This is a genomic window from Micromonospora hortensis, assembly GCF_022230935.1.
Taxonomy (GTDB): Bacteria; Actinomycetota; Actinomycetes; order Mycobacteriales; family Micromonosporaceae; genus Micromonospora; species Micromonospora hortensis.
On record NZ_JAKKFE010000023.1, the window covers coordinates 227,079 to 284,749 of the forward strand.

Here is a 57,671-nt window from a genome sequence, read left to right on the forward strand (position 1 = left end):
CCCGTCAGATCCGCAGCAGCTCGACGAGGCGTACTCAGCCCTGCGAAAGATGGCGCAGCCGTGGCGCGAGGACAACACCTTCGCCGCAGCGCCGGGAGACAACTGTCGTACCTGTCCGGTAAGTAGGTGGTGTCCCAGCGCGGCGGAAACGGACTCGCCGCCGTCCTGTCAGGAGACCGCTCGTGGTGCTGACCAAGAACAGCCCGCCTGATCTGACCACCTTCACTGGGGTGACGCTGCTGCGCATGGTCGCGACCGCCCTGGTCAAGCTGTCGCGTCACGACAGGTCCCCGGACCCGATCTACTCGGACAAGGTGCAGAAGGCCTACAACCATCTGGTCCTGCAGTGCCTGCTGCGCGAGATGGAGCCGCCGGCCAGCGTCGCAGACATGGCGCACTGGGCGGCGACCAGGCCGATCGGACAATGGCCGTTTGACCTGCCAGTGGAAGCCGAGAACCTGGACGAATTCTTGGTCGACGCGCAGACCGGGGTCCCCACCCAGCGATGCTACGAGTGGGAGGTCTCGGGCCCCGATGCCGCAGCCGAGCTCTTCGAGAACGAGATCATCCGTACGGTCTTCGCACAGTGCGAGGCGGCACGATCGCCGCAATCCTACAGCGCGTTCCGGTACCTCTTGATCGACAAGCCGGTCCTGACCGGTATCGACAAGGCGACGCTGATCGGTGAGCATCCCGAGCTGGGCATCGTTTTGGAGACGGTGAACCGGTGCTACGAGCCGGCCCCGGCCGCCTACCGAAGCACCGACGGACGTTTCGCTACGTGCGCACGCTGCCATTGCCTGCTCAAACCCGATGGGCGGTCCTGGCGGTGCGAGCTGGACCGCTGCCGCCGAGAAGCCCACGCCACTCCGAAAGAGTTCATCGACGATCGCTCGACCGGCGGGCTGTATTTACTGCGAGCGCCGCTGCGCATGTTCATCACCGGCCCCGGGCTGGCCGAGGTCGAGCTGGAACAGAAGCTCATCGGCAAGGGCCTCGTCCCGGAGATGTGGCCGGGCTGCGACGCCTACGACCTGAGGATCACGCTGCCGAACCGGCAGGTCTGGGCCATCGACGTGAAAGACCGAGCCAACCCGGCTCTGCTCGGGCACAGCGCCACCCGGTTCCGGCCGGAGCCGCCGTACAACCGTGCCTTCCTGGTGGTGCCGCAGTACCGGTTCGACGACCGCGAAGACTACAAGATCGTCTTCGAGCATTTTTGCCCGCCGGAGGTCAAGGAGCAGGTGACCCTGCTCAGCGACAAGGCGTTTCTCCGCATGTTGACAACCACCTTGACCCGGCTGGGCAAGAACGGATGTGCGGGAGGGGACGATGCGTGATCGCAGTAGCTGGCACGGCGAACTCGCCAGCGAATTCCGTGGCGCGTGGAAGGCACCTGCTGGGTTCGGTGTCGGCGACCTGCTCGACGTCGAGCTGGCAATCTATCTCGGCACGCGGGTCATGCCGACCCGGCCGGTGCGCGACGTCTGGACGTTGCTTAGCGGCTACCCATATGAAGAGGCGTTCGGCGACGTACGAACCAGCGATGCACGGCTAATGATCCGGCGGGCCCGGCATTTCCTGTGGGACCGCAGCCGCCGCTACACCTGGCACAACTCGCTGCACATGTACCTCGACGTCGGCATCACGCTGCGCGGCTACACGTTCGCGACCATCGACGATCTACCCGAGGCGCTCGAGCCCACGCGCGCGCATGACCGCAGGGAGGTCTACGAACGGTTACTGACCCAGCCGCCCCCTCTGGAGCGGCGCGAGCTGCCCATCGCCGGCGCCGGACACCAGTTGTTCTACGTCCGCGACCAGCGCCACTCCGTGAACATCCCCGCCGACCTGATCGGCCTCAAGCCCTGGATCGGGCATGACACGCGTGCGGTGCCGGCAGGCAAAGGCGAGCCGATCACTGTCACCATGACCGAACTGGAAGCCGCCGCCGGTGCCATGGACGCCCTAGAGGTCGCCGCCAACGCCGCGGATCTGGCGGAGGACCGCACGCCGGGCAAATCCAACGATTGGAAGAAGCGTCTACGGCGGGTCGAGTTGCTGCTGCGCGACGAAGCTGCCGGAGCGTTCCAGCCCCATCCCCAGCTGCGCATCGACAGGCTAATGAACCTCGTCGGCATGGTTGGCGCCGGCAAGTCCACGATTCGCGACATTCTCGCCTTCCAACTCGCCACCCGCGAGCAACCGGCCGACCGACGCCGGACCACGATCGTCGTCGGTGACGTCGCCGAAGTGCTGACCATCACCGAACAGTTCCGGCGCCTCGGTGTGCACGCCGCGCCGATCCTGGGAAAGTCCACCCTCGAACGCAACATTCAGCGGTTGCATCGGCGCAGCGAGTCTGCCACACAAACCATGCTGAATCATGACAACCCCGGTTTCGCGCACCTGTCGAGCGCGTGCCCGCTCGACGCCTTACGGGGGTTCGAAGCGCGCCGGGCGCTGGCGATCACCGCCGCGCCGTGCACCGGCTTGTACAGCGCTGACGATGTCGAAAAAGCCGAGATCGAGCACGACGATCCCGATGCCGCCATTGCTGGGTTCCGGCGTCGCCGTAAGCCAGCCAGGCCGAAACGTCATGGATGCCCGTTGTGGACAGCGTGCCCGCGGCACAGTGCAGCGCGCGACCTGGTCGACGCACAGATCTGGGTCGCCACGCCAGCATCGCTGGTGCACAGCCGTGTGCCCGACCATCTCAACGACGAGAACATGCGCTACCTGGAGCTGGCCTGCCGCCGCAGCGACCTGATAATCGTCGACGAGGCCGACCGGGTACAGATGCAGCTCGACACCGCTTTCGCGCCGGCGGCAACGCTGGTGGCCCGTGGGGCGGAGTCGTGGCTCGACGAGATCGGCAAGCACAAGCTCACCGAGCTGGCCGCGCAGGGTCGGCTGCAGTTGTCTAGTGACGAGACCGACGATTGGAACAGCGCGCTCAATACGGTCATCACGGCCACCGACCGGATCTACTCCATGCTGATCAACGACGAACCGCTGCGGCGGTGGATCACGCAGGACTACTTCAGCGCGATGACCTTGCACCAGTGGCTGATCAATGAGTGGTTTCCCGAGCTGCGCAGGCGCAACCGCAACGATGACGAGAATGCCGAGGCCCCCAACGAGGACAAACTTGCGCCCCAGCGGGCCGGGCTCCAGCGTGTCGACGCCGTACTCGGCAGTTTCCGCGACTCGCCGCTGACCCCGTTGCGCGGGCGTGGTCCCGAGGATGCGACCACGGACCTGGTCAACGCGCTCGTCGCGATGGCGACCGAGTTGCTGCACGCCCCCCGCGGGGTATTCGTCCGCGAGTTCAGCCGTGAGCGGCTCAAAAAATTGCTGCGCCAGCTGGTCCCGAACAACGCCTCCGTCGCCGGTGACCTTGACGCCAACCTGCACCGCTTCGAATTCACCCTCGTCCTGGCGGTCCTGCACGATCGTCTTGACCGCATGACCATTCTGTGGCCTCGCGTCGAAGCCGCGCTCAACCTGGACTCCACCTCCAACGTGCTCTCGCGCCGGCCGCCAAAGGACTACATGCCAGTGGTCCCCGAATCCCCCATGGGTAATGTGCTCGGCTTCCAGTTCCAGGCCGGCGACCGCAACGAGGACGGCGATCAAAGCGGCGAGCTGCGGTTCTTCCGCTGCAACGGCGTCGGTCGCGAGCTGCTGCTGGAGCTCGCCGACATCCCAGCCGTGGACAACCGGCCCGGCCCGCACGTGCTGCTGATGTCGGCCACCAGCTGGGCCGGCACCTCCAGCCGCTACCACCTACACGCCCAGGTCGACGCCGTGCTGCGGCCCCACGAACACGAGGTCGCCGCCATTAAGAAGAGCACCTTCCGCAAGCTCTTCCTCTACCCACCCGGCATCACCACCGCCCTGAGGCTGTCCGGCACCGACCCCCGGCAGCGTCCCGCCCAGCTCGAGCAGATGCTGCACCAACTGGCCGTACCTGACCGCAGCCTGACCGGCGCGACCTCGCTGCTGCAGCAGGAACTGGACGACATCGACGACCCACAACGCCGCAGGATCCTGCTGCTGGTCGGCAGCTACGCCGAAGCACAACGTGCCGGGCACTACCTCAACAACCTGCCGGAATGGACCGGCAACGTCACGGTCCTGGTTTCCGACGACACCGACCTCGACCACTCCTGGAGCAACCTTCCCGCCGACACCCGGCAACTGCACCTTCGCCGCGGCGAGCTGACCAAGTTCCCCGACATTGGCGGGCAGCTGCTGATCGCGCCGCTGTTGGCCGTCGAACGAGGTCACAACATTGTGATTCCCGGCGGCAAAGCCGCGATCGGCAGCGTGTACTTCCTCGCCCGCCCGCACCACCGCCCTGACGACATCACCCTGGCCACACAGGCGATCAACGACTGGGCGGTTCGCCAAGTCCGCGGCCCCGGCCGTCGCTTCACCCAGACCGCTCTAGCGGCTGGCAGCCCCGACGACGCCGGCCTTCGTTTCCGGGCCGAAGCCGCCCGCAAATGGCACCGCTTCCTTACCCGCCGCCTGTCCTGGACCAGCCTGCCTCCCGACGAAAAATCGGCCTTCACATGGGATCAGCTCGTGGTCATATGGCAGGTCATCGGACGACTCGTGCGCGGAGGTGTCGCCGCCCGCGTCTACTTCGTGGACGGTGCCTTCTCCCCGCGCGAGGCCGGCTTCAGCGGCGACGACACCCCAGCGACCAGCCTGCTCGCCAGCATGCTGCACGAACTCGCGCCCTACTTCGACCCCGAGTCGGCACAACCGGCGATCGACCGATCGCTGGTCGAAGCCCTCTACGACCCGCTCTACCGCGCGCTGCGCGACATGAACTGATCTTTCCCGCACGGACCTGTTCAGAGAGGCCCTCGATGCGCTACGACCACACTCAGACCGCAGCATTCGTGGCAAACCGCAAACTCGAAGTCCGGCTGCACACACTTACCTTCCCCGCCTCCTGGCGCCGTCCCATCCTTGACCTGCGCACCGCCGGTTGGCGCGAGGATTCTCGCGCTCGCGCCCAGCAGGTACCGATTGGGCGCCTCAACGCACTGATGCGCACCGCCGCCCCCGATCTGGTCTCTACCGCTACCTGGGCAACCCTCGATGAAGGCAACCCTTGGCTGTTCGCAGCAAAGCCGTTCCCGCCGGCGATCATGCGAACCTTCATCAACGCCTGGCTTTATGACCTGCCCACCACCGACGAGGGCAAGGCGCTCGTGATGCCAACAATCACGAAACTCGACTCCGGCACCCTGCAATGGACGCCGAAGACCGTCGACCTACTCGCCCACGAAACCTCAGAAGGCAACACCGCCGTTCCGCACCCGCACCTCTACAGCCTGCTGCCGGACTACGCGGCAGCCAAAATCGCCAGCCAGTCGTACCAGCACGGGAGCAAATCAGTACGATTCCGGCAGGTCGCGGCCAACCCCGCCAACGGCTACGCCGAGCTTGTCTCCTGGCCACCGCTGGAACACCACACCGGCAGGGGCAGCAACATCCGTACCTGGTATTACAGCGCCACGATCAAGATCGCGCTGCGTACAAAGGCGTTCGACCCCACCATGCGGCTGCACGTCGATACCGGCATCCGACGTTGGACCAGCGGCGAGCTGAACACCAAGGGTCGCTGGGGAGCCTCCACCCTCCTGCAGTCGACCAGCCCGTTCGTCACTAACGCACCGATCTCACAGAAGTTCGCGGTCGCTCACCTGCTCTGGGACCGCGACACCCGGGAGATGGGCTGGCGCAACGGCGGCACCGAACAGATCCTCAACCGGATCGGCGCCCTAGACGGCCTTCCGGCGGCCGAGCAGCTCGCCGGCAAGTCGGACGCCTGGCTCTTTGGCCGGGACGGCGTCACTGCCGCCGTCACCTACCACACCACCATGCGCGGCCCCGACCACCAGGTCGGCACCGGCATCATGCCAGCCGAACGCAGCCGTCTCATTCGCTGGATCGGTCAGTGCCTGCAGCCCGACTTCGATCTCGACCATCCTCTGACCCGTGTACCCATCGGCGGCAAGGCAAGCCGGAGCCTCACCAAGCTCGAAAGTGTCCCGAAGGAGAAGAAGGACCAGACTGACGCCGAGCGCGCCCAACTCGTCGAAAGGCAGGAAGCCGCCCACGCCGCGAACGACGAAATCTCGAAGGCGAATGCGCTCATCCGGCGCCAGCAGCTGTCCGCCGCGGTGGACGGCCGGCTCTCCGTCGTCTTGCTCTACCAGGGCGACGGCAAGGGGATGCGTGACCGCCTGCTTGCCACCGTCGAACGACTGCTCGATTTGCCCCATCAACAACCCGCCAGCAACGATACCTGGACGTGGGACGCCAGCGCCCTCACCGTCACGATCTACGCCCGTCGCCTCGGCGGGCTCGGCGCAGCGCTCGGCGAGGGCTCCGTTCCCCGGCGCGGCCGGAAGCACGACGAAGCCGTCGCCACACGCCGAAAGCTGGTCGCTTCCGCCATGAAAGATCTGGCCGAAGAAGTCGGTGACACCCCGCAACTCGCCCTCATCGAGCTCGACGGTGCGAAAGCGTTTAACGCCCGCACCACCGACCCGAAATTTGCGATCCGCATGGGTTGCGCCGACGCCGACATGGTCAGCCAATTCATCCGTCCCGACGAGTTCCCTGGCAAGGACCTCGACAAGGAAGAGGCCAGCAACCAGCACCGAGCCGAAGCCGCCTGGGACGACTGCCTACGTCAGCTCGGCATCCGCTTCGTCCCGCAACATCGCCTCAAGAGCGCCATCCCCGACGACCTCGAGCAGCTCGCATTCTGGGTGGTCAAAAGGCGCAACGACGACACCAACACTCATCAGATCTTCGTCCCTATCGCGATCCTGATCCGGCCCGGCCAAAAGCACATCATGGGCAAAGCCGAAGGTATGGTCGACTGGGTGCCCTACCCGACCCTGCTCAAGACCCTGGCCGGCACGAACTACCACGCCAGTCCCGCCAAGGAAGACGAACAGAAGGACCGGCTCGCCGCCTTCATCCGAAGCACCCTAACCCGGTTCCGGAACACGCAGACCCTCATCGTGACCGAAGCCCATAACATCCGGTATCGGCTCTCCACGGTACAGAACGCTCATATGCTTCCCGGCCACCTGCAGCTCGGCGAGTTGCGACCCCAGAAAATTAGCCTGTTCGGCAAGAAGATGAGGCTGGTACGGATCTGCGGCAACGATCGCCTTGAAACCCCCGAATCGTGGGCTTTCGAGGGTGACAGCGTCGGCATTTCCGACGGGCTGTGGCGGCACGAGGACGGAACCGGAAATGCCGGGCAGGCGCGCGTCTATTACAGTACGGTCGACAAACCGGCTACCCACAGCTCCATTGTCATTGACTTGGCCAAACTTACGCCCCATTACAAGGCGACCCTCGCGCAGGCTGATGCTCCCGATATCTCAGAGGGCCGTTCTCCCGACGGCGGGAAGGCAGAGGACCCGAGAAACTATCTCGACCCGTCTAAGAGCGCCTGGAACGCCGAACTACTCGAGTTCGTGGTCGCCGCTCACCCGGAGGGTGAAGACCCTGCAAGCTGGGCCGGGTTTCTGCACCAGCAACGCCACTGCTTCGACGACTACCGGGCGGCTCTCAGCAGGCCCTTGATCATGCACGTCGCGCGACTCGCCAACCAATACGCCCTACCCGCCGACGACACCCTTGAAGACGACGGCGACAACATCGACGATCAACCCGAACCCGAAGGCGATATTCAACTAGCCTTCGACTTCGAGTCCTGAAACCATCCAGAACAAACGGACAAACGCCTGGGCACCTCACTCCGCACGAGGTGCCCAGACCGGCCCAGGCAGTGACGGCTGCGTGCGTGAACTATAACTAGCGAAATTGTCGAGTGGGGCGCTGTTTCTGGCTACCGCACGTGCCGATAGTAACGCTTCCCGGTGCCACCCAGACTGATGCCTTATCCGTGTGCCAGGCCGCAGGGCATCCCCATGTCGCCGCGTTGAGGAGTGGGCTGTGGGCGAGGAGCATCGTCGGTCTGGTCGGCAAATCCTCACCTTGGCGCGGTCGGGTGTGGCTCTGGCCGCATGGACGGTAGCGTTCTTTCCGTTCGCGGCGAAGCCCAAGTGGGCTGCGCCGCCCGACCTACTCGCCTACCGCGTGTCGACGGTGAATCGCACGCCGTCAGCATCCGATATCCCGGTAAGGATCACCTTGTTGCTGGCATGCCGGATCGGATCGCCGATCGCGGCATGACTCGCTAGATCCCAGAATTGAACGGTGCCGGCCTCATCAGCCGTCGCCACGATGGTTCGACCGTCAGGTGTCGAGCCAGCGGCGACCGCCTTGACCACTCCTCGCTGCCCGGTGTCCATGACCGCCAACAACTGACCGCTTTCAAGGTCTCGCACGACGAGCCGGCCCATTGAGTGGCCGATGATTACCGATGCTCGCTTCTCTGGCGTGAACACTACCGCCATCGAGCTAACGTGGTCGTCTAACTGCAGTCGGCCTGGATGCTGGCTCGCTCCTTCATGCAGGGCCCAGCTAAGAATGGTCTTACTGTCGCTGATCGCGCAAAGGACGGCGCGTCTGTCAGGTAGCACGGCTGCGGCAATCGCTGTAACCGGCGAGGTGTTGGCTGGCGGCATCGCGGCAATCCGGTTGCCCGGACCCCATCTCCACCATTCGAGTGTGCCATCGCTGCCGGTTGTGAGCATCACAATGCGACCGTCGGCGACTGCAGCCAGCGTTAGGGCTTCTACACGGCGGGTCGGCACTCCCGCGGCGGCGCCTGAGTCAGACGTGGAGCTATCGTCGCGCTGGTTCCACAAACGGATGGTTCGGTAAGCACCTTCGCTGGCTACAAAAATCCCCTGGCCAGTTCGATCGACTACAGCTAGATCGTTAACCGATGCAGCAACCGGTGGAGCAGCCGTATGGGTCAACTTCAGCCGGTCATCGACATGCCAGACTGAATGCCGGGCCGGTCCTCGGTCGCGCAGCAGACCGTCCAGTCGAATCTGGTCGCCGTCGTTGAGGTGAGCCCTTCGTAGCGCGTGCCAATGCTGCGCCTCGGCTCGTGCCGCCAGCTGGGCATGGAGGAATGCCATCGTCTTGCCGCTGCCAGTTGCCGCCAAAACCTGCACCAGCCCCGACGAGAACGCGGAGAGATTCGGGCCCGCTTCGGCACTGTTCGCCAAGACAAAAGTCCTGCGTTGCGAAGAATCCGAGCGGACGTTGTAGGGCTCCTCCGGGAATGGTCGAGTCGGCAGCACAATCGTCCGTCGTTCCGAACTGTTGTCGAAGCACACGTCGACGATCAAGACAAGTTGCTTAACTGGACTTAATGCCAGTAGGTACCGGAAATCTCGCACGCTGATGGCGTCGACCGTGAACCCGTCAGCGGTGGTGGTGGTGTCAGCGGCGGTCAGGTACACCTCGGACGTTCGGGCATCGCGTATTCCGTGACCGGTGTAGTAAATGACCAGTGTTTCCCGCGTCTGGGACGCCGCCTCGACGAACGATGACCAAAGGCGCGCCCGAGTGGGATTCAACAGAAGCTCGTTGGTTGCCGATGAAGGTCCGCCACCGGAATCTTGGAAGATTTCGGCGAGCTGCCTAGCTGGTGTCAAGTCGCGATGGACGACTGGCGTTGCGCCGGTCGTCAGGTAGCTGTCGACGCCGACAAAGAGCGCTCGCCACTCGTCTCGAGGCGCGTCCGGAACAGAGTCGTGCACGGCACCGTCGTTGGAGGATGGTGCTGTCGGCTCGCCAGCGGTGGGAGGTGTGCTCACTCCTCCGCCAGCTGGCCCGACTGGGCCGGGCGGACTGGGCCGGGCAGCAGCCGGAGGAGGCCCGAAGCCGTCGTCGTCATCACTGTCAGTGTTCGGCGGCGGGAAGGGATCTGGCACCCGCTCGGCCATGGCAGCTTCCCACAGTCGGTCAAAACGGTCGCACTGCGCGTCCGGATCGGCCATCCGGTCGAGCTTGGCAAGGAACTCGACGATCTTGAGCAGCCGCGGCAAGTTGGGGATCTGAGGCAGCGAGAAGACGTTCTTGACGACGTTCGGACCGTAGCCGCAGGCACGTGCCATGTCGCGGACCGATGGCCATCCGGCGCGGGCATGGAGGCGGTGCAGCTCATGGTTGAGCTGCTTCAATCCTCCGGTCACGCCAGGAGCGCGACTCAGCTCCGCCATGCCACCCCTGAAGGTCAAGGCTCACCCGCCGGGTGGCAGGCGCGATCAAGCGTAGTGACCTTCGATGTGGTGGTCGAATTGAACGCTTCCTCAGGCTTTCGGTGTACCGGAATGTACCGGGGCGCCCCGGGCCGTAACCCACCGGTGGCCGAACGCACCAGTTCCATCCGGGACAGTCCATGTTGTCGCCTCCCGTAACGCACCGTGTCTGTTGGCCTGATCCGGGCGCGAGAATTTTCGTCAGGTCCGGAAGGGTAGAAGGAGGACACGCCGATGATCAAAGAGCTTTCCGGCGCGGCGCTGGACGGCATCGTCGAGAACCTGCCGACAGCGCTGATCATGGCCGGGCTGGCGGCGGCAACCATGGTTGCTCGCCGTCGTAGCCGCAGGCGCAACGCGAAACATAGTGGCAAAGACGCCTGATCCCGCCGAGCGCTCAAGGTCGTCAGCGATCCACCGACGGCCTTGAGCGCTCCACCGGTGAAGTTGCCGTGTATGCCCACGCCGACCGAGTGCGGGGCGATGGTCGACAACACAGTGAAGCACAAGCGGTGGCATCCGGCGCCCGCCGAGAGGTGTGCCGAATCGGCAGCCAGGGCGGGGAGTGTTCTAAGCCTCGGGGTACCGAACGGCCCGCCAGGATCGATCCTGGCGGGCCGTTGTTACCCTCGAAGCGCCAGCCCGATAAGCCCGAATTAGCCGATCCGCTGGCGGTTCTGGTGCTTGCACGGCTCGGCCGTGTAAACCAGCTCGTCAACGTCACGGTAGAGGTGGACCGGCCCACCGTAACGAGGCTTCACCGACTGGAGCTCTGGTCCGGAGACGTCGGTGACGATCTGCTTGCATCCGTCCTCCGGGCACTGCTGCCCCGGAACCGGCATTTCGTTCACGTGTATCCCTTCGGCCATGGGTGGGCCGCACCGAGCTTATCTCGGGGTCACCGTGGCGGCGGCCGGGTGCAAACGGCGTAGGGCGCCAGCTCGGCCGGGACGCTGGCGCGCAGACGACCGGCTACGGTCTGCACCCATGCAGTACGCATCGCTTGTCGTCGCCATCTGCGGCTTGGTGCTCGCCGGCCTGTCGCTCGGCTGGCAGGCCGCGAACTTCGTGCTCACCGGTGGGCGGGTGAAGGTCGAATTCCGGGTCGGGGCCCGGGCGGCCGGGCGATGCTCACCGCAAAGCCAAACCTCGGTGCGTACGAGGACAGGCAACTAACGGGGCGTCGGCGGGCAGAAGCGTTTCTCAGTCCGCGAGGGTGGCTCGCCGCGCGGTGACCAGGCGCGCTACCTCGGGGTGTCGATCTCCGGGTGCCGCGCGGGTGGCGTGGGTCGCAAGCCGAGCCTGGGACGGGGTGCCTCGCCAGCCGTGGGGGGAGTCGAGCAGGTGCCAGATGATGCGGCCGAGGGTGTACACGGTGGTCCGGTGGTCGATGACGGCACCGCGGACGAACTCTTCCGGGGCCATGTAGCGGCGGGATCCGGGCAGGCGCTCGGCGTCGAGGACGAAGGGGCCGGGCCGATACTCGTCCAGGTCGATCAGCCACATCTGTCGAGCGTCGAAGTCGTAGAGGAAACAGCCGTCGTACAGGTCGACCGCGACGTGGCCAGCCGCCGCGACGGCCTCGTGCGCGTCGAGGATCGTGGTGATTGCCGCCTCGACGTCGGAGAGGGGTAGCTGTTGTAACCGGGTAAGTGCGGCTCGGTCCGAGCCGTGCGTGGTGGCGTGGTTGAGTACTGACCCGTCGTGCCACGGGTAGACCAGCACTGGCCCGTCAGGGCTGTTGAGGATCTGCTCGGGGCGGACGATCGCTGGGTGCTGGACCGCGGCGTGGAATCGGGTGGCCCGGATCAGTGAGAGGCGGGCCGGCGCGGTGGTGGCCTTCTTGACGAACCAGCGGCGCCCGGCATTCTCGACGCCGTAGGACAGGCATCCCGAGTCTTGCTCGCTGAAGACCGTGAACGCGGACGCGAGCGGCAGGTCGGACATGGTGGCGAACCTACCCCTCCACGTGGCCGTCAGGTCCTTCGCTTGTGCCGGTCCGCCGGCGGATGCCCGTCCGCTCCGCGGGCCAGGCGGGTTCGCGGTGGTTGCCGGCGGCTTCTATGAGTGCTGCCGGTACACGTGCGGCGAGTTGTTCCGCCTGGTTGACGGTGAGCGTCACGGTCCGGCGGAATGCGTCGTAGTCGCACAGCAGATTCGTGAGCTGCTTGTCCGGCCAGTGACGGAGAGCTTCCGCCACCTCGGGGAGCCGCAGGGGTGCCTTCGGCTGCCGCTGAACGATTAGAAGCCGAGCTGCGCATGAGAGCACGGACAGAACGTGGCGGGTGGCGTCCTCGCGCTGGGTACTGCTGTCGTGTCTGGCGCTGAGGCCGCTCACGGCGATGTGGTGAAGCGCAGCGATGTCCTCAGCAAGATTGGTTGCTGCTGGAGTTGTGGTGTGGGTCGGGCCCGCGCCTGCGATCACGGCGGTGTCGAGGCCGACGCGGTCCAGCACCATCCGCATCGTCATGTCGTGCAGAGCACCGAGGCTGCGGACGTTGCCAGCGTGTTCGCCGGTGAGATGCAGCGAGGCTCGTATGCCGTGAAGCTTGGAGGCTTCCGCCACGATCTCGTTGATCTTGGTTGCTGTTCGTGAGGTCGCCGGGAGATTCCAGGCGACAAAGTTTACGTCGCTCCAGCCGTCGATGAAGTCGCCGCGGGCGGCCGATCCGCATAGTCCTACGCCCGCTTCAGGATGCCCGGCGATGGCGGCCTGAGCCTCCGTTGCCACCTCAGTAATGAGTTGGCTGAGGCTGCGACTGAATGGGAGTGGCCCTGCCGAACGCCAGGCGATGATGGCGAGGGCGCGGTCCAGGATCCGCTGGAACTCAATGTGAGTGGCCGCTCGTCGGGCGGCGGGAGCGTCAAGCCAACGAGCTTGGACGAAGCCCTCGTCTCTGGCAGGCGTTGCGGCGGTGGTCGCGGTGGCGAAGAGGAACCAGTCGACGGTTTTTGCCGCAGGCGAGCCGTCGTTGTCGGTGAAGACGTACTTCTCCTGTCCGAGGTACGCGCCGTAGTGCGTACCGGTCAGGCCGGTCTCCTCGGCTACTTCCCGCACTGCTGCCTGCAGGGGTGCCTCGCTCGGCTCGAGGCGACCCTTCGGGGCTACGGTCTGTCGTTCGCCGTTCCCCCGGACCTGATCCAGAAGCAGGATCGAAGGAGCGCCCAGATCGTTCGTCGTGACGACGGCGCCGGCGGAGGCGTATCGACGAATCATGGCCGGGTTCCTCCGGGGGCTGCCTGGATGGATTCAAGCGCGTCGCGGGGACGAGCTGAACGGTCCTGCGGGGCAGGAACGTTCCTTGGTGCCTGGCATCCCACTACGCCCTGGGGCGGGCATCCCAACTCGCGGGCTTCTACTCAGGCGGGACGATGGTCGAGGCCATAGGTGTTCCACCACGACGGTCGGTGCCTTCGAAGGACTCCTGCGACTCGGGTCAGTAGCAGCCAGTTACCGTTCAGTGTCAGTGCCGCGTCCTCCGGCCTGCTGGCGAGCAGCCGGTCGACGGCCGCGACCATGTCGGGGACCGCACTGCCGGACGTGTCGTCCTTGAGCATGTGGAAGACGATGTTGACGTACGTGTCGGGTTCCCATTCCCATTGGGAGCCGTCGTCGTCCTCGGCGTCGTAGTAACCGTTTCTGCCGGCATAGACGCTGATGGTGTAGCCGGACTCGTCACCGAGGTCAGCGCCGAGTAGTCGGGGGTATCCGGGCAGAGTTGACTCCTCGACGTTCCCAGGAGCCACGATTTCGGCCACATGTTCCAGCGGGATGTCACCCGCCAGCGTCAGTCGATACTCGATACCCACGTGCTGCCTGCCTTCTCAGTCTCGTCGGACGATCTGAATGATCTCACCGCTGCGGGTCAGCGCTGTGAGTTCTTTAAGGTGGTGGATGGGCCAGTCGTCGAACTGCTTCTGCAGGGTGCCGAGGTCGCCACGCCAGTCCTGCAGGTTGAGCATGATCCGTTGGGTCTGCTGGCTCGCCACCTTTCCCGACACTTCCGTCCAGACGCCGCGCGCGGCTTTCGCGGGGGTCGGTGAGTAGCAGTCGAAGACATGGCCTTCGATCAGGTAGTCCGGGTCCTTGTCCGGCTTCCCGCCGTCGCCCGTGTTCCGCCGCGCCTCGGCGATCTCCTGCCTGGTCGGGTTCTGGTGCAAGCGGTAACCCTTGCCAGCGACCGTGTCGGCACACTCGTTCTCCAACTCCAACGCACGCTGCACCCTGTGATCCGCCCGTGGCGGGATTTTGGTTCGGGGCCCGGTGGGTGATCCGCCGAGGACGCCGGTCGGGTGCCGGCTCCACGGCGTGGGGTTGCGGTCACCGGAGGCGTCGCCGCCGGAGGCGGGAGGCGGCGGGTTCGGATTGGTGGTGGCAAGAGGGGGCGGGCTGGCCGGTCTGGGACTGCCAGCCCCGATCAGTTTCCCGAGGACCCGATCTGCCGTGCTTCGGTGATCGCGGCTTCGATGAGTTGCCGAGTGGTGCTGGTGCGCTGGACTACCAATACCAGGACCTGCTTGATGCTTTCCAGCGCCTGTAGCAGGGGCCCGGGCTGCCCGCCCTGAAGGATCATGGTGACGAGCCGCTGCGCTTCAGCAACCTGAGCGATCGTTGCTGCCGTCGCGTCTCGGGTGCTGTCTACCGCCGCGTGGACGGGTGTCAGCCCGGAGATCGTTTCTTGTGGAGTTGCTTCGTGTGGAACGGCCGCGGTTGCCTTCGTTGCCTCACCGATCGAACCGCCGAGGCTGCCCAGGCCGCCCTGAATATCGGTGATCGCACTGCGCACTCGCGTTACGCCCACCGCCACCGCGGCGAAGCCAGCGCCCGCGGCTCGCAGGGCCACCTCCTGTGCCTGGCTGTCGGCCGCGGCTGCCAACCCATGCGCGCGCTCGACGCCTGCCGCCAGGGCCCGGAGTTCAACGGTGACCTTCTCGATGTGCGACACGTAGCCGACTCCCCAATCGAAGACTGTGATGGTGCCCGGCAGCCGAAACTACCGGGGTATCCGGGAGGCCCACCAGGTATCGGCAGTCGAAGACCTGGGGTCCCGAGCATGACGTGGATCGGCGATGGAACCTCGACATAGCTGGCGGTGAAAGTTGACCTCGTTTCAAGGCTCTCGCGCCACAGACGGTCGACCCTCGCTCCGTAGCCTCGGACTACTTGGTCTGGGTCCTGGTGCCGATGATGACCTCGGTGCGGACGAGTTCATCAAACAAGCCGGTTGGGCTGTACTTGATGAGGGCATCTCGAAGGTCAGCTTCGAAAGCCGCCTTGTCTGGTCCTAGTTGCGCTGGGCTGCTGTAGGAGTAGGAGAACTGCAGCCCAACGACTTCGTCGAGGGTCCGCGTAACGATGCGATCCCAGGTGTGGATCTCGAGATGCCGGAACGTTGACTGGGCGAGGACATCCTGGTGGCGTTCTGTGGGGTGCTCGTAAATACCGCTACCGGCACGCCGGCCGGGACCGAGGTAGCGGGTTCGTACGTCGGCGATGACATCGGTCCAAGGGGCCGGTTCGATGTCACCCGGTGCGCCACCGGAGGCGAGGACGACCGCACCGGCGGGCTCGATGATCTTCTCGAGGTCGCGCAGGGTCTGGTGCCGGTCGGTCCAGTGAAACGACGCACCCATGACGGTGAGCATGACTGGGCCGATGTTCATCGCCGGTAGGGTCGTGGAGCCGCCGAGCAGCCAGGTGACGTTGCCAATGCGCTTTGCTCCGGCGAGTGCACGGCCCTCTTCCAGCATGCCGGCTTCTGGGTCGACGGCAATGACTTCACCGACAAGCGCCGCGAGCGGCAGCGCGATCGTCCCCGTGCCGGTCCCCAGGTCCAAGACGCGTTGAGTACCGTCGAGGCTAAAGCGTAGGCGAAGATGCTCGTACATCGCGGGGTCGTAGCCGGGCCGATATTTGGCGTAGTACGGGGCAGTGGAGATGAACAGTCGGTTGGGCTGCTTCGGCATGGGCACGTTCTCCTTGTCGGTCCGCGCATGCTGGGCTTTAAGAGGCTGGTCGTGGGTGTTGAGCAGAGGGGCCCGGAGGACCCGATTTTGGCCTGTCAGACTGATGGCTGTCCGTCCATGCTCACCATGAGCGCAAGGATGCCGTGATGGAATTCCGACCGATCGAGCGCAACTCCGAGTCATTTCAGCAGCCGGTGACCGCCGACGAGATCGAGGCGGTCTGCCGGCGGGTTTTCGGTGCCGACGCACACGTCGTGTCGGCCATCGAGCTGGGCTCGGGGATGTACAACAACACCTATCGGGTCGTCGTAGCGGGGCGGGAGCGGCCGGTAGTGCTGCGGGTCGCCCCGGAGCCGGACAAGCAGTTCCGTAGCGAGCGACAGCTGATGCGAAACGAGTTCGCCAGTGTGCCTTGGCTGACCGTGCTCGCGCCGCTGATGCCGCAGGTCATCGCAGCGGACTGGTCTCACGAGGTGATCGCCCGAGACTATCTGGTGCAAACGTTCCTTGATGGCGTTCCCGCTCCGGATCGTCTCGGCGCCTACCCCCGATCGTCTTGGCCTGGCTTCTTCCGACAGTTGGGCACAATCGCTTCCCGAGTTCATGGGGTGCGGGGACCATTTTTCGGTCCCGTCGCAGGTCCGGCGTTTGCGACGTGGAGCCAGGCAGTGGTGGCCTCGTTGTACGACATTGCCGCCGACCTCGACGGCGTCGGCTTGGACGCTGCCGACGTGCGTGAGGTTGCTGCGGTGGCAGGCCAGCACTGCGGCGTCCTCGACGAGATCACCGAGCCGCGAATGCTTGCGGGCGACCTGTGGACCGTCAACGTGATGCTCGACCCCGTCGCCGACGAGCCGACCATTACCGGAGTGCTCGACCTGGACCGCACATGGTGGGGTGACCCGGCTGCGGACTGGACGATCCGCATGGCCGCGGCGAAGCCAGGCACCGAACGTGACGCGTTTTGGGACAGTTACGGGCACCCGGATCGCTCTGCGGCTGCGGTGTTGCGCTCGCTGATCTACGAGGCGCGGCACATCGGTGCCATCCGCTTGGAGCGTCATCGACTCGGCAAGGCCGACGGTGTCCAAGGCACCTTCGAAGCCCTGGCAGCCGTGTTGGCCGAGCTCACCGGAGCGCGCCCCGATGAGGCCAGCCGGCGGCTGCTGTGACAAGCACCCGGTGCAGCAGGTGGGCGGTCGGAAGGCGGCTTCGGGCCTCCGCCTGGAGACCCTCCAGCGCGCGGTCCCCGGCCGGGTCGCCCAAATCCAGCGCTGTTCGGTAGATCCGCAGGTAGACCTCGGTCCAGTCAGGCCGTTCGGTGCACTCCACATCGACGAATCCTGCATGAGTGAGAGCTCCGGGCCAGTCGCTGAAGCGGTGCCGCTCGGGTAATCGACTGTCACCCGCTTGCCGTGGATGCCAGCCGGTGAGGATCAGGCGTCCTCCGGGACGGAGGATGCGCCGCGCTTCGACAGCGGCCGCGGTCCGATCGGAGGCGTACTGCAGCGCATCAACGGAGATCGCCGAGGTTACGGCGTGGTCGGCAAGTCCCGTGGCACTCAGGTCGGCCACCACGAAGTGGGCGTTCGCCTGCATTCCGAAGGTGGCGGCACGTTGCCTTGCCAAGGTTGTCGCGACCGGGGAGAAGTCGATGCCGACCAGGGTGGCACCTGTGGTGCGGGCCAGCCACAGGCCAGGGCCACCGCGCCCACATCCTAGATCGGCAAAAATCCCGCCCTCGTCGATTGCGAGCTGCTGTCGGATGTGGAAGAGGAGGTTGGCCGAGAGGAAAGAGAACGGTTCGATCTCCGACGGCATCGCCGGGTCGACCATCCGTACCACTCTGGCGAAGCCCTTGCCGTTATGGGCCTCGCTCCGGAACAGTTCGTCGAACTCATCCGCTAGGGGCGGTGCGGAGTGCCCCCGCTCGGATGCTGGTTTGCTGGGCATGGTCATCGCGTTTTTCGGCCGGCCAAGTTACGGGAGCGCTGGTGATGTGGTGACTCGCCGTCAGCGTCCTCCGGGTCGATCGTGATGGTGATTCCGGCGAGCAGTTGCTCCGCGCGGTTATCGACGCTCTCTCGGTCTGCGCCCGTGACGAGGAAGTAGCCGAGACGTCCGCGATTTGCCTGAGCCGGTCCTACGACATCGCCAACCGCGACGCGCAGCCGTACGTCCGGAATCCCGGCGCCGGCTTCGGGGAGGCCGGCGACCGAACGAAGACGCCCGACTGTCGGACTGGTCAGGAACCGTACGGCGGCATGGCGGCGACGGGTGGCGGTGAGCTCGACGGGGCGGCCGAGGGCGACGTCCAGCAGCGCCGACCACGGATCCACACCAAGGGCATGGTGGATGAGGAAACCGATCTGGCCGGCCCCGACGCGGGCACCGATCTCGATCACAGCGCACCTGCCGTCCGAGCCGAGGATCACTTCGGTGTGTGAGGCACCGTTGCGGATGCCGACGGCGTCGATGGCGCGCTCCACCTGCTGATAGACGGCCTGCATTACCGCAGGTGGAAGGGTTGCAGGCAGGCTGTGGCCTACCTCCACTCGGTGCGCTCCGGCAGTGACGTTCTTACGGGTGACGCAGAGGTGCGCCGTCGTTCCGTCCTGCGTCAGCGACTCGACGCTGTACTCGGCGCCCTCGACGTGTTCCTGGACGAGGACTCGCGGGTCGAGCGACATGCCGTACATGCCGCTCAGGGTGCGGGCGGCCCGCCAGGCACCGGTGGCGGCGGCCGCCTCGCAGACGACCGTGACGCCGACGGAACCAGCGGCCTCGCTGGGCTTAATGACACAGGGGAAGCTGACCTGACCCATGTTGCATCGGCTGCGGAGCTGTTCCTCGTCGTCGACGACGAGGGTGTGCGGGGCGCTTACGCCGTGGCGGGCGAAGGCCTGACTCATCGCGATCTTGTTGCGGGCGGCGTCGGCTCGGGCCGGATCGTTGCCGGGCAGGCCGAGTGCGGCACTCGCCTGAGCGAGCAGCGGGGTCAGGTATTCGTTGGTCGTCAGTACCGCGTTCGCGCCAATCCGGCTTGCGTAGTCAACGACGTCGCACAGGGCCTGCTCGGCGTGGGAGAAGTCGGTCTGCAGAATGCCGGACCAGCGTCGGCGCAGATCGGGACCGTAGGCGGCGTGCTGGTCAGGCATGATGGCGGCGTGAATCCCGTAGCCGCGGGTTGCCGCAGCATCGATAAGGGCACCGGACTCGGGCCCGCCCGGCTCTAGCAGCAGGATGCGCGGGGTGCTGCTCACAGGTAGTCCTCAAGCCGGCCGTTGCGGTGGGTGTCGAGGGTGAAGCAGTGGAACCCGCCGCCAAACAGCCGTCGGTGTCGGTGCCGTACTGGAATGGCGTTGAAGCCGTTGGCCTCGAGGGTCTTGAGCAGACCTGGGCAGTCTTCGTTGACCAGAACGGTGTCCGGGTCGACGGACAGGACGTTGAGATCGATGTAGGGGCTGGTGAGGACCAGGTCGGCGTCGTCGTAGGCGGGGAATGCGCCGAGGTCGGGTTGCGGCGGGACGATGAACTTCCATGACCTCAGCGGCGCGGGCAGTTGGTCACGGATCCCGTCGTGGCGGGCGAGGAACACACCGGGTTTCAGCGCCAGGAGCATGCTGTCGATGTGATTGTCGGCCAAGCGGTAGACCCGGTGAATCCGGTAGCGGCCGTCGAGGTGCCGCTCGAGCCAGTCGACTGCCATCCGGTGGTTGTCCTGCGCGATGTTGACGACCAGGTCACGGCCGAGGCGCAGGACCTGGGCGCCGTCCAGCATCATCTCGAGCCCGATGCCGTACGGGCTTGGTCGGGCGTCGGCGATCGGTTCGGTTGGGCCGCCCAGGGTCGTAGCGCTGTCCTGGGCGTAGGAGAGGTCGAAGGACTGATCGGTGAGAGTAGGCCGGGGCATCGTCGTCCACCTGGCTCCAGCCTCGTAGTAGCGGCGGAAGACAGGGGCCAGCAGACGGGTCTCCAGGTAACGAGAGCGGATGGCGGGTGGCGTCTCGATGATCTCGTCACCGAGGATGAGGGTGTTGTCGCGGATGTTCAGGGCCGGCGTGGGCGCGGCCTGCCATCCCAGACCGGCGATGGGTTCGCTGTCCGGTGGTAGCGGTAGCGGCCGGTGCACCGTGACGCCGAGACCGGCGAGGGTAGCGGCTAGGCCCTCGACGTCCTCATGGAGTTCCGCGGTGTAGCGGCGGCTTATGTCCCACCTGCGCCCTCGGTCTCCATTGCCAGCCACGGCCAGGCGGGGATAGGCCCAGTCAGATCGGAAACCCCGCAGATTGTCGTGGTGGAAGAGCTCAAAGGTGACGTCGCGGTCGTGACTGAGGTAGTTGGCTGCGGATCCGACGATGATCTCGCGCAGCTGTGTGAAGTCGTCGTGGCTGTTCAGCTTCATGATGAACCTCCTTGTGTGCGTGGATCGGGCGCTGGTCGGGAAGGCGCCGTGCCCGTCATCGGAGGTTGGCTGCGACGGGCAGGCGGTGCTGCTCTCGCGACCGACCACGGCGCGCGTAGAGCACCGTCTCGCCGGCGGTGAGTTGCAGGCTGCGCTGTTCGCTCCAACCGGCGAAGCGGTACTCGTCCGGGCCGACCGGCGTCAGGGCGAAGACGCGACCGGCGGCGGTGAGCGTCAGCCGTCCGTCGAGCTCATCGACCCGTGCGAGCTGTGGTGGACCGTCCAGCGGCTGGTCGTTTTCGAAGTCAGTGAAGCCACGGGGAACATGCACTGTGTGCGGAAGCGTGACCCGGCAGGGGACCGGCGGCGGCGTCGGTCGGTTGAACAGAATGTCTGTGTCGGCGAAGGCGGCCTGCCAGGCCGTGGGGAACAGTGCGGCCAACTCGGCGGTGAACAGGGCGTCGATCACTGCATGTATCCGGGTGACTGGGCCGGTGTTGCGCACCAGGTGCTGCCGAGAGAAGTCCCCGTACCAGAACTGCCCGGGCTGCCAGCAGTGCGAGACGCCGTCGAGGACGAGCACCGCATCCTCGTGGGTCACCAGCGGGATGTGCAGCCGTACGAGGCCCCGGGGAAGGGCGTACTTCGGATCTCGGTGTGGCCGCGAAGTGGCGCCAGGGCCAAGTGCCATCAACCGTACGGCGTTGAGTGGGGCTGGGATCGCAGCGAGGATCTCGCGTAGATAGGGCAGACGCCGTAGCCACATGGTGGGGGCGAAGTCGACCGGACCGGGGCCGCCGGGATCGGTGCGTTCTGCGTCGCCACCGGGGCTTCGGAGCGGCAGGACTCGCCAATCGATCGTGGCGGCCGCGCCGATGTCGCCGCCGGCCGCGTGGATGCGTTGGTGCTGCCATCGGTGGCCGGTGACATCGCCCAGTTCGCAGGCGAGCCGGTCGGCGTCGAAGGACGGAGTGAGCCTCGCAGCCTCGGCAAGCGCGGGGCGCTCGGATGGGAGCATTGATGACCTCCTCGAATTCGAATGTCAGGCGAGGTACCGGCGGGAAGCGTCGACGCTGTCACTGCCGCGGTTAGCCTCAGGCGTGTCCGCGAAAGCGGGAATCGAGCCCGTCCCAGATCGCCTGGTGCTCGGCTTCCTCGCCGTAGGCGACGCAGAAGAGGAAGTGGGCGCCCTCGGCCCCGACCGGGATGATCGGCATCGAGACGATGACACCGGTGCGGGTGACAGGGTCATAGCCGTACCCGAGCTCGTCGACTGCCTTCAAGAAGGTGTCGGCGTCGGAAACGGCCCAGGTCGGGGCGGTGTGGTACTCCACCACCGACCGCCGTGGGGCCGCCGCGGTGTCGACGATGCGATGAGCGATGACCTGATAGATGTGCAGTGAGCCGGACACCTGTGCGTTGACCTCGGTGAACAGCACTCGCCCATCGACGGTGACGATCGCGTCCGCGCTCAGGTGGCCGCGGTAGCCCAACGCGCGGTAGGTGTCGGCCAGCCGTCCCCCGCCCCGCAAGAGCTGTGAACGGACGCCGTCGTCCACGCCGCGCAGCGGCACGATCTGGTGGCTCAGGCGCCGCCCGACGTACAGCAGTTCCCCGGACTCGGTGGGTCGTGTCCCCTCACTGTCGGCGCAGTGCTCGGAGTAGATGGACCTGGCCTCCGGGACGAACTCCTCAATGACGACGGGGAAGCGCTCATGCGCCGAGGCCCAGTCCCAGCGTTGACGCCAGTACGCCTCGACCGTCTCCCTGCCACCGTCGGCAAGGTGGTAGAGGTGACGGGCACCGACGTGGTCGGAGGCGAGCCGTGGATCACAAAGCAGGAGCTGGTTGCCGACACCAGCGCCGTTGTGCGCTTGTTTCACCACGACGGCGCCCGCCTCACCCAACAGGGATACGGTCGCGCAGACCGCTTCGCCGCCGCTACGACAGACCGCGCCCGCGGGAGTCGGCACTCCGGCGCCGGCAGCGAGAGCTCGGAAGGTCGCTTTGTTGTTGACCAGTTCCCCGCCTCCCTGGGCGAAGAAGTCGCTGCCAGCGAAGCGGGCGCGGATGCCCAAGGCGGCGGCGAAGCGGGCCACGGACGCCGAAGGCCACAGCGCGAAGACCTCGTCGACACGCTCCGGGCCGTCGTCACCGAGCGCGCCGCGGACGGTCTGGAGGAAGTCGTCTCTGATCAGGGTCTCGGGGTCGAGTAGCAGTCCGGCGTGGCTACCCGCCGGCGGGATCAGGACCCGCAGTGTCTGCGGGTCCACATCAGTGAAGGAGGTCGCATAGTGCAGAAACTGCGGATCGGGTTCGTCGCTGAGCACGATCAGGTCGCCGTCGCGGGCGAACCACAGGACGCGCTGCGTCCATGCGCGCAGGTCCTTCCGGTCTCGGATGGCGGGGTCGATGTGGTTGCCGATGAGAATCCTCATGCTCGCTCCCAGGTAGCGCGGCGCTGTAGGTGGTGGCCCCGGCCGGCGAGTGGGCCGTCGTCGGCGAGTGCGGGCCGTCAGGGGTGGATCGTCAGCGGTGGGAGGTGGCCGGTAGCGACTCGAAGACGCGCATGGTCGCGGTGCGACGACGAAGCGGTTCTCCAGCGAGCCGGAGCCGCATCGGGTGCTGCAGCAGTACGTTGACCAGTACGCGCAGAGCCATCTGGGCGGGCACCGCGCCGATGCACGCGTGGGTGCCCCATCCATAGCCGAGATGTCGTCCCTGCCTGCGGTCGAGCAGGAGACGTTCCGGCTCCGGAAACTGCGCCGGGTCGTGGTTGGCGGCGGCGAAGAGGAGCAGTACGGTTGCGCCCGCGCGTACGGTGACATCGCCGATCTTGGTGGTCGAGGTCGCAATTCGGCTCGTGCCCTGCACCGGCCCGTCGTAGCGGACTAGCTCGTCCACACCGGTACGTAGGACGGCCGGATCGCGCATCTGATCCAGTACTTGCGGATACCGCATCAAGGTGTGCACGGCGTTGCCGACAGCGGCGACCATCGTGCTGTATCCGCCCTGGAACATCACTCGGGCGGTGTTGCGCACATATTGACCAAGATCAGCGTCGGACAGTGGACCAACATGCTCCCTGACGTGGGACAGAACGCCGGGCCGACCAGAGGCGGCAAACCAGGTCTCGACCATCGCACTCAACTGCTGGCGGGCGATCCTGCCTGGTTCGGCAGTCGTTGGATCCAGGCTGGCGTCCATGCTCCGCATGATCGCGTCCGACGTCTGGGCGAAGGAGTGCACGTCGGGTTGGTCGACGCCGAGAAGGTCCGAGATGACTGCTACCGCCAACGGTGCAGCGATTTCGGTCATCACGTCGAACTCCACGCGACCGGCGATCTCGTCGAGACAAGCGGCCATGACCCGTCCGGCTCGCCGCTCGACAGCGACCAGGTCCTGGGCATGAAGCGCGTTCATGAACAGGCTGCGTACCTGCGACTGCTCCGGCGGATCCAAGGTCTGCACGCTCAGGCTTGGCTGCGGCACGGTGCCCCCGGTGCGGCGTGGGTCGCGGGCGAAGAGCGCATGGTCGCGCAGCACGGTCACACAGTCGTCGTACCGGGTCAGCGCCCAGGACCGCATGCCCTCGTGCCAGAAGATCGGAGTGGACCGTCGCAGAGTGGCGAGAACCGGATACGGATCGGTCAGCGTCGACGGATCCAGCGGGTCGTAGGTGGTCAGGGACACGGGCAACCCTTCTGACAGTCCGGATCGGTTGGAGATCGGGCCGGGGCTGGCGCAGGCCGGCCCCGGCCTCGCCTATCCAGATCAGTGGTCGTAGGACATGGTCGACCTCCTCTCGCAAGCCCTCTGACTGGCCGGCACAATCGACTCACCGCAGGGCACCTGGGATGAGGCCTCGCTCGGGATCAGGTGCACGCGGCGTGCGGTCGCGCCGTGGACTTCGTGAGGCAGATCAGAGCGCCGGTCCTGATCGTGCGGCTTCCAGCGCCGAGGCGGATCTGTCAGTCGTAGAGGCGGCCCAGGAGCGCACCCTGGCCGGATTGCAGGATGTGCCCCGCCGTCAACGGCACCCAGAAGCATTCGAATTGGGTGGGCTGATGGGTGCCGTCGTGGTCTTCCTGGCTCGACCACCGCGGTGGCGTGGGCTCGGTGAGCTCCAGGTGGAAGATGTGTCGCTGCTGGACCTCAAACCGGAGAGGGCTGATGTCGTACTCGGACTCACCCAGCTTGCGGACAACCTTGAAGTCCGTGAGTCCGGTCTCCTCGCGGGCTTCGCGCAGCGCCGCATCCTCCGGAATCTCACCAGGGCGAATGCTGCCACCCGGTACCTGGATGCCCACCTCTTCGTAGCTGTAGTCGGTATGACGGAAAACGAGCAGCCGCCTGTCCCGCACGATGTAGCAGAGCGCCTTGTGTGTGACGACTTTTTCGGGCATGACGACCCTCCACTCGACGTCGGGGGCTCGATACCAGGCCGCGCCCCTACAGCGCTGAAGCGAGGCATCATCTGCCCGCTCGAACGACGATGGAGCTGCCGTCAGCGCCTCAGGTCAACCATTAGACATCCGCTGGCACCATGATCGATGCGGTCCGGATGCGGACAACAGCCCTTGTCCGCATGGGGCGGCCTCGACCGAGGCGACGATGGCAGACGCCGCCCGGTCAGTCGATCCGGGAACGCGGTGCCCGGACCGCCAGTATCAATTCCTGCTCATGCCTTGGGCCCCGGCAGGAGGCCGTAATGGTCGGCGAAAGAGCGGACAAGGTCTTCGAGTACTGCCTTGCCCTTGGCCGCAGTGGCGTGGGACGGCAAGCCGATGACGCCGCTGGCGGTGTATCCACCCATCCCTCGCGTGAGCAAATGACGCCGGTCGTCCGCTACATGGTCTGCATGCTGGAAGCCATCACGCACCACCTCCGGCGCAACATGCAGGAGCAGTGAAACCTCAAGCTCGCCAGCGTGCATGTCCTGGTGGGCGGTGCTGTACAGGCCGGCGGCCAGTCGAGCGTCGTCCCAGTCGGCCCGAGCAGGGAACAGAGCCATCCGCCGTCCGGCGACGTTGGCTTCCTGAACGACGTTGGCAAGCGCGTAATTCCCGCCGTGTCCGTTGATCACGGCGAGCTGATCGATGCCCGATTCATGCAGGGAGGCGGCGATGTCGACGACCACGGCGGCGAGGGTGGTGGCGCTGATACTGACCGTTCCACGCCACGAGGCGTGCTCGTGGGAGCAGGAGATTGTCACGGGCGGAAGCAGGAAGAGACGGTAGCGCTCGGCGACTGCCTTCGCGATCGAGCATGCCACGATGGTGTCCGTCAGCAGCGGCAGGTGGGCGCCGTGCTGTTCGAAACTCCCGACTGGGAGGACCGCGATGGACGCCGCTCGCTCGGACTCGTCGGTGCTCGTTGCCGTGGTGATCAGGTCCACGGGCTAATGGTTACACGCTTCGAGAGTCGCCTGCCGGTAGGCGAGCACGAAGGCCGCCGCCTCGGGAACGGCTGGCTGCTGTCGAAGGGCCACCGCCGTGGGGTTCAACCAGCGCAGAGCCCGTGCGGAGGAGGTACCAGCGGCCAGGGTCAGGGCCTTGGTGGCCTCGGTCGCAGCGCGTTCGACGTCGCCGCTGTTGACGTAGGCGGTGGACAGGACCGATCGCCACAGGGCCTCGTCGACGCGCCACTGAGCTGGCCAGTGCTGAAGGAGTTGCTCGTAGAGATTGGCTGCAGCCGCCGGCTGGCCGAGCAGCAGACGGCACTGCGCTTCGTGGGCAGCCACGTACACCGGGTTGCAGTGGGCGCCAACATCGACCGGCAGCTCTGAGTCCCCGTCGGCGCTGCCGGCGACCCTATGCGCCTTGTCGATGCTGGCTACACAGGCGCTCTGGTCACCTCCCATCGCGTAAGCCTGGGCTTGACGGACCAGCAGAAGAGCGCGAATGCGGCCTGGTAGCCGGACCTCGTCCAGCGCCTGCCGCGCCAGGACAGCGGCCCTACGCGGGTCGAATCGTTCGAGGGCGCGTTGGCTCTGCCTCATCAGGACGTAGCTTGCCAGTACCGGCGCGTTGGCCTCGACGGCGTGTTGCTGGGCGCGTCGCAGCCATGCGTCCGCCTCGGCGGCATCGCTCTGCTCGTCGATCCAGCTGAGGAACTCGGCCCACAGTGCCTGGGCGATGAGTACGTCTCGACGGTCGGTTGCGCTGCTCCGCCGCCCGATGGTGGCAGCGGCGCTGATCTGCGCATGGGCGGTGGACGCCATCCCCGCATAACCGATGCGATTTCCGGCAGTGGCAAGGCGGACGAGTTGCTCGTGCCAGGGTGGGAGCAGGTCAAAATCCTCGGGATGATCCATGACGCCCCCGAGCAGGCCATCCCTACCGTCGGCCGAGCGGTGGTCGAGGCCAGTCAGTCGACGCTCGCGTTCGAGGTCTGGCAGGAAGCGGAGCAGCTCGCCACCCGTCTGCAGCGCGGCCTCGCACGACTCGACGAGGCGGGCGGACGGCCAACGTTCGGCCTTCTCCACCTTGCCGACGAGGTCCCCACTGACGTGCACCAGCCTGCCTAGAGCGCGCTGAGACAGCCCGCGGCACTCGCGCCACCGTCGCAGCGCGGCACCGAACCCATCCAGCACTGATCGATGCGGGGTCAGCCGTCGTGGAACCTGAGCCACCGGTACTCCTGGATGCCGTTGCCCATCGCTGCCGCAGTCGGACGGGCCTGACCATACGTGATCGAACGTTACGCGGACAGTTGCATGCGGACAACGCCCTATGTCCGCATCACCGCTATCGACTCGTCTGGCCCGGTGCGCAATTCTCGTTGTTGAGATACCCGTCCGGGCGCCAGGCGAATTATTGGCGGCGATTCGGGTCGACGGGCAGATGCCCTTCCTGACGGGCCAGCTGCAAAGTCGTGAGAGCAGCCAGGCGTCGACTATTTGAGGAGTCTAATGAGTCTCCAGAATGAGCTGTCCCGATATGGGTATCGGCAGGAGTTGAGCCGCCAACTGCGGTTCCGGGATCTACTTGCCTACGGCTTGGTGTACATGGTGCCGATCGCGCCGATGGCGATCTTCGGCAGTGTTTACGCCGGCTCCGGCGGGATGGTGGCTCTGGCGTACGCGGTCGGTGTGGTGGCGTTGGTGTTCACGGCGTTCTCGTACGCACAGATGGTGAAGGCGTTTCCGATGTCGGGCAGCGTCTACAACTACGCCGGCCGCGGCATCAGCCCGCCGGTCGGGTTCCTGGCCGGCTGGGTGATCCTCCTCGACTACGTCCTCGTGCCGGGGCTGTTGTACCTGGTGGCGTCGGTGGCGATGCACGCGACGGTCCCGGCGGTGCCGGTGTGGCTGTGGCTCCTCGGCTTCGTCGCGGTCAACACGATCGTCAACTCGGTCGGCATCCGCATGACCGCAGTGGTTACCCGAGTGATGCTCGTCGGTGAGCTGATCGTCTTGGCGGTCTTCCTGGCCGTCGCCGGCTGGGCCCTCGCCTCGGGTAGGGGCCGGTTCAGTTGGGCCGCCTTCTATAGCGCCGACACGTTCACCTGGTCGGTGGTGGCGGGTGCGGTGTCGATCGCAGTGCTGTCCTTCCTCGGCTTCGACGGCATCAGCATGCTGGCGGAGGAGACCACGGGAGGCTCCCGGCAGATCGGCCGCGCGATGGCCGCGGTTCTCGTCCTGGCGGGGGTGCTGTTCGTCGCGCAGACGTGGCTGGCGGCGATGCTCGTCCCCGACCCGGCCTCGCTGCTAGCCGATGGTGACCCGAACGGGACTGCGTTCTACGACGCCGCCGCCGTGGCCGGCGGGGGCTGGCTGGCGACGCTGTGCGCGGTGGCCACGGCGATTGCGTGGGGCTTGCCGAACTCGATGGTCGCTCAGGTCGCGACCTCTCGGCTGCTGTATGCGATGGCCCGGGACCGGCAGCTGCCGTCGTTCCTGGCGAAGGTGTCGATCCGGCGCAACGTGCCGATCAACGCGACGCTGCTCACCGGCGCGGTGTCCCTGGCGCTGGGCCTGTACATGGCGACCCGTGCGGATGGGATCACGTTGCTGTCGTCGCTGATCAACTTCGGGGCGATGGTGGCGTTCCTGGTCCTGCACGTCTCGGTCGTGGTGCATCACCTCATCCGGGGGCGCAGCGGGAACTGGTGGGCGCACCTGGTCATGCCCGCGGTCGGTTTCGCCATCTTGGTGTGGGTGGTGGTCAACGCCAACATCGCCGCCCAGCGCCTCGGCCTGGCTTGGCTCGCCCTCGGGATGGTCGTTCTGGCCGGCTTGTACCTGTCCGGCCGCCGCCCTGCCCTGTCGGGGTTGGCGCCTGCGCAGCCGCAGGCGCGTCACGTGGAGCGGGTGTGATCGGGATGGACAGGTTCACCTACCGGCCGGCTCGGGACGAGTTGGCCTATACCTTCGGCGGTCGGATGGCGGTGGCGCACGTGCGCGGCGGTGACGTGTTCACCGTCGTGACGGAGGACTGCTTCGGTGGTTTCGTGAGGGGGCCGGCGGACCTGCCGTCGCAGGTGTGCCGGATGCCGTACCTCAATCCGGTGTCCGGGCCGTTCTTCGTCGAGGACGCCGAGCCCGGCGACACGCTCGCCGTGCACCTCGCCGCCATCACCCCGGCGCGGGACTGGGGTGTGTCGTCGACGTTCCCGCACTTCGGGGCACTGACGTCCACCGCGCATACCGCCACTTTGCAGCCTGCGCTGGAGGAGCGGGTGTGGGTGTATGGCATCGATCGGCAGGCCGGGACCGTACGGTTCGAGGCCATCCGCAGCGATCACAGCGTGGACCTGCCGCTGGACCCGATGATCGGCACGATCGGTGTCGCCCCCGGCGGGTTCGAGGCCCGCTCCACACTCGTGCCCGACACCCACGGCGGTAACCTCGACACCCCGCACCTGCGCGCCGGCACCACCCTCTACCTGGGTGTGAACGTTCACGGGGCGATGCTGGCCCTCGGCGACGGGCACGCCCGCCAGGGCGAGGGCGAGGCCTGTGGCGTCGGCGTGGAGATCGCCACGACTACCACCCTCGCCATCGACGTCATCAAAGGCGTGACCACACGGTGGCCGCGGTTGGAGACCGACCGGGACATCCTGACGATCGGGTGCGCCCGCCCTTTGGAGGATGCCTACCGCATCGCCCAGCACGACCTCGTCGGCTGGGCCGCCGCCCTGACCGGCCTGGAAACCCTGGACGCCTATCAGCTCGTGTCGCAGGCGGGGCGGGCGCCGATCGGCAACGTGTGCGACCCCAACTACACCGTCCTCGCCGCCATCGACAAAACGCTGCTCCCCGCCGCGGGACCCGCGTACGGCGGGGCACACGAGCGGCTGCGGCGGCTCACCTCCGGGCTGCGGTAGGAGCCGCGCCGATGACCGCTTCGATCCCGCGCCTGCCGCTGCGCGATGACCTGTTCCTCCTCGGCCACGACGACGACACCGGACACCCCCACGTGCACCGGCAGACCCTCGCCCTCGGGCTCGCGGGCGCGGTCCTGATCGACCTGTACCTGGCCGGGCGGGTGACCCTCGACCCGAACGACGACATCCGCCCGGCCAGCCACCAACGGATACACCCGCACATCGACCGCCCGGTCGGGGACCTGATCGCCGACGCCGCGACCGCCACCATCCGCCACACCCACCCACCCCTGCGGGGGTGGCTGCGGATGTTCTCCGACGACCTCTACGACCGCACCCGCGCCGGACTCGTCGCCGGCGGGATCCTGCGCCACCACACCCGACGGCGCCTCGGCGGCCTCATCCGCGCCGACGCCTACCTCGCCACCGACAGCAAATGGGCCGTCATCGCCCGTTCCCGCCTGCGCTACCTCGCGGCTGGCCGCGAACAACCCGACAACCACACCGCCGCTCTCGCCGGCCTCGTCGCCGATCTCGGCCTTACCAGTCACCTCTACCTCGACGACGACATCACCACCCTGACGGCTCGCTTGAAGGCCATCGCCGGGCAGCACTGCGAGCCGGTACGCGACATCACCGCCGCCGTGGACGCCGCCGTGGGTGACCTCGCTACGGCCGCCTACCGCTAGCCCCAATTCACCTCACCTCGAGAAAGCTGACCGTGAACAACCTGCCCCACGTGCGACCCGCGACCGAGACGCCCCACCCGCTGGGTCGGCGAGCCGTAAAGGTCACTGCCGCCGTCTGCGCGCTCGGCCTCCTCGCCACCGCCACCGCTATCCCGAACTGGACGGGTGCCGCCGGGCCAGCCCAATCCCCGCCCTCACCTTCCACCAATGACCCGGTCCGGTCGGCTGCGTCGCCCTGTCCGTCACCCGCCGCCCTGACCGCGGCACAGCTCAAGGCGCGCGCACAGCAGAAACTCGACCCATCGCCGACGCATCTGCCGGAGTCGGCCCCTGCGCGGCAGGCTCTGGAAGCGATGACGGTTGGGCCGTCCGGCTGCGATGCCATCGCGGGCCGGTTCGCCTACGTCCACCTGCTGCAATGGGCCACGGACACCACCATCGCGGGCAACAACGCCACCACGAGGATCGTGCTGTTCGAAGAGCAACGTTGGCGCGCCGATGATGCCTCCGGACGCGTCATCCGCAGCCGCTACCCCACCGGTAAGCGGCCCACCGACGACAGCACCTACAAGCCCGGTGAGCTGGATGGACCCATCGGGCCGATCGCTGCCGACCCGGCGGCGCTCAGCGCGCACATCGACGCCACCCAGCCCCGACTCCTCGGACGCACCGCCGCCATTCGCGGCCTCGTCAGCCTGCTCGGCTGGCGTACTCCCAACCAAGCCGCCCGCACCGCGGTCCTCACCGTCCTGAGCGACACCCCCGGAATCGCGTACCACGGATCGGTGACCGACCGGGCGGGCCGAACCGGCGTCGGCGTCAGCGCCACCGCCGACGACATCCGCTTCCTGCTGATCCTCAACCCGAGCACTGGCGAACTACTCGCCTACGAAAGAGCCGCGCTCACACCGCCACCTGGCAGCGACCGGACCGGCCCCCTGGTCGACGACTACCACCTGTTCCTCGTCCACACCCGCGCCAGCAGCAGCGGCAGTTCCTGACCTGCGCGACCGACAAGATCGAGGGGAAATCTCGCCATGGACGCTGTAACGCGCATCCGCGCCGCCCGCTGGGCGGACAAAGACCACGTCGCCGCACTGATCGCCGACGCCCTCCAACCCAGCCCTCTCGCAACATGGCTGATCCCCGACCCAGGACCACGCCGCCGGATCCTCACCGACGTCCTCAGCATCTGGATCGAACACGCCATGTTCTACGGCGACATCCACCTCACCGACGACGCCGCCGCCACCGTCGGCTTTCACCGATACCGCAGCATCCCACCGCCAGCGAACTATCAGATGCGGCTGGCTGACGCGGCAGGCCCGCACACCAGCCGCTTCGACATTCTCGATCGGTTGCTCGCCGGGGCGCGACCCACCGAGCCCCACTATGAGCTGGCGTTTCTCGCTGTGCGGCCCAGCAGCACAGGTGCCGGTTACGGCACCGCCATGCTCGCCCACCACCGCAGCCGCCTCGACCACGTAGGCCTGGCGTCCTGGGCCAGCACCACCTCGGCCAGTGACCTCTACCGCCGGCACGGCTACATACTCCGTCCGCCGATCATCCTGCCGGACGGTCCAACCCTTCACCCGATGCGCCGCAACCCCGAGTCAGACGGCGATCGGCTGTCGGTCATCACCGCTCAGGAGTCGCGGCGGGCGTAGATCAGCATCGCTCGTCTGGACCGGGGGGCGGACATCAACCTGGGCGCAGGTGGTCGGGTAGCCTGAAGCGGAGAGGGCTGTTAGCTCAATGGTAGAGCTGAGGACTTTTAATCCTTAGGTTCTGGGTTCGAGTCCCAGGCGGCCCACAACTGCTGACCTGTGAATCCGTGCAGGCCGGATGGAGCGATGCGCGAACCAGCTGCTTGTTGTTCAGCACGAGCCCCGCGCTGCGGCGACGCCAGCGGGTACATGCTCAAGTAGGTCGCCCCGGCTGACCTGCTGCGCGTCGTCATTGTCGTCGCCCGTGGCGAGGCGCTGCTGTCCCCGGTGGTCATCCACACGTTGATCAGCGAGTTCGTCACCGCGTCCGCCCCGCCCGACCTGGCGGTCGACCGGGACCTTCTGACCGTCCGCGAGTAGGAGAGTGTCGAGCTGGTGGCCCGAGGGCTGAGCAACGACGCGATCGCCGCGAGCATGTGAGCAGCTCGCTCACCGCCATGACTCACGGCAAAACCGCGCGATGACCAAGCTGCACTGCCGCGACCGTGCCCAGCTGATGGTGTGGGCCTACGAGTCGGCCTGATCACGCCCCAGCGCCGACAGCTTTCAGATCCAGCCGTTTCCGCGTGCGTGGACGATTGCCTCGGTGCGGTTGGCGACCCCCCATCGTTCATAGATGGCGCGCAGGACGCGAAACATCATTCTCTCGGAGTAACCCGCGTGCGCGGCCAGCCGTGCGACCGTGAAGCCCTGGGCGAGCAGGCGTATCCACGAGATCTCGATCTCCGTAGGGACATGTCCGGCTTGCGGTGATCGGGGGGGTGACGTCAGAGCCCGGACCACGTCGGCCGGAAGGAGGCTGTGGCCCGAGGCGGCTGCCGACAGGACGCTGCGCACCGTACCGGCGTCGGCCTCCCGCGCCATCACGCCGACGGCGCCGGAGGTCAGCGCTCGCACGCATCGGTCCACATCGCCGTTCTCGATGACAGCAACCACCGCGGTTCGCGGCCGGCTGTCCCGCAGCGTCGCGAGCAGTGTCCAATCTGACGGGCCGAGCAGGGTCAGCGAAATGAGATGCGGTCCTGCATACCCGCTCCAGGTAAATAGATCGCCGGGAAATTCGACATCGTGGTCGGTGTCGCCCATTACTTGGGCGATTCCCCGGCCGAACATGGGAAGCGGATCGGAAACGGCGATCCGAAGACGACTCGACAAGCTGCTCCTACCGTTATTCGCCGGTGCGCAAGCGGAGGCCGGAAGGCAGTGCCGACGCGGCATGGCCGCGACAGGATACCGCCATGTACGGCACTTCACCGCCATCAAAGACGTCATAGACGCGCAGCGTGCTGGCACCCTAACTTCAGGTGTGCGCACCTAGGCGTCGCCATCCTTTCGACCGTGCCGGACATCCTATTCGCGCTGGCGGAAAATCAGTTCCGCGCAGCGGCCTTTCTGCACCTTGGATGCGATCGAGGAGTGACGACAGTGGTCAATGAAAATTACCGGTCCATTGGCCCGGGCGACGCTCCGTCGAATCGGAGGGGATGGCGCCGCGGTGACTGGGTCCGGCGGCGACAGCCCCGGCCAGGTCAGGAGCCTACGGGCGAGGTCGTGCACGTCAACCGGGCCGGCCTGCGCCGACTCCAGGTCCGCTGGGCCGACGGGACCGTAAGCAACGTGTCGGTACGGTCGGTGGTCAAGATCTAGTAAGAGAAGGGGGACGCGGACCCCCGGGCCACCGCTGTCATTGCGGCGACCAAATCGTCATCGGCCCGCTCGCCGAAGGCGCCGAGCAGGACAGCGCTGCGATTGACGGCGCCCAGCGCCGGGGTGATCTGCCGGGCCTGCTCGAAGGCTTCCCCAGCCTCGGCGAGGCGCCTGCGCCGCTGTGACTCCTCGATCAAAGCGAGGCCGAAGGAGGCCAGTCCTTTGGCCTCCCACGCGAGATAGTCGCGGGGTTCCCGGCCGATGCGCTGGTTGGCCCCGTCCCGCGAGGTGAGGAATGCCAGCCGCGCCCGGTCTCGCATCCGCTGGCGGAACGCGGCAATCCCGAGCAGGCCGTTCGCCCCAACCGCACGATCCCCGCTGTCCAGCCTCGCGCTGACCTCGGCGGCGGCGAGCGCCTCGTCGTCCCGGCCACTGAGACGCAGGTACGCCAAGCCCAGGTTGAGGTTGGCCTGTCGGATCAGACGCGGATCCCGGGTACGCACTCCCAGTTCGGCGGCACGCCGGGCCGGCTCGACGGCCTCGCCGGCCGCATCCGAGTCGATGTGAACGGCAGCCTCGCCGTTGAAGCACAGCCCTAGGGCGACCTCGTCCTCGGTAGCCGCTCCGGACGCGACGGCGGCACCTTCCTGCAACAGGGCCAACGCCGATCGCGGCTCACCGATCTGCCCGAGGGCCCAGGCATAGTCGATGAGAAGCAACGGGAGGATCCGTTCGCGCTCCACGGTGTCCAGCAGCGCGCGAGCGTTCGCGAGCGCCGTGCTGAAGGCGCGCAGCGCTTGGGCGTGGTGGCCAGCCCGAGCCAGGCAGAGTGCCAGGTCGGCGCGGACGATCACCAGCTCGCGTCTTCTGCCGAGAATGCGGCATTGCCAAACCTGCCGGCGAAAGAGTCGCGCGGCGTGGCTGAACTCGCCGGCTTCGAAGCGCACGGTCGCCAGCTGGATGTCGAGCATGAGCCGGGCCTTGGGCGCGCCAAACCAGGAGCATTTCTGGCGGGCCTCCGCCAGTTCGACGAGGGCGTCGTCGATGCGTTCCTGCTGTTGCAGCGCCGCGACTATGCGGCGGCGGTTGTTCGCTTCCTCGGTGTCGTCCCCGATGCGGCCTCGGACCGCACGTCGCCATTCAAGCAGTGCGTTGCTCTGTCCCCAGTGGCGCAGGTGGTAGTCCTCGATTGCGTTCATGATCTGGTACGCGCGACGGCAGTCCCAGGCCCGGATGCGAAGATCAATCTCGCTGAATGCGGGCCGCAGATCAAGCAGACTTCGGACCCGGGCCACCCGGCGTTCCTCGAAGTACCTCGCCGCGTGATGCCACATCGCAAAGCGGGTGAAGGGCAGAGGCACCCGGCAGTGGTCGTCGAGATCGCCACGTTCCAAGCCGCGGACGACTCGGTCGCTCTCCGCGGGCGGCAGGAAGTAGTGCCCGTGGTCGTGGTGGGCGACGCGCCGTTCGTGCAGGCCCCGGAGGATCGGGGCGCTGTCGACCCCTGGCACCAGGGCTGCCAGCAGAAAGTCGATCGCCTCCGGCGGGACCGGCCGCCCGTAGACCGCGAGCGCCTGCACGACCCGCTGCTGCGTGCGGTCGAGGTTGCTGAAGGTCGCCTCAAGGAGCATCGCCTCGACATCCGGCAGAGGCACCCGCTCCAGTTCGTCGAGAAGGCGGGGCACCGGTGTGGCCGGATCCTGCCGCAGCACGCCGACCAACAACTCGAGGATACGCGGATTTCCCTGACTCAGCGTGTACGCACGCTGCCGGTCGCCCGGGTCCATCCGGTACAGCGCGAGCGCCGCCCCGCGGTCGAGCGCGATTAGCAGGGCAATGGCGTCGTCGAATGGCAGTGGGTTCATCGGGACGAATCGGACATTGGCTGGTAGGTCGCGGCGGAGCTGCTGCGGCGGACCGCCCGCGACCGTCAGGACCAGCGTCGTCGGGTGCCCAGGGCGACCGGCCAGCTCCATGACCAGCGCGCCCAGCTCCCGGTCTCGGAAGGCACCGTCGTCGAGCAGGTGTTCCACGGCATCGAGGATCACCACGACCGTGGTGTTCCGAAGTGCTGCCAGCACATCGGTCAGCTTCTCGCGCCACTCGACCGGGTCGTTCAGACGCTCCTCGAGCCGTGCCCGGCCCGAACTCTCCGGGAGTGCCCGAGCCAGGTCGGCGAGCACGGTAGCCACGTTGATGGGACGGTATCCGTCGGCCGAGAGGTAGATGACGGCATCCGCCTCGGCCTCCGCCTCCCGCGCGGCGAGCCGGCGCCGGAGCTCCGCCGCGAACGCCGTCTTGCCTACGCCGGCGGCCCCGTGAACCACGACCACCCGGGTCGAGGCGTCGGCTATTGCCTCCTCTACCCGGTGCTTCTCGGACACCCGATCGTGGAACTCGGCCGCCGGGACGAATGGCGCCTGGTTGACCAGCCGGACGCGGTCGTCCGAGACGGTCTCCTCGGTGAGGTCTGCGGGCCCGGTCACGTCACGACGGCGGCCGGCGGCGCCCCGGCGGCGAAGTTCGTCCTCCAGCCGCACCCGCTGCTCACGGTTGTGAATCGCGAGCCTTCGCCGCTGCGCGCCGTCCGCCCGTTGCTCCTCCGCCTCGGTCCGGGACAGCTTCTCCTCGAGCACCCGGCCCACTCGTCCCTGCATCGAGATCTCGGTGATGCGGCCAACGAGATCGGCAAAGCCCTCGTCTCCGCAGTCGAGCACCGGCGCCCCGCGCAGGTCTTCGTGCGGTACCTCGATCGCATCGGTCCGGAGACCGATCAGATCGATGGCGCCGGTCAAGGCTGCCCTGATCTCGCGCTTGCAGCCGGGGTCTATGACGCTGCGCTCGGAGAGCAGGACCACCACAACGTCCGGACGACTCAGACCACTGCGGTGCGACTCGCCGGCCTCATCCCGGTGCCACAGAACGTGAATCGTCCAGTTCAGTGCCCTCGCTTTGGCGACGTCGACCAGCCGGTGCTGCAGATCGTAGGCGGCGGCACGATCAGCCGCAGCCGACACCAGGGACACGGTCACCTGCTCCGGCTTCTCGTCTGTCTCCGGCTCTGCCGGGATCATGTCCCTTTCTTCCGCGAACCGTAGGAACTCCGCCGCGGCCCTGGTCGCGACATGGAAGAACCAGCGCTGCACGGCATCGCTGTGGTTCCGGTAGGTGGTGTGCGCCAACGCGCCGGCGAGCAACGAAAGCAGATACTGCGCCCGCCATTCGACTCGGAAGGGCGCGGGTTGTTCGGCCGCCCGTAGGACTGCCTTGAGGGTCTTGCCCGTCTTCTCCGGTCCAGACGTTTCGCCGGTGCCGGCCAGGAGCAGACGGACCAGATCCTCCGATACCGACGCCTCAGGCGTGACGCCGAGCTCGGCCGCAGCGGCCGAGAGGCATAGCGCGACAAGATCGCGGGTCAGCGAAGCGGCCGGGTCGAACGCCGCCAAGTCGACGACCCTGATCTGGTCAGTCTCCAGCGGCAAGGCATCAGGGACGAGGATGTTGCCTCGGTGCAGGTCGCCGTGGCTCAGGCCGTACACGTACTGGATCACAACATGCCGTACGGATAGTCCGGATCGAACCATCGCGACGGGATTGGGCAGCCGGTCAACGCCGACATGGTCGTCCCCGGGCCGCACCAGGCCGCGCTCGTCCGCCCAGCGCTCAATCTGCTCGATCGGCTCCCGCAGTTCGTGGCGCAGATAGTTGTCGACGGCGTCCCGGTCGAGCAATACTCGGTCCGGCCACCGGTCGCCGTTCCACTCCGTCAGGACAAGCCGCGCTACGGCCGCGCAGCCTGCCTCCTGTATCTCGGGAGATAGCTTGTCGATCGGGCGATAGTCCAGCAGGTCGCCCGCGATGTCCTGGAACATGATGTAGCGTCCGTCGCCCACCTCACAGGGCCGGCCCAACTGACGAACCAGATAACGCTCGGCGAACTCATTGTTCTGCTCCCAGGCCAGCTCGTGCAGGCCCGTCTCCCACTCCTTGCCTGCCGGAATCACCTTGATGATCTGCTTACGCGAGCGCCAGCCACCGCCGATGTGCCGAGCCTTGAAGAGAATTGCGGTCACCACGGCACCGGTAAAACCCGACGCGCTCCATTTGTGGTCCGGCAGCTCGACGATGCCCCCACCGGCTCTGGCCCAGCGCCGCAAGGCCACCGCCACCTCCGTACCCAGGAACGCGGCGAGCGGATCAACCGTCGGCGCCATCCGATGCCGCCTCCTCCCAAAATGTCGGCCGCAGGGTCAGCGCAGGGCGGGCAGGTCTTCATGGATCCGGCGTGTGCCCAGGAGGAACGCCGACTGCGGACTGATCAGGAACTGCTCGCGGCGACCGTCCTCGATATCGGCGACCCGGGCGAGCACGATCTCGGTCTCCGCCGCGTCGTGCGCCAACTCCAGCATGCGGCGCCGCAGCTCGACGGCTTCGGGCGAGTCGAGGACCGGGTCGTACACCTCGAAGGACCGCATCGTGCGGTGCTGCTTGCCCGGCGTGGGCCGCGGCCCGTCGACGACCGACCTGATCAGCTCGAAACGAAGCTTGCCGGCCAGCGGCGCGAGTTCCGGGTGCCCGGCCTCGGACAGCTCCTCGCACAACTCCCGCCGCAGACATTCGGGACCGGACTCGCGGCCGGTGCAGCGGTCGTACCAGCGCAGGAATCCGATGCCATGCCGGGCTGGGACAAATCCACGCAAGTCGCGTCTCATTGTCAGCTCGCGGCCGGCCGGGCGCTGCTCGACGAACCCCACTGCGTCTAGGGCTCCGCGCGCCTCGTCGGTGTACTTGACCACGCCGCCAGGCGGCCCGTACACGCCCGGCCGGAACGGGTGGTGGATCAGGACATAACCGTCGTCGTCCTTGACGCGCAGCAGCGCCGCAACCGACACGCGCAGCCGCCCGGACGTCAGAGTGGTCCGCAGTAGTCCGAGGTGCGTGCGGTGGCGCAGGACCAAGCCGGCGGTCGCGAGCAAGGCGGCCGTGATCAGGCCGGCCACGATGTTGATGAGCATGAGGCCCTCCCGCTCGCGACTACACAGTGATGCGACCTTGATGCTGCGGGTGATGCCGGCTCCCGTCAACCTCCGCCGCTTGCCCATTCGAGCTCGCCCAGCCACGCCGGCCGGCGGCGATGAATATGGCTGGAGAACCGCGGGGTCGATCGGCAGCGGATCGATCCGGTGGTTGACGCGGTCGATGCCTTCCTTCCCACCTTCAGTCAGGCGTTCGACGATGTAGCGGCGTGGGCTATGGCATGGCGGATCGCGGCGGGGTTTGCCGCACGTGGCGTTGATCTTTTACAGATGAGGGCCTCGTTGAGGAAGTCCTTGCTCTGTGGGCGGAGGGCTCTCCCGAGGAGGAGGTGCCGAGCCGGGCATGCGCTGCGATCCGGCGGCAATGCGCAGCCACCGGCAAGAATCGCCGTCGATCTTCACTCCTCTGGCTGACCCGATTGCGCGCAAATCGCGGGCAGCCGATGGCCAGACTGACCACTATGGTGTTTGGTTGGACTGGGCTGGATGCCCTGGACAATGCCGAGATGTGGGAAGGCCCCAGCGATGGAGGCGTCAGAGTTGGCGCGGGTAGACCTGACTCTCAGGCGACTGTGTGCCGATCATGGATTGACCTGGGTGGTGGAGGCGGTGGATGCCGCCGTTGCTGAGGGCGCCGCCGAGTCGGTGACGGAAGGCAGCAGCAGCCACGGTCAGCGGCGCGGCGGCCGTCTTTTCGGGTATGGCATACGGCCGGACGAACGCAGCCGGATTGAGCCCGAAATTCGGTGGCGGCCGTACACGGATACAGAGCGGGTTCTGCTCTTGCTGGATGCAATGCTCGCGATCTACCGCGATCTGCCGAGCCTCCGCACGGAGACGGTGCGCGTGCTCACCGACGGGTTCCAGGGTCGAGTCGCGGTGCCTGAGCAGATCATCACGGCACTCGACGAGGACAACGAAGAAGCGGTCATCCTCTGGCAGCCCGACCTGGAAGCCGATACGCAGGGCCGGCAGCGTGTTGTCGGCACCCTGATCGCCCTCCGGGCGGCGGTGGTCCCGGGATGACGGATCCCATCGGCGACTTGCTCACTGAGCTGGCTGACGCGATGCAGGGTGTGACGACACCGTTCACCCGATCCGATGAGGCGGATCGCATCTACGAGGGTTACCTGTTCGCCCAGGTGATCGCTACGGCGGCCGAGTGCGGTGCCCGGGTCACCTACGAAGACTGCTACGAGAAGGAAGTGTCGGAGCTCGTCTTCCGAGGCGCCCCCGGCTTCATTCACGCTCGGCGACGACCGTTCACCCACGCGGTGCTGTACTTCGGAGACGCTCGCCCGGTCGAGGTCCATCTCCGGGTGAGGGTGCAGGTGCAGGCCAAGAAATTCGACGCAGAATCGGACATTCTGCTCGTCGATACGAAAGCGGCGCGCGTATGCCGGGATAAGACACAACTGCCAAAGGCGTCCGGCTGTGTGCTGACGATCGAGGGCAAGTACTACCCGCTCGGCGTTCCACGAGACGAGGCACTGAAGTATGTCGGTGTGCGGGCCTACTTCCCGCGGACGATGGCGAGCCTGTTCGCGACCAACTCGTTCTCCCCGTCCGCCAACAAGTGCCTGAGCCAGACGGCTGGCCATCTACCGTTCGAGTTCGGCGCGATGCCGGGAACCCGGTTCCAGACGTACGTCCGCACACATATCCGTGATGCTCTCAAGAAGTGGGTGGCCGGCTTCGATTTCGATCACCGCACCTGATCGCCGACCGCATGATCACAGCAGCCGGTCGGCCTGTGCGGCCTCCTCCGGGGTTCTGCCTGAAAGGCCCCTCTTCGTGGGGCGGCGGTTATCCGCAGCGCACCATCTGGGCTAGGCCTGACGCGCCGTGGCCGCTGGAGTGGCGGACGGCTTGAGCTCCGTCCGCTACTCGCGGAAACGGCGGGCAGCGTCGCAGCGGACGGCGTCGGGCTCGACTGCGGAGGCGGCAGCTTGGGCTGCCGTCCCCGCCTGGCGGGTGCCTTGTCTGTCTATGCGGCGCGCTTGCGTCGGCGGGGGAGTAGTTCGGCGGCGGCTTCGGCTTTGGCGCGTTCGACGTCGAGTTCGGCGATGACCGAGGTGTAGACGTCGGTCATGGCTGCGGAGGAGTGGCCAAGGAGTTCCTGGATGTCTTTGAGGTCGGCGCCGGCGGCTTTGAGGTAGGTGGCGGCGCAGTGCCGTAGGTCGTGTAGCCGGATCGGGGGTAGGTCGGCGTCGCGGACGAGGACCTCGAAGCGGTCGGTGACGGCGTAGGGGTGCCAGGGCTGCCCGTCGGGTTGAACGAAGAACAGTCCGGTGTCGGGCCAGGTGTGGCCGGCGGCGAGCTTCCACTGGGCGCGCCGGGCGTGGTGGGCGCGCAGGACGACACCGGTGATGCTGGCGATGGCCATGATCCGGTTGCCGGACTCGGACTTGACCTTCTTGATCACGGGCGTGTAGCCGTGGGTGGCGATCTGTTGGGTGACGCTGATCAGGGAGTTGTCAAGGTCGACGGCGGTGTCGGGAAGTCCGACAGCCTCGCCGCGGCGCAGTCCGCGATGCAGGATGAGCGCGAACAGCGGGTAGAGGGCGCTGTCGTGCTCTTCGGCGTGGTCGAGGAACGCGCCGGCCTGCTGCGGGGTCCACACCATGACGGGGCTGGGCCGCTCGCCGGTGTCGCGCCACCGTTGTACGGCTTTGGTGGTCCATATTCGGGCTTTGGGGCGTACTCCGGAGGGCAGTTCGATGTGGGCGGCGGGGTTGAAGTCGATGAGCCGGTTGTTGCCGCGGCGGATGGCGTCGTTGAGTGCCTTGCGTAGGGTGGCGCGGATGCGGTGCATGCTGGCCGGTTTGGTGGTGCGCAGGCCGCGGACGCTGGCGCGGATGGTGGGGTCGTCGCTCTGGCGGGCGATCTCGATGGCGGTGCTGCGGTCGGCGATGGCGGCGAACATGGCCTCGACGTGCTCCACCCGTAGTTTCACCAGGGCGATGGCGCCGAGGTACGGGACCAGGTGGACGCGGATGTGCGACTCGTAGGCCAGCAGGGTGTTGGGTTGGACGCTGCTGAGGCTGCGGCGGGATGCCAGCCATGAGTGCAGGTATTCGCCGACGGTGGTCGTGACGGTGGCGGGCAGTCCGGCACGGACCCGACGGGCGATGGTGTCGCGGTCCGGCAGGGGTGCGCCGGCGGTGACGGCGAGGAGCATGTCGGCGATCTCGGCGGCGACTGCCGGGTCGTCAGCAGCGAGGGCGAGTAGGGCTTTGGCGTGGTCGCGGTCACCGGTGGCGGCGTCGCGGGTGTCGAAGGTGCTGCGGCGTAGCTGCCGGCGCGCCTGGCCGGGGTGGGTGGGCAGTTCGAGTTGGTAGGCCCACCGGCCGTGGGTGGGGTTCCACGCTCCGCTGGGCCGGCGCAGCTGCGGGCAGTGGTTGCCGAGTTTGCGCCGGTTGCCGTCGCGGCACGCGCAGCGTTTGAAGACGGATCCTTCCGCCATGATCAGTTGTCTCCCTCGGGTGGGGTGTTCGGCAGCCGGTGGCTGCGGATTGCGTACGGGGTGATCCACGCGTGCCTTCCGCCGACGATCAAGTCGTCCCCCGGCGATGGGGTGGCTGATGGCTGTCGTCGCCGTCGGGCAGGTGCAGGGCGTGGAGGATGGCGGCGACCGGCACCCGGTAGCGGCTGCCGAAGCGCAGCACGGCGACCGGGAACTCGCCGCGCTTGGCCAGGTCGTAGGCGACGGAACGGGACAGCCCGAAGATCCGGGCCGCGGTGCTCAGGTCGGTGACCATGCCCAGGGCGCGGATCCGCTCGGTAGTCCATGTGCCAAGTGGGAGGTCCTCGACGGTGCGGACGGGCTGTGCGTGCTCGAGGTGAGGTTCAGGGGTGCTCATCGCGATGGTCCTTCGCAGTGGGAGAAGGCGACGGTGTCGCCGGGATGGTGGGGGTGAGGCGGCAGGCCGACGTGGCGTCGACCCGATGGCGACGATCGGGCCCCTCGGTGCTGGCGGCGTCAGGTAGCGCCCGGACGCCGGTGGCCGGTCAGGGAACGGACCGAGCCGGTACGAGGCGGGCGGGGGTCGTGGTGGTGCGACGTGGAGCTCGCTCAAGTCGAAGCCGACTCTGCGCCGGGCGGATCGGGCTCTGACACCCTCAAACCCGTGTTTGTGTGCTCTGGCGAACGCCTGCCGAACTCACAACCGCTCACAGCGACTCACATAGTCATGCGGTCGATGTCCGTTCTCAGGCAATCTGCTCCGTTCTCAATATTTCTGCTCCGAGCGCCCTCGGTCTGCTGACCCGCTCGCCGCGTTCTTACCGTTCTGGGGAGAGCGTGAACCGGCCCTACCAGGGACGATGCTGAGGAAGAGGTTCGCGATGAGGTCCCACTCGCGGCCGCGGCCAGACCGAGCGACTCGCCGCGGAACGTGGCTGCGGGGCAGATCGACTGAGAATCATGCGAGTTGGCCTTCTCAATCGAACTGCTCCGCCCAGCTCAGCGCACCCCACCCGGAGCAGCTTCGCTGAGCTGGGCGGCCAGCGCCGATCTGACGCGGATGCGCCACCGCCTCGGCGCCAACCACCCCGACAGTGGCAGAAGTCGATGACACGGTGGGTGGTGTGACGGTTCACGAGTGCTGCGACAGCGTGACCGCCGACTGCTCGGCAGCGGTGCCAACGTGTCACACGCCGCGGCGGCGACGACCGGTCAGGCACTCATGTAGGTCCATGACATGGTGTCCGCGGACATGTCCTTACCCGACAGGCGCGGACACGGCCTGCGTGCGGTTGACCCGCCCGTCCATGCGGCGCAGGGATGTCATGCCGGTTTGACCACCGCCACCACGGGAGGGACTATCGCCGATCGGCGCCAGTGTCACCCAAGTCAGGAACACGCGCGTGACTGAACTGTCACGGCCCTGCTCAGCGACCGCGCCGGACACTTTGTCAACGACGAGCATCGATGACATGCGTGTCGCCGCGGACACTCGGCCCTACGCGGAGGACACCTTCTGCCCACCTCGAGGCCATGGCCGCACGCACGGAAGCGGTCGACATCTCTCGACGTCATGTGACCGCCGCCGATCGCATGTCCGGACAAGGTGACACAGCGCCCCTGCCGACGTTCCTGTCCTCTCGGACGCGGTCGCCGCTGCCTGCGCGGACAAGATGTCCATCGATCGTCCTCGTTGACACCGGTTCGCGCGCTGCCGGGCAAAGCGGCCGGTACGGAGGGTTTCTCATCACTGGGTGCTTCCACCGGCGACCGACACGGGGAGCGCAAGGCACGATGCCCCGGCCCGGGGGACGTGGTCAGGATGCGCGCCACCACCACCGGCGTCGTCGCCGGCGTTTCGGGCGTGCCGGCGGCGGATGCCACGCCGCTGTGAGTCGTTGTGAGTCTTGTGAGCGGCTGTGAGTCGCTGTGAGTGAGAGGGTGTAAGGCCCCGGAGATCTCTTGTGGGGCACTCCTCGCGCGGCCCTCTGCTCTCACAGCCCTGCTCAGAACCCTCGTACGAGGGGACGCTGGCGCGATCGCCAGCTCAGCGCCAGACCGGACGGGCTGTGTCAGCGGCTGTGAGCGCCTGTGAGTCGCTGTGAGTGACTGTGAGCGGTGGGGGCGGCCCGACGATCGCGGCCTCGTCGCTGAGCCGTCGGGGTGCCGCGTTTGGCGTGCGTCGGTGGCTCACAGCCCTGCTCAGCCGTACCGCGGCCCGTCCGCGTCGCCCGCTAGGCGCCGGACTGACGCCCGGAGTTCGGGTGGGGCGCTACGGCGGTCCGCTGGGGGCAAGAGCGGGCCTGACCTGCGCTGTGAGCGGTTGTGAGTGGGTCGTGGCGTAATCGGCATCCCAGCGTCGCCGAAAAGACGGCGACCCCTCGATGGTCTCTGACCGAGGAGTACTGATCATGAGTGTGTCCGACACGATCTGGCCCGCCGCACCCCTGGACGCCGTCGACGTCGCGTTCGCGGCACTGACCAGCGACCCGGCGCCCCTGTCCCTCGACCTCGACATGTTCGGTCCGGATGACGGCCTGCCAAGGGGTGTCGTGGCGCTGCCGGCTCTGCGGGACTGGCTGCTGGCGAACCCGCGCGCCTACACGGTCCGCGACGCGGTGTGGCGGGAGTTGATCCGTCGTGCCCGCCTGGACGGGCCGCAGTGGGTCATCGCCGCGGTCGGCATGGCGATGCCGGCGCTGCGCCGCTACGCGAGGCGCTTGTCTGACGGCTACCGCGGTGACCCCGACGACATCGGCGCGGAGATCCTCGCGGGTTTCTTGGCGGCGCTGCGTGACCACGTGGACGTGGCCCGCCGGGCGCCGTACGCGTCGTTGTGCAGGGCCGGGTGGCGCGCCGGCCACGCCTTGCGCCAGCAGGCCAGCGAGTTCATCGTGGTCGAGGACGTGGAGCGCGTCACGGGACCGCGGACCCCGCAGGTGCCCTACGGGCATCCGGACGTGCTGGTACGCCGCGCGGTGCGCCTGGGGATCCTCGACGCCGACGACGAGCAGCCCTACATCGATGTGCGACTGGGACGGCGGGCCATGGATCCGATCGCGGCCCGGATGGGCATCAGCACCGACGCCCTGCGCATGCGGTTGGGTCGCATCGACACCCGCCTCGCCGAAGCCCTCGCCAGCGGCATGCTGACCGGCGCGGCGTCCCCGCAGGCCGCCGAGGCGTTGGCGGCGCAAGCCGAACGCCGGGCCAGTCTGCGCGCCGCCAGCCGCCGTCGCCCCTCCACCACTGCCGCCACGTCGACGGCAGTCGCGTAGGTCGGCTCCCTCTTCTCGCGGCGCCGTCACTTCCCCCGGTGAGAGCTCCTGGGACGGATCACCTCAACTGAGAAAACCCCTCGTTGTGAGTGGCTGTGAGTGGCTGTGAGTGGGGCAGGCGTTCGCCAGAGCACACAAGCGGCGGTTTGTTAATGACGGCGCCAGAAGCCGTGCTCGGATTCTCGCCGTACCGCATGGGCGGCCGGTGATCCGGCCGCGCGGACCAGCCGGTTCCGTGCCCGGGCTGCCGTCCGGACACGGAATCGGCGATCTGGCACCGCCCTGTCACCCACTGCGACGCACGACCTCGGTGGCGTGATCCGCCCGAGGTGTGCCGCACCGACGCGGTCACACAGGCATTCATCCGCCCCTGCCACCCCCAATCCGGGAGTGGCACCACCTTGGAGGTACCGGTCATGTCGACCACCTACCATCCCCAGTTCACTGTCCCGTCCACCCGACCGATCCCGGCGGAGCTGCTCCTGGCCGAGAGCGGCCGCATGCGCCTGCCCGACTGGTGGGCCGTCGAGATGCTCGCCGAGCACCGCGTCCTGACCACCGCGCAGCTCACCGCACTCGGCTTCGCCACCACCACGACGTCGGCAACCCGACGTCTGACGATCCTCGCCCGCCGCGGCTGGATCGACCGCCTCTGGAACACCGGCACCGCAGCCACCGCCGACACCTCGTGGTGCCTCGGCCCGATCGGCGCCCAACTCACCCCACTCGGCGAAGACCGCGATGTCACACCGGCGCAGGTGTACCGGGCCCGCGACCGGCTCCGCGAACACGCGGAGCTGCCCGGCCTGCTGCAGGCCAACGACTTCTTCGTCGACCTGGCCACCCACGCGCTCACCGAACCCGGAAGTGACCTACGCACCTGGTGGTCACCGCGCACCTGCCGACACGTCACCGCAGCGCGACATGCCGCCTGGCACGGCGAGTACATCCACGACCGCAACCGCCACGCGTTCTGGTACCAGCCCGACCCCGGCGAAATCCGTCCCGCCGACCTCGCCGACCACGTCCACGCCTACCGGCACCTGGCCGAACAAACCGGCCTGGCGAACCTGCTGTTCCACGCCGCCGACCCGCAGCGCGAGCAGGAACTACGCCGCTACCTCGAGCGCCGCAACACGCGGCACCTCACCGTCGTCACCAGCAACCCCGAGCACGGCCACCCGGCCGACCCGGTCTGGCAGCCGATCGGCGAGACACACCGCCTCGCCCTGACCGACCTTCCCCACACCCCCGATCAGTGGCCGCCCGACACCGTGACCTTCAAGGAGGTACGGCCCCGAGCCCCACACCCCATCTACGACCCCGAACGCCCCTACGAAGAATCCGTCGCCGACGGCGAGTACCACTACCCGCCGCGCCCCTGACCAACCGACCGCTGCTCCTCGACCGGCCCACCCGCGCCGGTCGAGGAGCAGACCGGGGCGACCAACGAAGCGCCCACCGGCCACTGTCAGGGGGCCAATCGGAGGTTGCCGTTCGCTTCGGACCCGAACGGCAACGCCGACGGCTCTCGCACCGCAGGTCGCAGCCGCTGTGACCAACTTCGATCGACAGGCGACTGTCACCGGAAGTTCGTCACACGCGCGAGACCAGACAGGTTGGCATATCCAATCAGGCTTCCGCACAGCGACTGCTGACCTCCGGTTGTTTCCGCCCGCTGCGTCCGCGCGGGGCGCACCAACCTCACACCCACTCGCACCTCTGACCTTGGAGCACCAACGATGATCACCCCGCATCGCGAACCTCACCAGCGTCACCGGCCCGACTCACACCCACCCTCGCCGCACCGTCTGGCCGAACCCGTTGTGCCCGGCGCTTCAGCGGTCAGTGCCGATCTCCGTTCTACCGTCCGTCTTGATCCTGACCCCCAACCTGACCCCGCGCGGCCGCTCACACCCCAGGTCAGCCCCGCTGTCAGGAGTCTGGGAACGCTCCAGACAGACCCTCCAGTCTCGGGTCTCTCCCCCAGGGCTTGTGCCCATGGGTAAACACCTACCCGCCGCGGACCCGCTGCTGCGCCTGCAGGCCAGCATCACCGCCCGCGACGACCGGCTCCTGGGCTGGCTCTACGACCACGGCGTGCTCACCACCGACCAGATCGCCGCCGCCCTGTTCCCATCCCTGGACTTCACCCAACGCCGCCTACGCCGCCTCACCGCCCTGCGAGCGGTCGACCGGTTCCGACCCAACAAAGCAGACGGCGGCTCGCACCCCTACCACTACGTCCTGGACCAACTCGGCTACGACCACGTCCACGCCCAACGCGGACTCCCACGAAGCCGCCGGGACCAGGCCCGCCGCCGCAAACACTCCCTGACCAACCGACCGGACCTGCCGCACCTGCTCGGCGGCAACCAGGTCTTCATCGACCTCGCCGCCCACGCCCGCACCCACCCCGACAGCGACCTCGTCCGCTGGCAGCCCGCGTCGGCCTACCACGAACCCGGCACCCTCTACCGCGAAGGCGCCAACCCGAACATCATCCTCGCCGGAGCGACCGGCCTCCCCCGTCCCGACGGCGCCGGAATATGGACCGAGGACGGAAGGTCCGTGCCGTTCTTCCTCGAGTACGACACCAGCGGTGAGAACCTGCAGGTCCTCATTGACAAAATCATCAAATACGAGCGGCTGTACATGCTGAGCACCTGGGCATGGCCGGTGCTGTTGCACCTACCCTCCGCACGACGCGAGGCGAACCTGCACCACCGGATCGCCGGCACCGACCCGAAGGCGGTCATCGCCACCACCACCGCCGAACTACGCACCGCCCTCGCCGCCAGCCCCGCCCACCAGATCTGGCAACTCCCCGGCCGTCCCGGCCGTCGCCGCCTCATCGACCTGCCCTACACCGACACCCACCACGACGACCAATACCCCACCCACCATCAGCCCACCTCGGACGAGCCGGCCGCCCAATGAGGGGGAGCGCAACACACGGCGGCATGTGGCGGCCTGCAGGCCGCAAACGCCGCCGAACCGCCCCCACCCGCCAGCTCGCCAGGCCGGTAACCGTCACCCGCCCTACGGGCGCGAACCGAGGCGACCGGAAGCGGACTGCGCCCCGATCGGGAAGCTGTCAGAGTCTGTCAGCCACGCTGTCCGGCGACAGCGCCCGCGCCCGCACTCACACCGGCGGCATGCCGCTGTGAGTTGCTGTGAGTGGCGAACGTCTTCACGCGACCCGCCGCCGACTCCGGCCGGCGGAATTCGGCGATCAATCTTCAGCGAATTCCTACCACCGCCCGGAGCGGCGGATCAGCCGCAGTGCCAACTATCGCCGAAAAGTGACAGTTGTAGATGACCGGTCACAACAACCTTCGCGCCGCCAGTCGGAAAGCCGAAGAGACCGGACGACTTGATCTTTGGGCAAAGGTGAGCGTCGATCGTGTCCACCGTCCGTCCGGTAGTCCGTGCCGGACGACGTGACCGTCGACGAAAGGACTCCGTCATGCCTCGTGAACGCCTCAGCCTGCTCGCCGTGATCCCTAACGACGTGACCGACCCGCTCCTGTGGCGGCTCGCCCTCGACGTCACCGCCGCCCACCAACCCGACAACCACGGCGACTGCCGCAACCTGCAGTGCGCCGGCCAGCGCGGCATGTGCGCTGCCGCCCGCACCGCCCGCCGAGCCATGAACTTCGCCCGGCCAGCACGGTCAGCAGCCACCTCGTCCACAACCCGGCGACCGCACGGCCGAGCGACCGTGTCAGCCTCCAGGTCGCTGCCGTTTCGTGGCTGGTTCACCACTTCGCCGGCAGAGTCGGCGGCGGACAGGCACCCGCAGCGATCTCCTCGGCCATCCTTGTCGGCGCCGACGGCCGCATAGGACGACACCCGGCCTGACCGGCAAGATCCGCCAGCGATTGCCCTTGTCTAGGACCGGGCCGGCGTTTCTCAGCGCCTGGCCACCGGTATAGCTTCATCACCGATATATTGAAGCCATGGCCACACCCACGCCGCTGCGGGAGCCCACCTTCCTGATTCTTACCGCGCTTGCGCGGGAGCCCATGCACGGTTACGGCATCATCAGCGACGTCGCCGCGCTCTCCGGCGGTCGGCTGGCGCTGCGGCCCGGCACCCTCTACGGCGCGCTTGATCGCCTCACCGACGAAGGGCTGGTCGAGCGGGACCACGAGGAGGTCGTCGAGGGACGGCTGCGCCGCTACTACCGGCTCACCGAAGCGGGCCGGTCCGTGCTCACCGCGGAGACCGAACGACTGCGCCGCAACGTCGAGGCCGCCAGTCAGCGGCTACGGATTCGGCCCGCAGGCACCGCCGCCGGCGGCACCTCACGCGCCCCTGTCAACCTCCCGGGGGCGATCGCCCGCCCCACCCTTCGACCGACCGGAGGCTTGGCATGAACCAGCCCAACCCTGCGCCGGAGCAGGCCGGGTCACCGCTGGAGTCCTGCTACCGGCGATTGCTGCGGGCCTACCCGGGTGACTACCAGGCCGAGCGAGGCGACGAGATCGTCGGAACGTACCTCGACACGGTCGGACCGGGGCGGCGCTGGCCCTCCCCACACGACGCCCTCGACCTTCTCGGTGCCGGGCTCCGGGAGAGACTGCGCGGGTACGGCGCCCTCGGGCTGGCCGCCGCCCTGCCACTGGCCGCGACCGCCGCGCTGAACACCCTCGTCGCGGTCGCGACCTTCCTGCTTCTGCAGGTCGAGTTCGAAGACCCCCGCTTCGCCAGGCTGGACTCGGTTGGTCCGTTCCAGACCCTCGGCGCTGTCATCTGGCTGGGCTGGCTAGTCGTCGGCCTCACCGTCACGGCGCTACCTGGTGCCTGGACCCGCACCGCCGCGGCCGGTGGTCTCCTGCTGACTGTCGCCGTGCCACTCGTGGCAGCTCTCATCGGACAACCCCGGCCGCCGCTGTTCGTGCTGCTGCCCGCCGTCGCGCTTGGCTTGGCCGCCCTCGCGTTGCCCTCCCATCCCGGCTGGGTAGCACGTAGCCTGCCGCTGCTCACGGCCGGTTGTGTAGCAGCCGCATCCGTGGCATTTAGCGCCGCCGAGAACGGCGGCAACATGTTCACCTCGTACAGCTCGACTCCCGAGTTGTTGGCGATGGCCGGTGGGCTGATGTTCGCACTGGTCCTACTCGTCGGGCTCGGCTGCGTTCTGCGGGCCGACGACAGCGGCCTCTGGGCGGCCCTGCTGCTCGCCGCCCCGGCCGGCCTGCTCGGCACCGACCAGCTCAGCCAGGCGCTCTGGGGTACCAGCGGCGGCGGACCCACGCCGGCGGCCTTCGCTGCCACGACTGGGTCGGTCCTTCTCGCCGGTGCGGCGCTGCTGGCATTGGCCCTCGCCGGTCAGGCCGCCCGACATCAGACCGTACGTCGATGGGTCCTTGGCAATGCCTGCCCTACCTGCGGACACCACCCGGAGGCGACAGCAGAGGCCTGACCATCCCACAACCTGACTACCTTCGGATGTGGTCAGGCGGTGTCGGCAGGACCTAGCCCCGATCGGTCGGTCGTTCTCCTCAACGTCGGGCCAGAGCCGGACCGCCGCGCGACGGCGCCGAGAACCACCTGGCCGCCGACCTGCGCCCGCGACAATGTTGGGATAGGCGGCGAGCCAGGGCCCAGGCAGCGTCGTCTCCCCTGCAGGCGAGGGCCTTGACCGCAGGGGGATCGCCAGGTGTGCCCTCGAAGTGAGCTGCAACCGAGCCTTCCGTCGACGTCGGTCGAGCCCAAATGGGTACTGGCAAACAGGGTGAGAGCTGGCTGTGGAGCCGGGTGGCCCTCTACGGAGATACCGAGGAGGCGATTGTGATGACGAGTGCCGACGGCGGCGGCTCCCCGCCGTCTCGGGAAGGTTCTCGAGCCTGGGTGGCCACAGCCCAGGGATCTCATTTGCGAGGACGGCGTACACGAGACACCGCACCCGAAATGGCGTTGCGCCGCGCCGTGCACGCACTGGGTCTCCGATTTCGCCTTGGGCGGACCCTGTTCAACCGTTGCCGGCCGGACCTCGTGTTCCCCGGTCCGCGCGTCGCGGTGTTTGTAAACGGGTGCTTCTGGCACGGATGTCCGCAGCACGGACCCTCCCGATTTCGTGGTCCCAACGCCGAGAGGTGGAGGACGAAGATCGCCACGAACAGGGCCCGTGATCAGCGGGTCGACAACGAGTTGATCGAGGCCGGTTGGCGAGTGGTCAGGGTGTGGGAGTGCGAGGTTCGTCGAGGGGTTGAAGAGCCGGCGCGTCGGGTTGTTGTCGAGGTGCGTGGCCCGTCGTGCGCGGACACCACCCCCGCGAGTCCGGTCGCCCGGACGGCCGCAAGTCAGAACCTCGCCGCTGGATGACTGGGCTGCCTCCTGCGTTCCGGAAGCTGTACACCTGTTCTACCCACGGGTGGCAAGCCGGATGAGGTCCGGTTCGCTGATCGTCAGATCCACCGCGGTCCGTCCGACTGGTCCCAGTTTAGCGCTCTGGTCGTACCCCTGTTCTAATCTGGCGCGCGTGTCGAGGGGAGGCGCCGTCATGCATCGAGAAGCTTCGACGCACTCTGCCGAGGGCAGGCAGAGTTCACCGGAATCTCATCCCAGTTCGCGCGCAGGCGACCCCTCGACCGCTCTGCCTTCCATGTCAAAAGTTGGGCTTCAGGCGCATCGCTGTGCGTCCCGTGAGGTGGGTCGCGCAGGAGTGTGACATCCTGGTCCCCGTCGTCGTTGTCGAACGGAGGAAGCGTCGTGAGCGTGCGAAACCTGTACAGCGTGGCGCCGTCTGCTGCGCGGTTGACCGACTCGCTGCGTGACATCGGTTACGACTTTCCGACTGCTGTGGCTGACGTGGTGGACAACAGCGTTGCTGCGGGCGCGAGTCGGGTCGAGATTGACGTCGTGTTCGATGGTTCCGACTCGTGGGTGATGATCGCCGACGACGGCGAGGGTATGAGTGCCAACGGTCTGTTGGAAGCGATGCGTTACGGCAGCCGACGCGACTACGGTCGCGGTGATCTTGGTCGGTACGGGCTGGGGTTGAAGACTGCCTCTCTGTCGCAGTGCCGGTCCCTGACGGTGGTCAGCCGCAGGAGAGCGGCCACGGCCCGCACCGTCTCGCGAATGATCGATCTTGACCTGATCGCCGAGGTGGACGACTGGGTCATCGCCGAACCGGCAGACGACGATCAGGTCGCCCGAGCCCGCGAGGCGGTGGCGGACACGGGAGGGACTGCTGTGCTCTGGCGCGGTCTCGACCGCGTTCTGCCGGAACGTAAGCCTGAGGGTGGTTGGGCGCGTCGCCGACTGGAGGCGCTGGCAGGCAGGACGGCAGACCATTTGGGTACGGTCTTTCACCGTTTCCTCGAGGGTGAGGTTGGCGGTGGTCTCGTAATCACGATCAACGGCGAGAAGGTCCGGCCGTGGAACCCGTTTGCTCCAGACGAGCCCGCCCGCGAGGTGCTTCCTCCGCTGCGCTTCGAGGTCACAGTCGGTGAAGCCGCCGGCACGGTGGCACTACAGCGGTACGTCCTGCCGTCTCGCGATCAGTTCACGTCCCAGGCGGAGTTCGAGCGGCTGTCGGGCCCGCTGAACTGGAACCGTCAGCAGGGCCTATACATCTACCGCGCCCAGCGGTTGGTTCAGTGGGGCGGCTGGAACGGGATGCGGGGCATCGACGAGCACACGAAGCTCGCGCGGGTAGCACTGGACTTCGACACGGACCTTGACGTGGTGTTCAACATCAACGTGGCGAAGATCAGGGTGGCGATGCCGCCGCAGCTGCGTCAGCTGATCGAACGTCCCGTTCACGAGCTGTGTATGCGTGCGGACGACGCCTACCGCAAGAACTCGCGCAGTGCCGCCGAGGGCTCGAAGGCAGGCTCCGAGCAATTGGCCGCCTTGTCTCGCGGTGAGGCGTCTGGGGCGGCGCCGCCCATGCCAGTTGTCGGTTTGGCGCTGCGCGCCGCAGCAATGCGTGCCGGCGAGTACGCGGCCCTGCAGCGCATCGGTGAGACGTTGCGGGCCGAGGCCCCTGACGTCGCTGCCGCGCTCGGCTTCAGGGACTGACCACCGGCTGCCCTGCGGTCCGATTACCCCGTTTGGCAGCCTCGCTGCATGCTTCGATCAGCGGGCAGCGGGGACAGGCGGGGTCGGTGGGACGGCAGACTGAGGTAGCCAGCTCGATCAGGCCTAGGTGCGCTCGCCGTGCGTTCTTGTCATCACCGATCATTCGGGCGACGGCGAGACGCCCAGCGGTCATCCTGTGGCTTCGTTCGACGTGCTCGCCGGTGAAGCGGGCGGCGACGCGGTGGGTGCCCTTGGTGATCAGCACAGGCTCCTCCGCGTCGTCCTCGCCGCGGGTCGGGATCGCGAGGACGGCGAGGTCGATTACCGAGGCGTCGACCCCGCGGAGGCCTTGGATCTTATCGTCGTCGAGCAGGTCCGGTTGCGACGTGAGCGTGCGCGCCAGTTCGAGCAGCCGCTCGGCTCGGTGCTCGCGGTTGACCCACCGCCCGATCTCGAGAAGTTCGTCGCCGGCGTCAACGGTGTCCTGCGGCTGCTCCCATCGTTCGAGCAGTGACCAGAGGATTCGGATCTGCTCGGGTGCCGCCCGGTCGAGGAGCATCTCGGCGGAGATTACCTGCCACCGCGTCCGGGCACGCAGCCACGGAAGGGTCGGCTCGCCTAGGCCGTCGAACCAGGTGGCGAGGGCCTGGGCGATGTCGTGGCTGCGGTAGGGGGCTGGCCTCAGGGCGTCCAGCGCCGTCATGACGGCGCGTCCGAGCTGGGTGCCGAGCGCCGGGGGTACGGCGTTGCCGATCTGGCGGAACGCCGCCGACGGTGGGCCGGCGAAGCGGAACCGGTCGGGGAAGGTCTGCAGTCGAGCGGCCTCACGCACGGTCAGCGTGCGGTCCTGTCGGGGATGGATGTACCAGTAGCCGTCCTTGGCGATGTGCGCGGTGATGGTGCGGGAGTAGGTGTCCTCGCTCAGGCGCTTGTACTTGTCGTCGAAGATGTCGTCGCGGTAGCGCTTGACGTCCTCCGGCAGGTCCGAGTACCTGGTGCCGGCGTCCATCATGTCGAAGGCGCGCAGGTCATCCTCGCGTACGGGTCGCGTGATGTGGTCGAAGACCTTGCCCGCGTCCGACGGTGCGACACCCCTGCGCATGTGCTTCTGAAAGGCAAACGTCGGACCGGCGTAGTCCGTCCAACCGTCCGCCCCACCCTCGGGCCTCCAGCCGCCCTCGACCTCGGGCAGGTCGCTGATCGCGTTCCAGACCGACACCCGGTCCGGTACCTCCTCCGGCCAGTCGAAGGCGACCCCGTCTCGCAGTGCAACCAAGATCAGCCGCTGGCGGAACTGCGGCACGCCGTAGCGCAGCGTGTCGACAACTCGTTCCTCGACCGCGTAACCGATGGACTCCAACTCGTGGACCATGGTGCGGAGGATGAACATCTCCCGGTCGAGTGCCATGTCGGGGACGTTCTCCATGATCACCGCAGCCGGTCTGGCCAACTGGATCACTTCCAAGAACGAACGCCAGAGGTCCCGGCGTTCGTCGTGCGCTGGGCGAAGGCCGTGGCGGACTTGGTGACGGATCAGTGAGCGGCCCGCCCGGGAGAAGGGCTGACACGGCGGACCACCGGCGAGTAGCTCGATCCCCGCTTCCTTGACCAAGGCGGCGATCCGTCTGACATTGGCCGATTCGCCGAGGTCGCAGTCGAGGGTGAGGCCCGGGTTGTGGTGTCGGTGCGTCTCGACGGACTCGAGGTCGCGGTCGGCCGACAGGACCACCTTGAACCCCGCCTCGGTCAGCCCCAGGCTCAGGCCCCCGGCACCGCAGAACAGGTCCGCGGCCAGCCGCTCGCCGCGATCACGGCACGCCGCCGCGAAGCGGAGGAACTCGTCGTCGTCCTTGCATGCCTGACGGTGTGGTGCCAGGCGCACGAACGGGCCACGTACGAGCTTGACGCCGTAGCCTGCCCGAGGTCGTTCGACGGCATCGTCCGTCACCCGTGTCACCTCCGATCGGTCAGAACGCACTGCGCAGGTTACCTCTGCGGTCCGACGCCGCGCGTCCGGCCGCTCCGCGTTGTCGCCATGGGCTCGGCGACCCTGACGAGGTCGCACGAGATTCTTCGGCCTCCGATCGCTCCAGAGGTGGTTGGTTCGGCCGATCCGGAACAGGACCGATGCGGTGACCGCGCCTCGGCTTAGCGGGTCTTGTCGGTCCTGTCCTTATCGTGGAGAGTTGGTGCCATCAGCGACCGAGTCGGCGCGTACTGTCACCGCACGTGCCGAGCGATCCTCCGGAGAACTGCATGCCCCTCACGAGTCCGCCCGGGACGTGTGGCCCGCTGCGCTGTGCCTGCGTCCTGCGGCACAGGGGCCCGCGTGGCTGAACCGGATGTCGGTGCCTACGCGCACGGCCTCATCGAGGACGTCAGGGCCCAGGCTGAAATCGAGGGCTGCGACCTCCATGAGGCATTCACCCAGCTGATGCTCGACCAGCTGACAGCCGACGGGCACACCGAAGATGCCGTGGCTGTGCACTTCAAAGACCACGGTGTCGAGGTCAGCGGTTACGGTGCCGCGTCCGATGACCGATCGTTGGACCTGTTCCTTACCTACTACAGTCCCCGCGCCGACGACGACCACAAAATCGGGCGTGCCGACGTCGAGGCGGCGTTCCGGCGTATGGAGAACTTTCTGTCTCGCTGCGTGCGGGGCAGCATGGCAAGGCGGGACCGGTCCTCCGAGGTGGCCGGAATGTGTGAAGCCGTCGCGGAGAAGTTCGGCAGGGTCGAGTCGGTCCGTCTGGTGCTGGTCACCAACGCACGCAGCGTCGCGCGCGATGGCGTTCCGCCGATGTTGTTCGAGGGGCGGCACGTCACCCGGGAGTTGTGGGACCTGCGCCGGCTGGCGAACTGGTCGGCATCCGGGAACAAAGCCGAGCCAATCGTGGCGGAGTTTCCCGCAGGTCTGCCCTGCCTGGCCACCCCGCGTACGGACGAGGACTACTCGGTCCTCCTCGCCATCGTGCCGGCCCGCGGCCTCGCCGACCTGTACTCGACGCACGGAGCCAGGCTCCTGGAGCTGAACGTCCGCTCGTTCCTGCAAGTGCGCGGGGCGGTCAACCGAGGAATCCTCGACACCCTCAGAGGTAACCCGGAGCGGTTTCTCGCCTACAACAACGGCATCGCGGCGACCGCATCGAGGGTGGACTTCGAGGATGCCCCGTCAGGGCAGCGGGTCATCCGTCGCATCCACAATCTTCAGATCGTCAATGGCGGGCAAACCACCGCGACCATCCACCACGCCCACCGCAACAAGGTGGACGTCGACGTGGCGTACGTGCAGATGAAGCTGACGGTCGTATCGCCGGACCGCCTCGACGACATCGTTCCGCAGATCTCGGCCTACTCGAACACCCAGAATCGCGTCACCGCCTCGGATCTGAAGGCGAACAGCGCGTTCCACGTGGACGTCGAGCGCATCATGCGGACCCTGTGGGCGCCACCCAGTGCCTCACACCCCCACGACACCCACTGGTTCTACGAGCGCGCCCGAGGCCAGTACGCCAATGCCCTGACCCGTGAGGGCACGCCTGCCCGGCAGAAGGTGTTCAAGGCAGCCAACCCGCCCGCCCAGAAGTTCACCAAGTCGGACCTCGCCAAATTCGAACATTCCTGGGCCAAGGAGCCACATCTGGTCAGCCTGGGTGCGGAGAAGAACTTCACTTTGTTCTCGCAGAGCCTCGAAGAGCAGCCCCCTGCCGTGGACAAGCAGTACTGCCGACACCTGGTGGCCAAGGCGATCCTCTTCCGCAAGGTCGACAAGCTCGTCGCAAGGCAGAACTTCGGCGGCTACAAGGCAAACATCGTCACCTACACCGTCGCGAAACTGGTCCAGGGGACGGGTGGAAGAG

Annotated in this window: 44 protein-coding genes and 1 tRNA gene (2 of these 45 cut by a window edge); 23 read left to right on the forward strand and 22 right to left on the reverse strand. The window is 67.2% G+C overall.

Features of this window, described 5'->3' with window-relative positions; all coding sequences use genetic code 11:
• The 4 genes in view from NIE111_RS17245 to NIE111_RS17260 are tightly spaced (at most 35 nt apart) and all read left to right on the forward strand, a layout consistent with a single transcriptional unit that may run on beyond the window.
• Window positions 1-211, forward strand: the 3' portion of a protein-coding gene (locus NIE111_RS17245; RefSeq protein ID WP_238685359.1) for a PD-(D/E)XK nuclease family protein. It extends 1,328 nt beyond the left edge of the window; the window shows 211 of its 1,539 coding nt (coding positions 1,329-1,539); its start codon lies beyond the left edge, outside the window; it ends in the stop codon at window positions 209-211.
• Complete coding sequence (locus NIE111_RS17250) at window positions 183-1,340, forward strand: pPIWI_RE_Y domain-containing protein (RefSeq protein WP_238685360.1); 1,158 nt, start codon at window positions 183-185, stop codon at window positions 1,338-1,340. Before NIE111_RS17245 ends, NIE111_RS17250 begins: the two co-directional genes overlap by 29 nt.
• Window positions 1,333-4,848: a pPIWI_RE_Z domain-containing protein gene (locus tag NIE111_RS17255; protein WP_238685361.1), complete on the forward strand. Its 3,516-nt coding sequence runs from the start codon at window positions 1,333-1,335 to the stop codon at window positions 4,846-4,848. Before NIE111_RS17250 ends, NIE111_RS17255 begins: the two co-directional genes overlap by 8 nt.
• A gap of 35 nt (window positions 4,849-4,883) precedes the next feature.
• Window positions 4,884-7,766, forward strand: coding sequence for a pPIWI_RE module domain-containing protein (locus tag NIE111_RS17260; RefSeq protein WP_238685362.1), 2,883 nt, complete (start codon window positions 4,884-4,886; stop codon window positions 7,764-7,766).
• Window positions 7,767-8,141: 375 nt separating this feature from the next.
• Here the strand turns inward: NIE111_RS17260 and NIE111_RS17265 are convergent, their stop codons facing one another.
• Window positions 8,142-10,190: a WD40 repeat domain-containing protein gene (locus NIE111_RS17265; RefSeq protein WP_238685363.1), complete on the reverse strand. Its 2,049-nt coding sequence runs from the start codon at window positions 10,188-10,190 to the stop codon at window positions 8,142-8,144.
• A gap of 273 nt (window positions 10,191-10,463) precedes the next feature.
• On the opposite strand from NIE111_RS17265, the gene NIE111_RS17270 reads away from it, so the two are divergent.
• Together NIE111_RS17270 and NIE111_RS17275 are read left to right on the forward strand one after the other, a co-directional pair.
• Entirely contained in the window at window positions 10,464-10,613 is a 150-nt protein-coding gene (locus NIE111_RS17270; protein WP_238685364.1) for a hypothetical protein, read from the forward strand.
• Window positions 10,614-11,216: 603 nt separating this feature from the next.
• Entirely contained in the window at window positions 11,217-11,405 is a 189-nt protein-coding gene (locus NIE111_RS17275) for a hypothetical protein (RefSeq protein WP_238685365.1), read from the forward strand.
• Between the two features lie 27 nt (window positions 11,406-11,432).
• Here the strand turns inward: NIE111_RS17275 and NIE111_RS17280 are convergent, their stop codons facing one another.
• The 6 genes from NIE111_RS17280 to NIE111_RS17305 all read right to left on the reverse strand — a co-directional run bounded on the left by NIE111_RS17280 (window position 11,433) and on the right by NIE111_RS17305 (window position 16,196).
• A complete protein-coding gene (locus tag NIE111_RS17280; protein WP_238685366.1) occupies window positions 11,433-12,176 on the reverse strand; it encodes a protein kinase family protein in 744 nt (247 codons plus the stop codon).
• A gap of 10 nt (window positions 12,177-12,186) precedes the next feature.
• The gene (locus NIE111_RS17285; RefSeq protein WP_238685367.1) at window positions 12,187-13,446 is read right to left on the reverse strand and encodes an NUDIX domain-containing protein; all 1,260 of its coding nucleotides are present in this window, start codon (window positions 13,444-13,446) and stop codon (window positions 12,187-12,189) included.
• 143 nt (window positions 13,447-13,589) lie between these two features.
• On the reverse strand, window positions 13,590-14,039 hold the full coding sequence (locus NIE111_RS17290) for a SitI3 family protein (RefSeq protein WP_238685368.1): 450 nt from the start codon (window positions 14,037-14,039) through the stop codon (window positions 13,590-13,592).
• Window positions 14,040-14,054: 15 nt separating this feature from the next.
• The gene (locus NIE111_RS17295; protein ID WP_238685369.1) at window positions 14,055-14,453 is read right to left on the reverse strand and encodes a CdiA C-terminal domain-containing protein; all 399 of its coding nucleotides are present in this window, start codon (window positions 14,451-14,453) and stop codon (window positions 14,055-14,057) included.
• Between the two features lie 194 nt (window positions 14,454-14,647).
• Complete coding sequence (locus NIE111_RS17300; protein WP_238685370.1) at window positions 14,648-15,175, reverse strand: DUF6244 family protein; 528 nt, start codon at window positions 15,173-15,175, stop codon at window positions 14,648-14,650.
• Window positions 15,176-15,389: 214 nt separating this feature from the next.
• Window positions 15,390-16,196, reverse strand: coding sequence for a class I SAM-dependent methyltransferase (locus NIE111_RS17305; protein ID WP_238685371.1), 807 nt, complete (start codon window positions 16,194-16,196; stop codon window positions 15,390-15,392).
• Between the two features lie 146 nt (window positions 16,197-16,342).
• Between NIE111_RS17305 and NIE111_RS17310 the strand changes: the two genes are divergently transcribed.
• Window positions 16,343-17,368, forward strand: coding sequence for a phosphotransferase family protein (locus tag NIE111_RS17310; protein WP_238685372.1), 1,026 nt, complete (start codon window positions 16,343-16,345; stop codon window positions 17,366-17,368).
• Here the strand turns inward: NIE111_RS17310 and NIE111_RS17315 are convergent.
• The 9 genes from NIE111_RS17315 to NIE111_RS17355 all read right to left on the reverse strand — a co-directional run bounded on the left by NIE111_RS17315 (window position 17,325) and on the right by NIE111_RS17355 (window position 27,235).
• A complete protein-coding gene (locus NIE111_RS17315; protein WP_238685373.1) occupies window positions 17,325-18,155 on the reverse strand; it encodes a class I SAM-dependent methyltransferase in 831 nt (276 codons plus the stop codon). The two genes, NIE111_RS17310 and NIE111_RS17315, sit on opposite strands and share 44 nt — an antisense overlap.
• Complete coding sequence (locus tag NIE111_RS17320; protein ID WP_238685374.1) at window positions 18,152-19,459, reverse strand: ATP-grasp domain-containing protein; 1,308 nt, start codon at window positions 19,457-19,459, stop codon at window positions 18,152-18,154. Before NIE111_RS17320 ends, NIE111_RS17315 begins: the two co-directional genes overlap by 4 nt.
• Entirely contained in the window at window positions 19,456-20,601 is a 1,146-nt protein-coding gene (locus tag NIE111_RS17325; RefSeq protein ID WP_238685375.1) for a glycine amidinotransferase, read from the reverse strand. Before NIE111_RS17325 ends, NIE111_RS17320 begins: the two co-directional genes overlap by 4 nt.
• Window positions 20,602-20,656: 55 nt before the next feature.
• The gene (locus NIE111_RS17330; RefSeq protein ID WP_238685376.1) at window positions 20,657-21,619 is read right to left on the reverse strand and encodes an aspartyl/asparaginyl beta-hydroxylase domain-containing protein; all 963 of its coding nucleotides are present in this window, start codon (window positions 21,617-21,619) and stop codon (window positions 20,657-20,659) included.
• Between the two features lie 76 nt (window positions 21,620-21,695).
• Window positions 21,696-23,039 carry a preATP grasp domain-containing protein gene (locus NIE111_RS17335; RefSeq protein WP_238685377.1) on the reverse strand — a complete coding sequence of 448 codons (1,344 nt, stop codon included), beginning with the start codon at window positions 23,037-23,039 and terminating at the stop codon, window positions 21,696-21,698.
• A gap of 91 nt (window positions 23,040-23,130) precedes the next feature.
• Window positions 23,131-24,294, reverse strand: a complete 1,164-nt coding sequence (locus tag NIE111_RS17340) for a cytochrome P450 (RefSeq protein ID WP_238685378.1) — start codon at window positions 24,292-24,294, stop codon at window positions 23,131-23,133.
• Window positions 24,295-24,572: 278 nt separating this feature from the next.
• Entirely contained in the window at window positions 24,573-25,007 is a 435-nt protein-coding gene (locus tag NIE111_RS17345; RefSeq protein ID WP_238685379.1) for an NUDIX hydrolase, read from the reverse strand.
• A gap of 275 nt (window positions 25,008-25,282) precedes the next feature.
• Window positions 25,283-25,999 carry a creatininase family protein gene (locus tag NIE111_RS17350; RefSeq protein ID WP_238685380.1) on the reverse strand — a complete coding sequence of 239 codons (717 nt, stop codon included), beginning with the start codon at window positions 25,997-25,999 and terminating at the stop codon, window positions 25,283-25,285.
• Window positions 26,000-26,002: 3 nt separating this feature from the next.
• Window positions 26,003-27,235, reverse strand: a complete 1,233-nt coding sequence (locus NIE111_RS17355) for a helix-turn-helix domain-containing protein (RefSeq protein WP_238685381.1) — start codon at window positions 27,233-27,235, stop codon at window positions 26,003-26,005.
• Between the two features lie 279 nt (window positions 27,236-27,514).
• Between NIE111_RS17355 and NIE111_RS17360 the strand changes: the two genes are divergently transcribed.
• From NIE111_RS17360 to NIE111_RS17385, 6 genes are all read left to right on the forward strand, one after another.
• Window positions 27,515-28,921 carry an APC family permease gene (locus tag NIE111_RS17360; RefSeq protein WP_238685382.1) on the forward strand — a complete coding sequence of 469 codons (1,407 nt, stop codon included), beginning with the start codon at window positions 27,515-27,517 and terminating at the stop codon, window positions 28,919-28,921.
• Between the two features lie 5 nt (window positions 28,922-28,926).
• Window positions 28,927-29,931: an acetamidase/formamidase family protein gene (locus NIE111_RS17365; protein ID WP_274531219.1), complete on the forward strand. Its 1,005-nt coding sequence runs from the start codon at window positions 28,927-28,929 to the stop codon at window positions 29,929-29,931.
• 11 nt (window positions 29,932-29,942) lie between these two features.
• A complete protein-coding gene (locus tag NIE111_RS17370) occupies window positions 29,943-30,620 on the forward strand; it encodes a GOLPH3/VPS74 family protein (RefSeq protein ID WP_238685384.1) in 678 nt (225 codons plus the stop codon).
• 353 nt (window positions 30,621-30,973) lie between these two features.
• Window positions 30,974-31,621 carry a hypothetical protein gene (locus NIE111_RS17375; RefSeq protein ID WP_238685385.1) on the forward strand — a complete coding sequence of 216 codons (648 nt, stop codon included), beginning with the start codon at window positions 30,974-30,976 and terminating at the stop codon, window positions 31,619-31,621.
• A gap of 36 nt (window positions 31,622-31,657) precedes the next feature.
• Complete coding sequence (locus NIE111_RS17380; protein WP_238685386.1) at window positions 31,658-32,287, forward strand: GNAT family N-acetyltransferase; 630 nt, start codon at window positions 31,658-31,660, stop codon at window positions 32,285-32,287.
• A gap of 74 nt (window positions 32,288-32,361) precedes the next feature.
• Window positions 32,362-32,433, forward strand: a tRNA-Lys gene (locus NIE111_RS17385).
• Between the two features lie 460 nt (window positions 32,434-32,893).
• On the opposite strand, the gene NIE111_RS17390 is transcribed toward NIE111_RS17385, so the two are convergent.
• The 3 genes from NIE111_RS17390 to NIE111_RS17400 all read right to left on the reverse strand — a co-directional run bounded on the left by NIE111_RS17390 (window position 32,894) and on the right by NIE111_RS17400 (window position 39,009).
• Window positions 32,894-33,502 carry a helix-turn-helix transcriptional regulator gene (locus NIE111_RS17390; protein WP_238685387.1) on the reverse strand — a complete coding sequence of 203 codons (609 nt, stop codon included), beginning with the start codon at window positions 33,500-33,502 and terminating at the stop codon, window positions 32,894-32,896.
• A 488-nt stretch (window positions 33,503-33,990) separates the two neighbouring features.
• A complete protein-coding gene (locus tag NIE111_RS17395) occupies window positions 33,991-38,208 on the reverse strand; it encodes an AAA family ATPase (RefSeq protein ID WP_238685388.1) in 4,218 nt (1,405 codons plus the stop codon).
• Window positions 38,209-38,244: 36 nt separating this feature from the next.
• Window positions 38,245-39,009 (reverse strand): SMODS-associated NUDIX domain-containing protein, encoded by a 765-nt coding sequence (locus NIE111_RS17400; RefSeq protein WP_238685389.1) that lies wholly within the window; start codon window positions 39,007-39,009, stop codon window positions 38,245-38,247.
• Between the two features lie 546 nt (window positions 39,010-39,555).
• Here NIE111_RS17400 and NIE111_RS17405 point away from each other — a divergent pair.
• Together NIE111_RS17405 and NIE111_RS17410 are read left to right on the forward strand one after the other, a co-directional pair.
• The gene (locus NIE111_RS17405) at window positions 39,556-40,056 is read left to right on the forward strand and encodes a hypothetical protein (RefSeq protein ID WP_238685390.1); all 501 of its coding nucleotides are present in this window, start codon (window positions 39,556-39,558) and stop codon (window positions 40,054-40,056) included.
• Window positions 40,053-40,748, forward strand: coding sequence for a hypothetical protein (locus tag NIE111_RS17410; RefSeq protein ID WP_238685391.1), 696 nt, complete (start codon window positions 40,053-40,055; stop codon window positions 40,746-40,748). The genes NIE111_RS17405 and NIE111_RS17410 overlap by 4 nt, the downstream gene beginning before the upstream one ends.
• Window positions 40,749-41,017: 269 nt before the next feature.
• On the opposite strand, the gene NIE111_RS17415 is transcribed toward NIE111_RS17410, so the two are convergent.
• Window positions 41,018-42,496 carry a tyrosine-type recombinase/integrase gene (locus NIE111_RS17415; protein ID WP_238685392.1) on the reverse strand — a complete coding sequence of 493 codons (1,479 nt, stop codon included), beginning with the start codon at window positions 42,494-42,496 and terminating at the stop codon, window positions 41,018-41,020.
• An 88-nt stretch (window positions 42,497-42,584) separates the two neighbouring features.
• Window positions 42,585-42,893, reverse strand: coding sequence for a helix-turn-helix domain-containing protein (locus NIE111_RS17420; RefSeq protein WP_238685393.1), 309 nt, complete (start codon window positions 42,891-42,893; stop codon window positions 42,585-42,587).
• Window positions 42,894-44,907: 2,014 nt separating this feature from the next.
• Between NIE111_RS17420 and NIE111_RS17425 the strand changes: the two genes are divergently transcribed.
• The 7 genes from NIE111_RS17425 (at window position 44,908) to NIE111_RS17455 (ending at window position 53,808) form a co-directional block, all read left to right on the forward strand.
• Window positions 44,908-45,774, forward strand: coding sequence for a hypothetical protein (locus tag NIE111_RS17425; RefSeq protein WP_238685394.1), 867 nt, complete (start codon window positions 44,908-44,910; stop codon window positions 45,772-45,774).
• Between the two features lie 416 nt (window positions 45,775-46,190).
• On the forward strand, window positions 46,191-47,159 hold the full coding sequence (locus tag NIE111_RS17430) for a replication-relaxation family protein (protein ID WP_238685395.1): 969 nt from the start codon (window positions 46,191-46,193) through the stop codon (window positions 47,157-47,159).
• A 616-nt stretch (window positions 47,160-47,775) separates the two neighbouring features.
• Complete coding sequence (locus NIE111_RS17435) at window positions 47,776-48,714, forward strand: replication-relaxation family protein (protein WP_238685396.1); 939 nt, start codon at window positions 47,776-47,778, stop codon at window positions 48,712-48,714.
• A gap of 1,022 nt (window positions 48,715-49,736) precedes the next feature.
• Window positions 49,737-50,156 carry a PadR family transcriptional regulator gene (locus tag NIE111_RS17440; protein ID WP_238685397.1) on the forward strand — a complete coding sequence of 140 codons (420 nt, stop codon included), beginning with the start codon at window positions 49,737-49,739 and terminating at the stop codon, window positions 50,154-50,156.
• Window positions 50,153-51,202 (forward strand): GlsB/YeaQ/YmgE family stress response membrane protein, encoded by a 1,050-nt coding sequence (locus tag NIE111_RS17445; RefSeq protein ID WP_238685398.1) that lies wholly within the window; start codon window positions 50,153-50,155, stop codon window positions 51,200-51,202. The genes NIE111_RS17440 and NIE111_RS17445 overlap by 4 nt, the downstream gene beginning before the upstream one ends.
• A 371-nt stretch (window positions 51,203-51,573) precedes the next feature.
• Complete coding sequence (locus tag NIE111_RS17450; RefSeq protein ID WP_274531269.1) at window positions 51,574-52,104, forward strand: very short patch repair endonuclease; 531 nt, start codon at window positions 51,574-51,576, stop codon at window positions 52,102-52,104.
• Between the two features lie 387 nt (window positions 52,105-52,491).
• Window positions 52,492-53,808 (forward strand): ATP-binding protein, encoded by a 1,317-nt coding sequence (locus NIE111_RS17455; RefSeq protein ID WP_238685400.1) that lies wholly within the window; start codon window positions 52,492-52,494, stop codon window positions 53,806-53,808.
• On the opposite strand, the gene NIE111_RS17460 is transcribed toward NIE111_RS17455, so the two are convergent.
• A complete protein-coding gene (locus tag NIE111_RS17460) occupies window positions 53,798-55,756 on the reverse strand; it encodes a DNA cytosine methyltransferase (protein WP_238685401.1) in 1,959 nt (652 codons plus the stop codon). The genes NIE111_RS17455 and NIE111_RS17460 overlap by 11 nt on opposite strands.
• Window positions 55,757-56,137: 381 nt before the next feature.
• Here NIE111_RS17460 and NIE111_RS17465 point away from each other — a divergent pair, with 381 nt between their 5' ends.
• Window positions 56,138-57,671, forward strand: the 5' portion of a protein-coding gene (locus tag NIE111_RS17465) for an AIPR family protein (RefSeq protein WP_238685402.1). Its footprint extends 452 nt past the window's final position; the window shows 1,534 of its 1,986 coding nt (coding positions 1-1,534); the start codon lies at window positions 56,138-56,140; its stop codon lies beyond the right edge, outside the window.

Excerpts from the sequence above, each read along its gene's own strand:
- NIE111_RS17360 (WP_238685382.1), top strand. The coding sequence starts at position 27,515 with ATGAGTCTCCAGAATGAGCTGTCCCGATATGGGTATCGGCAGGAGTTG.
- NIE111_RS17365 (WP_274531219.1), top strand. The coding sequence starts at position 28,927 with ATGGACAGGTTCACCTACCGGCCGGCTCGGGACGAGTTGGCCTATACC.
- NIE111_RS17405 (WP_238685390.1), top strand. The coding sequence starts at position 39,556 with ATGGAGGCGTCAGAGTTGGCGCGGGTAGACCTGACTCTCAGGCGACTG.
- NIE111_RS17285 (WP_238685367.1), bottom strand. The coding sequence starts at position 13,446 with ATGATTCGTCGATACGCCTCCGCCGGCGCCGTCGTCACGACGAACGAT.
- NIE111_RS17330 (WP_238685376.1), bottom strand. The coding sequence starts at position 21,619 with ATGCTCCCATCCGAGCGCCCCGCGCTTGCCGAGGCTGCGAGGCTCACT.
- NIE111_RS17380 (WP_238685386.1), top strand. The coding sequence starts at position 31,658 with ATGGACGCTGTAACGCGCATCCGCGCCGCCCGCTGGGCGGACAAAGAC.
- NIE111_RS17435 (WP_238685396.1), top strand. The coding sequence starts at position 47,776 with ATGGGTAAACACCTACCCGCCGCGGACCCGCTGCTGCGCCTGCAGGCC.
- NIE111_RS17260 (WP_238685362.1), top strand. The coding sequence starts at position 4,884 with ATGCGCTACGACCACACTCAGACCGCAGCATTCGTGGCAAACCGCAAA.
- NIE111_RS17430 (WP_238685395.1), top strand. The coding sequence starts at position 46,191 with ATGTCGACCACCTACCATCCCCAGTTCACTGTCCCGTCCACCCGACCG.
- NIE111_RS17415 (WP_238685392.1), bottom strand. The coding sequence starts at position 42,496 with ATGGCGGAAGGATCCGTCTTCAAACGCTGCGCGTGCCGCGACGGCAAC.
- NIE111_RS17325 (WP_238685375.1), bottom strand. The coding sequence starts at position 20,601 with ATGAAGCTGAACAGCCACGACGACTTCACACAGCTGCGCGAGATCATC.
- NIE111_RS17265 (WP_238685363.1), bottom strand. The coding sequence starts at position 10,190 with ATGGCGGAGCTGAGTCGCGCTCCTGGCGTGACCGGAGGATTGAAGCAG.
- NIE111_RS17410 (WP_238685391.1), top strand. The coding sequence starts at position 40,053 with ATGACGGATCCCATCGGCGACTTGCTCACTGAGCTGGCTGACGCGATG.
- NIE111_RS17335 (WP_238685377.1), bottom strand. The coding sequence starts at position 23,039 with ATGAGGATTCTCATCGGCAACCACATCGACCCCGCCATCCGAGACCGG.
- NIE111_RS17305 (WP_238685371.1), bottom strand. The coding sequence starts at position 16,196 with ATGCCGAAGCAGCCCAACCGACTGTTCATCTCCACTGCCCCGTACTAC.
- NIE111_RS17310 (WP_238685372.1), top strand. The coding sequence starts at position 16,343 with ATGGAATTCCGACCGATCGAGCGCAACTCCGAGTCATTTCAGCAGCCG.
- NIE111_RS17345 (WP_238685379.1), bottom strand. The coding sequence starts at position 25,007 with ATGCCCGAAAAAGTCGTCACACACAAGGCGCTCTGCTACATCGTGCGG.
- NIE111_RS17450 (WP_274531269.1), top strand. The coding sequence starts at position 51,574 with ATGACGAGTGCCGACGGCGGCGGCTCCCCGCCGTCTCGGGAAGGTTCT.
- NIE111_RS17420 (WP_238685393.1), bottom strand. The coding sequence starts at position 42,893 with ATGAGCACCCCTGAACCTCACCTCGAGCACGCACAGCCCGTCCGCACC.
- NIE111_RS17440 (WP_238685397.1), top strand. The coding sequence starts at position 49,737 with ATGGCCACACCCACGCCGCTGCGGGAGCCCACCTTCCTGATTCTTACC.
- NIE111_RS17275 (WP_238685365.1), top strand. The coding sequence starts at position 11,217 with ATGCAGTACGCATCGCTTGTCGTCGCCATCTGCGGCTTGGTGCTCGCC.
- NIE111_RS17370 (WP_238685384.1), top strand. The coding sequence starts at position 29,943 with ATGACCGCTTCGATCCCGCGCCTGCCGCTGCGCGATGACCTGTTCCTC.
- NIE111_RS17400 (WP_238685389.1), bottom strand. The coding sequence starts at position 39,009 with ATGCTCATCAACATCGTGGCCGGCCTGATCACGGCCGCCTTGCTCGCG.
- NIE111_RS17280 (WP_238685366.1), bottom strand. The coding sequence starts at position 12,176 with ATGTCCGACCTGCCGCTCGCGTCCGCGTTCACGGTCTTCAGCGAGCAA.
- NIE111_RS17395 (WP_238685388.1), bottom strand. The coding sequence starts at position 38,208 with ATGGCGCCGACGGTTGATCCGCTCGCCGCGTTCCTGGGTACGGAGGTG.
- NIE111_RS17425 (WP_238685394.1), top strand. The coding sequence starts at position 44,908 with ATGAGTGTGTCCGACACGATCTGGCCCGCCGCACCCCTGGACGCCGTC.
- NIE111_RS17445 (WP_238685398.1), top strand. The coding sequence starts at position 50,153 with ATGAACCAGCCCAACCCTGCGCCGGAGCAGGCCGGGTCACCGCTGGAG.
- NIE111_RS17270 (WP_238685364.1), top strand. The coding sequence starts at position 10,464 with ATGATCAAAGAGCTTTCCGGCGCGGCGCTGGACGGCATCGTCGAGAAC.
- NIE111_RS17255 (WP_238685361.1), top strand. The coding sequence starts at position 1,333 with ATGCGTGATCGCAGTAGCTGGCACGGCGAACTCGCCAGCGAATTCCGT.
- NIE111_RS17375 (WP_238685385.1), top strand. The coding sequence starts at position 30,974 with ATGACGGTTGGGCCGTCCGGCTGCGATGCCATCGCGGGCCGGTTCGCC.
- NIE111_RS17315 (WP_238685373.1), bottom strand. The coding sequence starts at position 18,155 with ATGACCATGCCCAGCAAACCAGCATCCGAGCGGGGGCACTCCGCACCG.